The organism is Sphingomonas sp. FG14 (genome assembly GCF_057809675.1).
The window spans coordinates 111,185-168,855 of record NZ_JBMDKK010000007.1 but is presented as its reverse complement, the minus strand read 5'-3'; the positions used below and the strand labels follow the sequence as shown (position 1 = coordinate 168,855).

Annotated in this window: 49 protein-coding genes and 4 pseudogenes (2 of these 53 running past the window's edge); 32 read left to right on the top strand and 21 right to left on the bottom strand. The window is 65.1% G+C overall.

From position 1 onward, the window contains the following. The 7 genes and pseudogenes from ACODTA_RS19525 to ACODTA_RS19495 all read right to left on the bottom strand — a co-directional run. Nucleotides 1–1,480: the 5' portion of a M81 family metallopeptidase gene (locus tag ACODTA_RS19525; RefSeq protein ID WP_489067677.1), read on the bottom strand. The gene continues 11 nt to the left of window position 1, outside the view; only the first 1,480 of its 1,491 coding nucleotides appear in the window; its start codon is at nt 1,478–1,480; its stop codon lies beyond the left edge, outside the window. Next, entirely contained in the window at nt 1,473–3,068 is a 1,596-nt protein-coding gene (locus tag ACODTA_RS19520) for an ABC transporter substrate-binding protein (RefSeq protein WP_489067675.1), read from the bottom strand. Before ACODTA_RS19520 ends, ACODTA_RS19525 begins: the two co-directional genes overlap by 8 nt. Beyond that, nucleotides 3,068–4,420 carry an aspartate aminotransferase family protein gene (locus ACODTA_RS19515; protein WP_489067673.1) on the bottom strand — a complete coding sequence of 451 codons (1,353 nt, stop codon included), beginning with the start codon at nt 4,418–4,420 and terminating at the stop codon, nt 3,068–3,070. The genes ACODTA_RS19520 and ACODTA_RS19515 overlap by 1 nt, the downstream gene beginning before the upstream one ends. Next, complete coding sequence (locus ACODTA_RS19510; RefSeq protein ID WP_489067671.1) at nt 4,413–5,378, bottom strand: MurR/RpiR family transcriptional regulator; 966 nt, start codon at nt 5,376–5,378, stop codon at nt 4,413–4,415. Before ACODTA_RS19510 ends, ACODTA_RS19515 begins: the two co-directional genes overlap by 8 nt. A 235-nt stretch (nt 5,379–5,613) precedes the next feature. Beyond that, nucleotides 5,614–8,610: a TonB-dependent receptor plug domain-containing protein gene (locus ACODTA_RS19505; protein ID WP_489067669.1), complete on the bottom strand. Its 2,997-nt coding sequence runs from the start codon at nt 8,608–8,610 to the stop codon at nt 5,614–5,616. A gap of 377 nt (nt 8,611–8,987) precedes the next feature. Continuing rightward, nucleotides 8,988–9,182, bottom strand: a pseudogene (locus ACODTA_RS19500) (IS21 family transposase); the annotation flags it as partial. 103 nt (nt 9,183–9,285) lie between these two features. Beyond that, nucleotides 9,286–9,435, bottom strand: coding sequence for a hypothetical protein (locus ACODTA_RS19495; RefSeq protein WP_489067667.1), 150 nt, complete (start codon nt 9,433–9,435; stop codon nt 9,286–9,288). Nucleotides 9,436–10,051: 616 nt separating this feature from the next. On the opposite strand from ACODTA_RS19495, the gene ACODTA_RS19490 reads away from it, so the two are divergent. Continuing rightward, entirely contained in the window at nt 10,052–10,447 is a 396-nt protein-coding gene (locus ACODTA_RS19490) for a PRC-barrel domain-containing protein (RefSeq protein ID WP_489067665.1), read from the top strand. A 1-nt stretch (nt 10,448) separates the two neighbouring features. On the opposite strand, the gene ACODTA_RS19485 is transcribed toward ACODTA_RS19490, so the two are convergent. After that, nucleotides 10,449–10,727, bottom strand: coding sequence for a hypothetical protein (locus tag ACODTA_RS19485; protein WP_489067663.1), 279 nt, complete (start codon nt 10,725–10,727; stop codon nt 10,449–10,451). A gap of 215 nt (nt 10,728–10,942) precedes the next feature. After that, nucleotides 10,943–11,530: a PAS domain-containing protein gene (locus tag ACODTA_RS19480; RefSeq protein ID WP_489067708.1), complete on the bottom strand. Its 588-nt coding sequence runs from the start codon at nt 11,528–11,530 to the stop codon at nt 10,943–10,945. Nucleotides 11,531–11,732: 202 nt separating this feature from the next. On the opposite strand from ACODTA_RS19480, the gene ACODTA_RS19475 reads away from it, so the two are divergent. The 10 genes from ACODTA_RS19475 to ACODTA_RS19430 all read left to right on the top strand — a co-directional run bounded on the left by ACODTA_RS19475 (nt 11,733) and on the right by ACODTA_RS19430 (nt 22,362). Beyond that, entirely contained in the window at nt 11,733–12,677 is a 945-nt protein-coding gene (locus ACODTA_RS19475) for an NAD(P)/FAD-dependent oxidoreductase (RefSeq protein WP_489067661.1), read from the top strand. Continuing rightward, nucleotides 12,674–14,236, top strand: coding sequence for a phytoene desaturase (locus ACODTA_RS19470; protein WP_489067659.1), 1,563 nt, complete (start codon nt 12,674–12,676; stop codon nt 14,234–14,236). Before ACODTA_RS19475 ends, ACODTA_RS19470 begins: the two co-directional genes overlap by 4 nt. Nucleotides 14,237–14,456: 220 nt before the next feature. Then, a complete protein-coding gene (locus ACODTA_RS19465) occupies nt 14,457–15,830 on the top strand; it encodes a cryptochrome/photolyase family protein (protein ID WP_489067657.1) in 1,374 nt (457 codons plus the stop codon). Between the two features lie 350 nt (nt 15,831–16,180). After that, complete coding sequence (locus ACODTA_RS19460) at nt 16,181–16,735, top strand: fasciclin domain-containing protein (RefSeq protein WP_489067655.1); 555 nt, start codon at nt 16,181–16,183, stop codon at nt 16,733–16,735. Between the two features lie 331 nt (nt 16,736–17,066). Then, a complete protein-coding gene (locus tag ACODTA_RS19455) occupies nt 17,067–18,026 on the top strand; it encodes an efflux RND transporter periplasmic adaptor subunit (RefSeq protein WP_489067653.1) in 960 nt (319 codons plus the stop codon). Nucleotides 18,027–18,028: 2 nt separating this feature from the next. After that, entirely contained in the window at nt 18,029–19,231 is a 1,203-nt protein-coding gene (locus ACODTA_RS19450) for an ABC transporter permease (RefSeq protein ID WP_489067651.1), read from the top strand. Then, nucleotides 19,228–19,938 carry an ABC transporter ATP-binding protein gene (locus tag ACODTA_RS19445; RefSeq protein WP_489067649.1) on the top strand — a complete coding sequence of 237 codons (711 nt, stop codon included), beginning with the start codon at nt 19,228–19,230 and terminating at the stop codon, nt 19,936–19,938. Before ACODTA_RS19450 ends, ACODTA_RS19445 begins: the two co-directional genes overlap by 4 nt. Before the next feature lie 565 nt (nt 19,939–20,503). Then, nucleotides 20,504–21,133: a cytochrome b/b6 domain-containing protein gene (locus ACODTA_RS19440; protein ID WP_489067647.1), complete on the top strand. Its 630-nt coding sequence runs from the start codon at nt 20,504–20,506 to the stop codon at nt 21,131–21,133. A 51-nt stretch (nt 21,134–21,184) separates the two neighbouring features. Then, nucleotides 21,185–21,673, top strand: coding sequence for a helix-turn-helix transcriptional regulator (locus ACODTA_RS19435; RefSeq protein ID WP_489067645.1), 489 nt, complete (start codon nt 21,185–21,187; stop codon nt 21,671–21,673). After that, the gene (locus ACODTA_RS19430; RefSeq protein ID WP_489067643.1) at nt 21,670–22,362 is read left to right on the top strand and encodes a VIT1/CCC1 transporter family protein; all 693 of its coding nucleotides are present in this window, start codon (nt 21,670–21,672) and stop codon (nt 22,360–22,362) included. Before ACODTA_RS19435 ends, ACODTA_RS19430 begins: the two co-directional genes overlap by 4 nt. 85 nt (nt 22,363–22,447) lie before the next feature. Here the strand turns inward: ACODTA_RS19430 and ACODTA_RS19425 are convergent. Continuing rightward, a pseudogene (locus ACODTA_RS19425) lies at nt 22,448–23,214 on the bottom strand (IS5 family transposase). Nucleotides 23,215–23,251: 37 nt separating this feature from the next. After that, nucleotides 23,252–23,767 (bottom strand): hypothetical protein, encoded by a 516-nt coding sequence (locus tag ACODTA_RS19420; protein WP_489067641.1) that lies wholly within the window; start codon nt 23,765–23,767, stop codon nt 23,252–23,254. A gap of 538 nt (nt 23,768–24,305) precedes the next feature. Between ACODTA_RS19420 and ACODTA_RS19415 the strand changes: the two genes are divergently transcribed. After that, nucleotides 24,306–24,479 (top strand): hypothetical protein, encoded by a 174-nt coding sequence (locus ACODTA_RS19415; protein WP_489067639.1) that lies wholly within the window; start codon nt 24,306–24,308, stop codon nt 24,477–24,479. Nucleotides 24,480–24,632: 153 nt separating this feature from the next. Here the strand turns inward: ACODTA_RS19415 and ACODTA_RS19410 are convergent, their stop codons facing one another. Then, nucleotides 24,633–25,361: a transcriptional regulator domain-containing protein gene (locus tag ACODTA_RS19410; RefSeq protein WP_489067706.1), complete on the bottom strand. Its 729-nt coding sequence runs from the start codon at nt 25,359–25,361 to the stop codon at nt 24,633–24,635. Nucleotides 25,362–25,552: 191 nt separating this feature from the next. After that, entirely contained in the window at nt 25,553–26,347 is a 795-nt protein-coding gene (locus ACODTA_RS19405; protein ID WP_489067637.1) for an autoinducer binding domain-containing protein, read from the bottom strand. A gap of 208 nt (nt 26,348–26,555) precedes the next feature. Here ACODTA_RS19405 and ACODTA_RS19400 point away from each other — a divergent pair, with 208 nt between their 5' ends. From ACODTA_RS19400 to ACODTA_RS19320, 17 genes and pseudogenes are all read left to right on the top strand, one after another. Continuing rightward, nucleotides 26,556–27,353, top strand: coding sequence for a helix-turn-helix transcriptional regulator (locus tag ACODTA_RS19400; RefSeq protein WP_489067635.1), 798 nt, complete (start codon nt 26,556–26,558; stop codon nt 27,351–27,353). Nucleotides 27,354–27,440: 87 nt separating this feature from the next. Then, complete coding sequence (locus ACODTA_RS19395) at nt 27,441–28,052, top strand: acyl-homoserine-lactone synthase (RefSeq protein ID WP_489067633.1); 612 nt, start codon at nt 27,441–27,443, stop codon at nt 28,050–28,052. 11 nt (nt 28,053–28,063) lie between these two features. Continuing rightward, nucleotides 28,064–28,957 (top strand): phytanoyl-CoA dioxygenase family protein, encoded by an 894-nt coding sequence (locus ACODTA_RS19390; RefSeq protein ID WP_489067631.1) that lies wholly within the window; start codon nt 28,064–28,066, stop codon nt 28,955–28,957. Continuing rightward, a complete protein-coding gene (locus tag ACODTA_RS19385) occupies nt 28,954–29,574 on the top strand; it encodes a GntR family transcriptional regulator (protein WP_489067629.1) in 621 nt (206 codons plus the stop codon). Before ACODTA_RS19390 ends, ACODTA_RS19385 begins: the two co-directional genes overlap by 4 nt. Before the next feature lie 886 nt (nt 29,575–30,460). Further along, nucleotides 30,461–31,030, top strand: coding sequence for an RNA polymerase sigma factor (locus ACODTA_RS19380; RefSeq protein ID WP_489067627.1), 570 nt, complete (start codon nt 30,461–30,463; stop codon nt 31,028–31,030). After that, nucleotides 31,027–32,001, top strand: a complete 975-nt coding sequence (locus tag ACODTA_RS19375; protein WP_489067625.1) for a FecR domain-containing protein — start codon at nt 31,027–31,029, stop codon at nt 31,999–32,001. The genes ACODTA_RS19380 and ACODTA_RS19375 overlap by 4 nt, the downstream gene beginning before the upstream one ends. A 79-nt stretch (nt 32,002–32,080) precedes the next feature. Then, a complete protein-coding gene (locus tag ACODTA_RS19370; protein WP_489067623.1) occupies nt 32,081–35,449 on the top strand; it encodes a TonB-dependent receptor plug domain-containing protein in 3,369 nt (1,122 codons plus the stop codon). A 12-nt stretch (nt 35,450–35,461) separates the two neighbouring features. Next, on the top strand, nt 35,462–37,513 hold the full coding sequence (locus ACODTA_RS19365; protein ID WP_489067621.1) for a S9 family peptidase: 2,052 nt from the start codon (nt 35,462–35,464) through the stop codon (nt 37,511–37,513). Nucleotides 37,514–37,516: 3 nt separating this feature from the next. Then, nucleotides 37,517–38,806: an aminotransferase class V-fold PLP-dependent enzyme gene (locus ACODTA_RS19360; protein ID WP_489067619.1), complete on the top strand. Its 1,290-nt coding sequence runs from the start codon at nt 37,517–37,519 to the stop codon at nt 38,804–38,806. Next, on the top strand, nt 38,803–39,363 hold the full coding sequence (locus ACODTA_RS19355; protein WP_489067617.1) for a RidA family protein: 561 nt from the start codon (nt 38,803–38,805) through the stop codon (nt 39,361–39,363). Before ACODTA_RS19360 ends, ACODTA_RS19355 begins: the two co-directional genes overlap by 4 nt. Continuing rightward, nucleotides 39,360–40,832: a S10 family serine carboxypeptidase-like protein gene (locus ACODTA_RS19350; protein WP_489067616.1), complete on the top strand. Its 1,473-nt coding sequence runs from the start codon at nt 39,360–39,362 to the stop codon at nt 40,830–40,832. Before ACODTA_RS19355 ends, ACODTA_RS19350 begins: the two co-directional genes overlap by 4 nt. After that, nucleotides 40,829–42,046 (top strand): hypothetical protein, encoded by a 1,218-nt coding sequence (locus ACODTA_RS19345; RefSeq protein WP_489067614.1) that lies wholly within the window; start codon nt 40,829–40,831, stop codon nt 42,044–42,046. The genes ACODTA_RS19350 and ACODTA_RS19345 overlap by 4 nt, the downstream gene beginning before the upstream one ends. Nucleotides 42,047–42,076: 30 nt before the next feature. Further along, nucleotides 42,077–42,328: a hypothetical protein gene (locus ACODTA_RS19340; RefSeq protein ID WP_489067612.1), complete on the top strand. Its 252-nt coding sequence runs from the start codon at nt 42,077–42,079 to the stop codon at nt 42,326–42,328. A 527-nt stretch (nt 42,329–42,855) separates the two neighbouring features. Then, nucleotides 42,856–43,422: an RNA polymerase sigma factor gene (locus tag ACODTA_RS19335; RefSeq protein WP_489067610.1), complete on the top strand. Its 567-nt coding sequence runs from the start codon at nt 42,856–42,858 to the stop codon at nt 43,420–43,422. A gap of 11 nt (nt 43,423–43,433) precedes the next feature. Beyond that, the gene (locus ACODTA_RS19330; protein WP_489067609.1) at nt 43,434–44,411 is read left to right on the top strand and encodes a FecR family protein; all 978 of its coding nucleotides are present in this window, start codon (nt 43,434–43,436) and stop codon (nt 44,409–44,411) included. Between the two features lie 101 nt (nt 44,412–44,512). After that, nucleotides 44,513–47,107, top strand: coding sequence for a TonB-dependent receptor domain-containing protein (locus ACODTA_RS19325; RefSeq protein ID WP_489067608.1), 2,595 nt, complete (start codon nt 44,513–44,515; stop codon nt 47,105–47,107). After that, nucleotides 47,104–49,080, top strand: a pseudogene (locus ACODTA_RS19320) (Atxe2 family lasso peptide isopeptidase); the annotation flags it as partial. The gene ACODTA_RS19325 and the pseudogene ACODTA_RS19320, both read left to right, overlap by 4 nt. A 101-nt stretch (nt 49,081–49,181) precedes the next feature. Here the strand turns inward: ACODTA_RS19320 and ACODTA_RS19315 are convergent. From ACODTA_RS19315 to ACODTA_RS19305, 3 genes are read right to left on the bottom strand one after another with little or no spacing between them, the layout of a single operon-like run. Then, nucleotides 49,182–50,897, bottom strand: a complete 1,716-nt coding sequence (locus tag ACODTA_RS19315; RefSeq protein WP_489067607.1) for an asparagine synthase-related protein — start codon at nt 50,895–50,897, stop codon at nt 49,182–49,184. Beyond that, on the bottom strand, nt 50,894–51,541 hold the full coding sequence (locus tag ACODTA_RS19310) for a lasso peptide biosynthesis B2 protein (RefSeq protein ID WP_489067606.1): 648 nt from the start codon (nt 51,539–51,541) through the stop codon (nt 50,894–50,896). Before ACODTA_RS19310 ends, ACODTA_RS19315 begins: the two co-directional genes overlap by 4 nt. Before the next feature lie 51 nt (nt 51,542–51,592). Then, entirely contained in the window at nt 51,593–51,724 is a 132-nt protein-coding gene (locus ACODTA_RS19305) for a benenodin family lasso peptide (RefSeq protein WP_489067605.1), read from the bottom strand. A gap of 618 nt (nt 51,725–52,342) precedes the next feature. Between ACODTA_RS19305 and ACODTA_RS19300 the strand changes: the two are divergent. Next, a pseudogene (locus ACODTA_RS19300) lies at nt 52,343–52,459 on the top strand (VIT1/CCC1 transporter family protein); the annotation flags it as partial. Nucleotides 52,460–52,666: 207 nt separating this feature from the next. Here the strand turns inward: ACODTA_RS19300 and ACODTA_RS19295 are convergent. The 4 genes from ACODTA_RS19295 to ACODTA_RS19280 form a co-directional block, all read right to left on the bottom strand. Next, complete coding sequence (locus ACODTA_RS19295) at nt 52,667–53,590, bottom strand: alpha/beta hydrolase family protein (protein WP_489067604.1); 924 nt, start codon at nt 53,588–53,590, stop codon at nt 52,667–52,669. After that, nucleotides 53,587–54,378, bottom strand: coding sequence for a sterol desaturase family protein (locus ACODTA_RS19290; protein ID WP_489067603.1), 792 nt, complete (start codon nt 54,376–54,378; stop codon nt 53,587–53,589). Before ACODTA_RS19290 ends, ACODTA_RS19295 begins: the two co-directional genes overlap by 4 nt. Nucleotides 54,379–54,417: 39 nt before the next feature. Further along, on the bottom strand, nt 54,418–54,843 hold the full coding sequence (locus ACODTA_RS19285) for an EF-hand domain-containing protein (RefSeq protein ID WP_489067602.1): 426 nt from the start codon (nt 54,841–54,843) through the stop codon (nt 54,418–54,420). A gap of 68 nt (nt 54,844–54,911) precedes the next feature. After that, entirely contained in the window at nt 54,912–55,397 is a 486-nt protein-coding gene (locus tag ACODTA_RS19280) for a hypothetical protein (protein ID WP_489067601.1), read from the bottom strand. Nucleotides 55,398–55,556: 159 nt separating this feature from the next. On the opposite strand from ACODTA_RS19280, the gene ACODTA_RS19275 reads away from it, so the two are divergent. Together ACODTA_RS19275 and ACODTA_RS19270 are read left to right on the top strand one after the other, a co-directional pair. Further along, a complete protein-coding gene (locus ACODTA_RS19275) occupies nt 55,557–56,273 on the top strand; it encodes a response regulator (protein WP_489067600.1) in 717 nt (238 codons plus the stop codon). Then, a complete protein-coding gene (locus ACODTA_RS19270) occupies nt 56,270–57,619 on the top strand; it encodes an ATP-binding protein (protein WP_489067599.1) in 1,350 nt (449 codons plus the stop codon). The genes ACODTA_RS19275 and ACODTA_RS19270 overlap by 4 nt, the downstream gene beginning before the upstream one ends. A gap of 26 nt (nt 57,620–57,645) precedes the next feature. On the opposite strand, the gene ACODTA_RS19265 is transcribed toward ACODTA_RS19270, so the two are convergent. After that, on the bottom strand, nt 57,646–57,671 hold the 3' portion of the coding sequence (locus ACODTA_RS19265; protein ID WP_489067598.1) for a CocE/NonD family hydrolase. 433 nt of this gene lie beyond the right edge of the window; 26 of the gene's 459 nt are visible here — the last part of the coding sequence; its start codon lies off the right edge, out of view; the stop codon is at nt 57,646–57,648.

The following is a 57,671-nucleotide window of genomic DNA, read 5'->3' as shown; positions in this document are numbered from 1 at the left end:
GCCCGGTAAGGGGGTGGAGATGCCGGGGCGCCCGGACAAAGGCGAATCCCGCAATGTCGAGCGCCGCCGGCCCCGGCGCATCGCAGGCGATGATCGTTCCGAACCGCCCCTCATAAGCGGCGCGGAAATGGTTTTTCGCCTTGACGCAGAACAGGTCGATCCCGGCCGTATCGATGCCCAGGGCCTCGGGCAGGCCGGGATCGTGCGGCGATGCCGAAACGCTCGACACCACCAGGCGGATCGCAGTGCCAGCGACCTCCAGCAACGCGAGTCGCCCGAAATCCATCCAGGGTCCGCACAGCAGCGGCGGACGCGCCGCGAACCTTCCCGGGGCGAGCGCAGCGACGGTCGCCCGAATCGGCAAAGGTGCGCCGTAGCGCGGGCTCAACCGGCCGCCGATCGCCCCGCTCACTTCGCCTCCGACGCCCGCCGCCTCGGCGCGATCCACCATGTCCGGATCGCAGAACAGCAGCATCAGGCTGGATACCGAAGGATTGGCGCGCATGAGGGCGTCGAGCAGCCCCGGCGTGTCGAGAATACCTCCCGACAACGGATTGTCTGCGGCGTCGACCAGCGCCACCGGCCCCTGCCCCGCACCGATCGCAGCAAGCGCATCGGCGACGGCCGCGTCCGCGTCGGGCAGCGACTGGAAGAATGCGTCGCGGCGCGCCTCGATCGCGTCGCGCAGCGCCTCCGCGCCGCGCCGGGCAAGATCGCGGTCGCTATCGGCGAAGACCATGGCGGCGGCGCCCGCAGCGACGGTGTCGGCATAGGAAAAGCCGCCGAACGGCACCGCGTCGAGGATCGCGCCATGCGTCATCGCCACGGCCTGCGCCTCCAGCTCGGCCATCGGGCCGGTATCGGTGCGCATGTTGATCGATGGCAGGATCGTGTCCGCCTTGGCGATATGGCCGACCGGCCGGACCTCTCCGGCAAGCGTGCGTTCGAGCATGGTCAGCACGCGCAGCGCGGTCTCCCGCTGGTCGACATGCGGGTGCGTGCGATAGCCGCTGGCGAAATCGACATGGTCGACGGTCGCCGGGTGCAGGTTGGCGTGGAGGTCAAACGAGACGCCGAGCAGTGCATCCGGTCCGATCGCGGCGCGCACGCGCTCGATCAGCGACAGGTCCGCAAGGTCGCGCCCATCGACCATCATCGCGCCATGGAGCGCCAGATAGACCGCGTCGAAGCCCTGCCCCGCCAGCCCCGCGACGATCTCGTGGCAGGTCGCATCGAACAATTCCGCCGCGATCGGCCCCGCGGGCGTGGCATGTGCAAGCCGCAGATAACATGCATCCCAGCCGGGCCGCGCATCGAGGAAATCGATCGCGCCGCCGATCTCGCTGGGCGTGCCGCGCCATGCGCCCGCCGCCTCGGCGCCCTTTGCCCAGGCCGCCGCCCGAAACTGGTCGAGTCCGGTGATCAGGGGAGAGAAGCTGTTCCCCTCATGCATGAACATGGCGATCGCAAGCCTAGGCATGGCCGGCATTCTCCACGTTCCAGAACAGGGGCAGGCCATGGAGCATGCCGGTCAGCGAGCGCCGGCACGCGGTCGGCATATGGAACTGGCCGAGCGGGATATAGGGAACGTCCTCCAGCACCTGGAGCTGGATGTGTTCGGCGATCAGCCGCTGCGTCTCCGGATCGCCTTCGCGCATCCAGGCATCGCGCAATACCTCCAGCCTCGGCGCGGTGGGCCAGCCGAACCATGCCTTTTCGCCATTGCCGCGCAGCGACATGTGGCCGGCGGGATTGAGCAGATCGAGCCCCGTCCAATACGTGAAGAAGACGTTCCAGCCCCCCTCCGAGGGCCTCGCGCGGCGCGCGCGGCGCTGGATCACCGCGTTCCAGTCCATCACCTGATAGTCGATGGTGAAGCCGCAGCGCCGCAGCAGATCCGCACCGACCTCGGCAAGCGCGCGCAGGATCGGCGGATCGGTCGTGCCCATGACGAGCACCGGTTCTCCGCGATATCCCGCGGCGTGGATCTCGGCGCGAGCGCGCTCGTAATCAGGTGGCCCGTCCCAGATCTCCAGCCCGGCATTGGTCGCCAGCGGCGTGCCGGGCGGGAAGACCCCCACGCCCGATCGCCGAGCCTCCGGCGCGAAGCCCGCCGCGGCCAGGAAGGGTTCCTGCCGGACGACGCGCAGCACCGCGCGCCGGATCGCGACATTGTCGAAGGGCGGCCAGAGGTGATTGGGCCGCATCACCGCAACCGCGCCGGTCGGGTCGATCTCGGGCAGGGCAAGGTCGGGATCGCTCCCAATCAGCGGCAACAGGTCGATCGACGGCGTCTCCAGCCAGTCGACCTCTCGGTTGCGCAGCGCGATCGATGCCGTGGCGGGATCGGGGATCACCGTCCATTCCACCCGCTCGAACTTCGCGTGCTTGGGCCCGGCGGTCCATTCGGCCCTGCCGTCGGCACGCGGCACATAGCCCTCGAAGCGAGCATAGGCGGTGCGTGCGCCGACGACGCGTTCGTCGGACAGGAAGCGATAGGGTCCGCTTCCCACCATTTCGGAGACCTGGACGAAGGGGCTGGTGCGGGCATGGCGCTCCGCCATGATGAAGGGCGTGTTCACGCCGATCTTGCCGAGCGCATCGGGCAGCAACGGAAAGGGTTCTCGCAGCCGGAACAGGATGGTGCGATCGTCGGCCGCGGAGACCTCGTCGGCGGCGGCGAACAATGCCTGGCCCATCGCGTCGCGGTGGCTCCAGCGCTCCAGGCTCGCTACGCAATCTCGCGCGCGCACCGCCTCGCCGTCATGGAAGCGCAGGCCGGGCCGCAACCGCACGGTCCAACTGCGGCCGTCGGCGCCCTGTTCGATGCCCTCCGCCATCTGCGGGCGCGGCCGGAAATCGGCCCCCAGCCCGAACAGCGTGTCATAGACCAGGAAACCATGTGCGCGGGTGACGCCGGACGTCGTCCAGATCGGGTCGAGCGAGGCGAGGTCGGCCTGGGGCACGAAGCGCATCACCCGCCGGTCGAGCGCGGGCGCGCAGGACGGCAGGACCATGCCGCCCAATATGGCGGCGCCCCCGCCGATCGCGCCTCGCCGCGTCAGCATCAGGCCGGCATGCGCGCCATGTCGCGGCACACCGTGTCCACGGCGTCGCCGAGCCGGTCGACGATCGCAGCGATGTCGGTGGGCGTGGCGATATAGGGCGGCGCGAGCAGGATGTGGTCGCCATGAACGCCGTCGATGGTGCCCGATCCGGGATAGCAGGCCAGGCCGATCTCGAGCGCCGCCGCCTTGACCCGGTCCGCCACGCGTGCCTCGGGCGCGAAGGGCGAACCGCCGACGCCATCGGCGGACAGCTCGACCGCCATCAACAGGCCACGACCGCGAATGTCGTGGACATGGGCATGACGCGAGAACCGATCGCGCAGCCCGTCCGCGAGCAGTCCCCCCATCGCCGCCACATTGTCGAGCAGGCGATCCTCCGCGATGACGCGCTGGACAGCCAGCGCGGCGGCGCAGGCGATCGGGTGCGCCATATAGGTGAAGCCGTGCTTCAGCATGCCCGATCCGTCGGTCAGGGCGCGGGTGATCGGCGCGCTCGCCAGCACCGCGCCGATCGGTTGATATCCGCCCGCCAGCCCCTTCGCGACGATCTGCACGTCAGGCGTGACGGCTTCCTGCTCCCATGCATGGGTGGTGCCGGTGCGCCCCATCCCGCACATCACCTCGTCGAGCAGCAGCAACGCGCCGTGACGATCGCACACCGCACGCATCGCCGCGAAATAGCCGGCCGGCGCCGGCAATGCCCCGGCGGTGGCGCCGACCATCGTCTCCGCGCAGAAGGCGGCGATTCGGCCGGGGCCGACCCGCTCGAACTCGGCATCGAGCTCCGCGGCGAGGCGCGCGACCATCGCCATGTCGTCCTCGCCGGCCAGCCGCCCATGCACCCCGTCGGCGGGCGAGACGTGCGAGAATCCGGCGGGCAGCAGCGGTTCATAGGGAATGCGCCGCGCAAGATTGCCCGACAGCGCCAGCGCGCCGAAGCTGTTGCCGTGATAGCTTTGCCGCCGCGCGATGAAATGCGTGCGATCTGGCTGGCCGATCTCCAGGAAATATTGGCGGATCAACTTCAGCGCGGTCTCCATCGCCTCCGATCCGCCGGCGACGAAACAGGCCGAAGCCAGCCCGCCCGGCGCATGGCCGACAAGCAGGTCGGCCAGCGCCTCGGCGGGTTCGGAGCTGAAGAAGCCGCTATGCGCATAGGCGAGCGTGCCGGCCTGGACGCAGATCGCCTCTACCACGCGCGGATGGCCGTGGCCGAGGCACGATACCGCCGCGCCGCCCGAGCCGTCGATGACCTGACGGCCGGCTTCGTCGACGATGATCATCCCGTTCGACGAGACCGCGCGCGCGATCGGCGGGCCGGCAAGCCGGCGATGAAGGATATGGCTAGTCACTGGGCAATTCCGGATCGAGATAGGCGGTGTGCGCGGCGATGCGCGCTTCGGTGGCGCGCAGCCGGTCGCGGCCGTGGGTGCCCGAGCGCATGTAGAGCGTGGCGGCCAGCGCCTGGATCAGCGCCGTACAGGCGGACAGCGACGGGAAATAGCCCGGCGAATCCGCGTTGAAGAGCAACGTCACGTCCGCGTCACGCGCCAGCGGCGAATCCGCGCGATCGACCACCGCGACCAGCGACGCACCCGCCGCCTTCGTCGCCTGCGCCGTCAGGAAACCGTCGCGCGAATAGGGCGCGAAGCCGAACAGGACGACCACGTCGCCCTTTTGCAACCCGCCCAGTTCCAGATCGAGCATGCCGCCCGCCGATCCGATGATCGACACCTCGTTGCGGAACAGCCGGTAGAGATAATGGAAATGGACCGCCGGCGCGTAGCAGGATCGGTATCCGGACACGAAGACGCGCGCCGCCTGTTCGATCACTGCGGCGCCCGCATCGAGCGTCCGGGCATCGAGCTCGGCGAGATTGTGGATGTCGGTCGAGATCATCCGGCCCGACAGCGTCCCCTCTCCAGAAGGCAGCAGCGGCCGTGACGAATAGGGCGCTTCGCGCGCCGCTTCCAGGTCGCCGCGCGCCTCGTCGATCAGTTCGGCACGCAACGCATCCCAACCCGGAAAGCCGAGCGAGCGCGCCAGCCGGGTGAAGGTGGTCGGCTGCTCCCCAGTCTGCCGCGCCAGAGCGCGCATCGGCATGCTCGCTGCGTCGAAGGGATGATCCGCCACATAGCGCGCCGCGGCAGCCAGCTTGGGCGGCAATTGCACTGCGGCCTCGTGCAGCCGGCTGACGATGTCCTGGTTCATGGCGTCTGCCGATGCGGGCAGCGGCGATGCCGCGCCGGGCGCGTCGCCGTCGTCATAGGATTGCGGCCAGCCATTCGGATAGTCCCCCAGATCAGGCACGATCGTCGCGCCTGGACATTGCACCGACGCCCCAGCCGATATCGACCGTCGCGACCGCCGACACCTTCGCGATCAGGGGCCCGGCCGATGCAACACGCGCTGCACATCGATCTGGTTGGCGCAACATATGTACTATCACTCCGCCATGGATCGGCAAATCTCCCGCAGCCGCGCGGAAGGGCGCGACCGCGGAAAGAAGATGGGGCGGACGCGAAACCCGCCCGCGACGTGCGCGTCAGAATTTCAGGCGCGCGCTGATCGTGTAGGACCGACCGATCGGATCATAGGTGGTCGGCATGGTGTTGGCATTGTTGAACGCGGTGCCCGCGACGCCCGAACCGACCAGCGGCGGCTGCTTGTCGAGCAGATTCTCGACCAGCAGGTTGAGGCCGAAATTCTCCGACACGTCGAAGTTCAGCGCGAGGCTGAAATAGTCATAGGCCGCTATCCGGCGGAAGGCGGGAAGCACGCTGTTATACGCGCTCGCCGAACTGCCCGACTGCGGCGTGGTCAGCGGAACGGTGCCGGCGGCCGGGCCGATCGGCTCGAAATTGACGGCGCTCAGATGCGTCCAGAGCAGCGACGCCTCGAACGGGCCGGTCTCGTACGTGCCGCGTACATTCCATTTCCATTTCGGGCGGGCATTGGTGCAGCCCGTCGAATAAGCGCCCGAACATTCGCGCGTGATCGTGTTCGGCGTCGACTGGGTCCAGAAATAGTCGAGCCAGGTGCCGCTCATCCCTAGGGTGAAATTGCCCGGGTCGCCGCCCAGTATCTTCGCCAGGTCGAACCGGTATTGCGCCGACCAGTCGACGCCCCCCGTCCCCAGCCGGCCCAGGTTCGAGCTCGACAGCAGCACGCCGCCGGCATCGGTGCCGGTGGTGTTGAGCGTGCCGGTCACCGGGTTGCGCTGGATCAGCGCGCAAAAGGCATTGGGGGCCTGGCCGGGATTGAGCGAGACCGAATAGCAACCGTTCAGGATGTCGCTCTGCGTCGGCGCCGCGATCAGGTCGCTGATCCGGATCTTGAACCAGTCGATCGTGGCGGAGAAGCCGGGCAGGAAGCTCGGCGTCAGCACCGCGCCGACCGTCCAGGTCTTGGCGCGCTCCACGTCGAGATTGGGATTGCCCTGGGTGCTGATGTTGATCTGCCCCGATGCCGGCTGGCTGATCCCGCCATACACGCCGGTCGGCGCGCCTGTCGCGAGGCAGAGGACCTGGGGGGCGCTGGGCGTGGCGCCGGCGCAGGGATCGACGGTGAGGTTGCCGAGCGCGCGGACCGGCGACTGATAGAGTTCCTGGATGTTGGGCGAACGGACCGCGACCTGGTACATGGCGCGGACCTTGATGCCGTCGATCGGCTCGAGCGCGCCGCCCGCCTTCCAGGTCGTGCTGGCACCCGTCGTCGAATAATCCGAGTGACGTATGCCCGCCTCGATCGTCGCGGACTTGACGAAACCGTCTTCGATCAACGGCACGATCAGCTCGCCGAAGACCTCCTTCACCGTGTAGCCGCCCCGATCAGGCGGCGTGCGCGCGCCCGACCCCAGCACCTCGCCCTGGATCTGCGCGGACGCATCGGGGTTCGCCCGAGCGGAGATGTCGCGATATTCGGCGCCGATGGCGAATGCGATCGCGTTGCTCGCCAGCGGGCTGGTCAGCCCGAACAGGTCGCCGGAGATCGATCCCGTCACCACGCCGAGCTTCACGAGCCGGCGGACCTGCGAGTCGAGCGCGACGAATTCCAGCATCTGCGGCGTGATCGAGCCGAGCGGGCCGAACAGGTTGATCGGCACGCAATTGTTCGTGGTGTTCTGGCACACCGGATTTCCGGCAGCGTCGCGATAGGCCAGGATCGCCTGGGTGACGCGGCTTGCCGATCCCCAGTTCTTGCGAAGCTGGTTCTGGCTGGTCTCGCCATATTGACCCGACAGATCGAACTTGATCGTGTCGGTGATGTTGCCGCGCGCGCCAGCCTGCACCTGGAACATCGTCGATTCGTTGATGTTGAAGCGCGCGCCATATTCGCTGAAGCGCCGCGACGGGATGACGGTGACCGCGCGATAGCCCGGCGTGCCGACCCCGCCGATCACCGCCGCCGCCGCGTCGCAGGCGGCGGGCGCGATATTGTTGGCGGCGCAGAGCTGCGCCCGCGCGCCGGCGGGCAGATAGGGATTGTTGAGTGGCAGCGAGTAGGCGGTGCTGAACGTGCCCGTCGAGTTCAGCGACAGCCGCGTCTTGTTGCGCGAGAACATGCCGGTCGCATAGACCTCGATCCCGTCGCTCACTTCGTAGCGCGCTGCGGCATAGGCGCTGACGCTTTCCAGCGGCGTCTGCAGATAGCTGCCGACATTGGTCGTCGCCGCATCCTCCTGCGTCGCGGCGCGGAAGAAGCCCGTCCTGGGATCGATCACCGCGCCCAGTCCGGTATTGGGCAGACCGTTGGGCGCGACCGCGCTGGCCAGCGGCGACTGGAAGATGGCGGGCACGGTCAGCGTGGAGTTGCTGGGCAGGCCATTCACCGAGCTGATCGGGAAATGCGAGAAATCGCGGTCGATGGAATCGAGCGCGTCGCGCTTGGCGTAGGACAGGCCGAGCACGACATTGCCGCGATTCTCGTCCAGATTGGCGCCCATCAGCAGGTCGGTGCGCGTCCGCATCGCATCGCCGCGTTCGGAGATGCGATAGTTGGAGGTCAGGCTGAATCCCGAGAAATTTCGCCTGGTGATGAAGTTCACGACGCCCGCGACCGCATCCGCGCCATAGACGGACGATGCGCCGCCAGTGACGACGTCGACCCGCTCGACCAGGCCGACCGGAACCACGTTCAGGTTGACGACCCCGTCCAGGCCGAAGGGCGTAAGGCGGCGGCCATCGAGAATGACGAGCGTACGGTTGTCGCCCAGGCCGCGCAGATCGACCGTCGCCGATCCGTTGCCGCCATTGTTGACGCCCGAACCAAGCGAGGGCCGCACTGCGGGCAGATCGCGGATCAGTTCCTCGGTGGAGTTGGGCTGGCGCAGCGCGATCTCCTTTGCGCTGATCACGTTGACCGGGCTGGAGGTCTCCAGGTCGGCGCGCGAGATGCGCGATCCGGTGACCACGATCGCACCGTCGTCGGCCGGCTCGGCCGCTTCCTGCGGCACTGTCTGCGCCAGGACGGGCATTGCCAGCATCGTGCTGCCGATCAGCAGCGATTTGATCACCATGCGTGAACGATCGAACGATTTCATCACGAGACTCCCCCGGTCCAAGCGGCCGCCAAGATTTTTCGGTCAGGGTGCGGGCGGGATCGCCGGCAGCGGCGCACGACGCGCTCCGCCACGGCACTACCCGGTGCTCCTCCTCACCGGCCCATGGGAGGGTTCGCCCCTCCTCCCGACCGGATACAACATTTGTTGCATACTAGATGATTCGATGCAACATATGTTTTTATGGCCTGTTCGCTGCACGCGATTGACCTGTCGCCATTGCAGAGTCGACGCGCGGTCCACAAAGCTGGTCCGTTCGCTCTCACTCAGGAATTTGGAAGACTGGACTGCCCGCGATGACTGGTCCGGTTGCATAGTTAGTTGATGCGTGCCTTAGATGCCAGCCTGGGCGGGAGGCGGAGCTCGGTCGCCCACGGCCCGAGCTTCGGCAGCGGCTGAACACTTCGCTCGTATGAGAACGCCGCTTCGCCCGACCGCACCACCTTGCGCACCGTGTTCCGCGACACGCCGAGGTCCCGCACGATCTCCTTGATCGACTTGCCCTTGACGAAAAACTCGCGCCGGATCCGCGCCACCGTTTCCACGACCAGCATCTCCCGATCGCCCCCGCCAAAGCGAGGACGCTGAACCGCTTCCGATCAGGGGGTCAAATTGCACGCCGACCAGCCCCCACAGGGGTCAATATTCCACGCCGATTCACACCCGGATCGCGTCCGGGCGCTCTCTCAGCATCTCGCTGGTAAACAGGACTGCCTGCCGCCGCGCATCCTCAGTACTTTCGAGCTCGAAAGGGTCGCCGTCGGGACCTCCGGCATTGCTCGTCGTACGAAGATAATAAAGTGCCATTGCCTCCCAATCGTTTCATTGCATTTTGGTTGCCATCGGTTGCGACGCGTAATGAACCGGTTTTCTCAAACCTGCCCTGCGTTGATGGTAGTTCAGCAAATGACCAAAACGCCGTTGACGATTGGCTGGGTGACAGCCCGGCGGAAGGTGGGCCCTCGAGAGTTTCGACGTCATAGCGCGATCAGGCCCAATATCATAAGGCTGATTGCCCTCTAACCATTTTTGGACAGGTTCTCGCCGCGTCGCCAGCGAACAGGGCATCATCACCGTTCGATTGCTCATTGCTCCGCCGCCTCTGCCGTTCCCCGCCCACTGCACTGATAATGGACGGGGCGCGGGACGAACTTAGCGTGAAGGAACAGTCATCCCGGCAGCGCCTGATGGTGGATCGCATCCCCTGTTCTGGCATGAGCGATCCTCACCCGTCGTTCACGGACCATCCTCACTGCCTTAAACATGAACTCGCGGCTGAACGTCCTTCTTTACATTGTGCACCTTCGATAGGTGGAATCACCCTTTTCAATCTACGCCAAACCGGCAGCAGGCGAAGCCGCCCAGGCTCGCCCGGAACTCGCACGCCGCTCACCAGTTCTGAAACAAATCCTGAGGAGCCCCGATGACCGAGCCGGAAATCCCGACCCAATTGCTCATCCAGTCGAACAAGGCTGACTCGATGGCGGTGAAGACGCGCGATGGCGACAAGCTGGGCACGGTCCACGCGTATATGATCAACAAGCACAGCGGGCATACTGCCTATGCTGTCCTGTCAATCGGAGGATTCTTGGGATTGGGGAAAGCCTATTATCCCCTTCCATTCAGGCTGCTCGCCTTTGAGCCGACGTCCGATTCCTACGTCGTTACGATCGATCGGCGCGTCCTTGAAGGAGGTCCGAGTTGGGCCTCCAATCCGCCAATTTTCGACCAGGCTTATGCTGATCGTGTCGCCAGCTATTACGAGGTTACGAAAGAAGACCTCACCCTCGGCGGGATACCTGCCAGTCCGGTCAGTTGAACTAGGGTACAGGATTCGAACCGCTTCCCGGCGCGGCACGCGAGATCCAGAGACGCTCTCTTTGGATATCGAAGGTCATGACCCAGTTTCGAAGCACCGGCATTCCGATATTCCCTTCGATGACCATCTCACGTACACGCCCGACTGTCGGCATCGCGATGTCCCGCTTCCCCTGGAGGAGCGTCACGTTCGGCGTCTCGACGCCCGGTTCGATGGCGAAGGCGGCTGCGGACGAGGGCGGCAATTGCAAGGCCGCGTCGCTTCCCGAGTCGATCTGCATCCAGAGATCACCCGGCGCCGTGTTGACAGATCGAACGGCAGGCCGCGCGGCCCCGTCCGCCGCCGTTCACTGCAGTGGCCAGTGCTCGTATGAGGCGCCCAGCCAAGCCACAGGATTTAAAGAGTTGCGCCGGAATGTCGGCTCAATCTGGATAAGAGCTCGCGCACGTGCGATGTATCGCCGTAGCTCTGACAACATCGGCAGGGCCATGCCCCTTAAAAGCCGGCCTCGACCGCAAGCCGGATCGCATCGGCCGTCGTCTCGACGCCAAGCGCGCGTAGAAGGGCCGCGCGGTGCATCTTGATCGTCCTCTCCGACAGGGAAAGCGTGAAAGCGATCTGCTTGTTGAGCTGTCCGCCTGCCATCAGCTTCAGAACCTCTCGCTGGCGCGGCGAAAGTGCCTCGATCTGGGCGCGCGCGCGCTTGGTCCGTCCTCCGACCGCCTCGCCTGCCTCGTCGACCTCAATCTGCGAGCCGAGGAAATATTCAAGAGTGCCGCCGGTTCCAAAGATGGGTGCCACCAGCACGGCATTGCGGAAGGGTGTTCCGTCCTTCCGGTAGTTGCGGATTTCCACCAGAGCTGGCCTTTGCTCCAGGATGGCGGCCCGCAATGTCTCGGTCAGTTCGGGTTCAGTGCCCGGTCCGGCGAGAAAGCGGCAATTGCGTCCAAGGATTTCCTCCGGGGAATAGCCGGTTAGCGCCGAGAACGCAGCATTGCACTCGACGATAGGATTATCAGGCTGGCGCGGGTCGCTAATCACCGCGGCAATCGGGCTAGCCGCGATCATTGTCGTCAATGACATATTGTCGGCCTGCTCGCCCCTGGATGCCCCAAGGGACATGTTGCGACACTTCCCCTCGCTCATGCAAGCCTGCGTCGATGACTATTGCGACGAACCGGAAAAAATTGCGTATGACGCCTCACATATCGACGGCACTGACATCGTTATGGGAGGAGGTCGGAAATTGTCCGTGCCACCTGCGTGATCGCGAGACCATGGTCTGATGCGGGTTGCGATCATTGGAGCAGGTATTGCGGGGCTTGCATGCGCGCGGCAGCTGCGCGACGCAGGTTTGGAAACGACGCTTTTCGACAAATCCCGCGGCATCGGGGGCCGTCTCGCGACTCGCCGCGCGCATGTTGCCGGCTCCGACGCCGCATTCGATCATGGCACCACGCATTTCACAGCGCGCTCCGAAGGCTTTACGAGGCTTGTTGCGGCGTGGGAAATGGCAGGTCTCGCGGCGCGCTGGCCGGTTGCAGGGGAGGACAGCTGGGTCGGCACTCCGACAATGACTGCGCCGTTGAAGGCCCTAGCAGCAGATCTCGACGTCCGCCTGTCGCGACCGGTGACCGCTCTGACGCGAACCCACACCGGCTGGACGCTCCATAGCGAGGCCAAGCACCTGGGCAAATATGATGCGGCGGTGATCGCTATCCCGGCCGAGCAGGCAGCCCCCCTTCTCTCGCTCCATGATTTCGAAATGGCGCGCGCCGCGATGTCGATCCGCTATAATCCTTGCTGGACCGCGATGTTCGCTTTCGAGGAGCGCATCGATGAGCTCCCGGATTTTGTCCGCGGTGCCGGGTTCCTCGTGGCCGCCGCGCGCGACAGCGCAAAGCCTGGGCGAGCGCCCGGCGAGCGGTGGGTGGCACAGGCCGACTGGAACTGGTCACAGGCCCATCTTGCCTCCGATGGCGCAAGCGTGGCGCCATCGCTCCTCGCCGAGCTTGGCAAGGCCGCAGGCCGCGAACTGCCTCCACCGAGCCATGTTTCCGCCCACCGCTGGCTGTTTGCGCAGCCGTCCGGGCAGAATCTGAAGCTGCTCTGGAACCCGGACATCGGTCTCGGCGCATGCGGCGACTGGCTCTATCACGGCTTTGCCGAATATGCGTGGATCTCGGGCGATGTTCTCGGCGCGGCGATCGCGGCAGGGGCAAGGCGATGACGCGCGCGATCGTTGTCGGAGCCGGCATCGGCGGCCTCGCCCTCGCCATCCGTCTACAGTCGGCGGGCCTCGATACGCTGCTCGTGGAAGCGCGCGACCGAGCGGGTGGCCGCGCCTATGTCTTCGAGATGGACGGTTTCACTTTCGATGCCGGGCCAACGGTGATCACCGATCCGGCCTGCCTTGCCGAGCTCTGGGAACTCAGCGGCCAGCGGCTCAAGCGCGATGTCGATCTCGTTCCGGTCTCCCCCTTCTACCGGCTGAGCTGGCCCGATGGATCGACCTTCGATTATGGCAATGACAAGACGTCGCTCCGCCGCCAGATCGCGGCGCTCGATCCCGCCGATGTGGCAGGATATGAGCGCTTTCTCGGCTATTCCGCCTCGGTTTACGAGGAAGGCTATGTCAAGCTCGGGGCGGTGCCCTTTCTCGACTTTCGCTCGATGCTGAAGGCGGCGCCTGCGCTCCTGCGTCACCGTGCCTGGCGCTCGGTCTATAAATCCGTCTCCGGCTATGTGCGCAGCGAGAAGCTGCGCGAGGCGCTATCCTTCCATACCTTGCTCGTCGGCGGCAACCCGATGGCGACAAGCAGCATCTATGCGCTCATCCATAAGCTCGAGCAGGATGGCGGCGTCTGGTACGCGCGCGGCGGCACCAACCGGCTCGTTGCCGGCATGGCCGCGCTGTTCGCGCGCCTCGGCGGAACATTGAGGCTCGGCGATCCGGTCGCCCGCATCGAAACCGAAGGCGACCGCGTCACGGGCGTATCGACGCGGAGCGGCTTCACCGCGCGCGCCGATCTCGTCGCCTCGAACGCCGATCTTATGCACAGCTACCGCGACCTTCTCGCGCACCCGCGCGGGGCGCGTGAGGCGGAGCGCCTTTCGCGCAAGAGCTGGTCGCCGAGCCTCTTTGTCCTCCATCTGGGGGTCCGTGGCAGCTTCCCTGCGATACCCCATCATATGATCCTGTTCGGTCCGCGCTATCGCGGCCTTCTCGACGATATCTACCGGAATGGTACGCTCGCCGATGACTTCTCGCTCTATCTCCATCATCCGAGCGCAAGTGACCCGGGCGTCGCTCCCGAGGGTCACAGCAGCTTTTATGTGCTTGCGCCGGTGCCCCATCGCGGTCACGCCCCGCTCGACTGGGCGGTCGAAGGACCGAAATTGGCACAGCGCGTCATCGCCGAGATCGAGCGGCGCCTGATCCCGGACCTCGGCGAGCGGATCGTCACGCGGTTCCATTATGCGCCGCCCGATTTCGAACGGGACCTTGCAGCGCATCTCGGAAGCGCCTTCAGCCTCACGCCGACGCTGCTGCAGAGCGCCTATTTTCGCGGTCACAACCGCGACGCGCGCATCGCGAACCTCTATTTCACCGGAGCAGGCACGCATCCCGGCGCGGGAATTCCGGGCGTCGTCGCGAGCGCCAAGGCGACAGCGCGTCTCATTCTTGGGGATTTCGGCGTCGGGATCGCAGCTGGCCGCAACCCAGGCGGGCGCCACCCACAATTCTCCGGGCCTGATGACGAGGCGGACGAAGCCATGCCCGGTTGATCGGACCCGAATTTCGGTTCTGCCGGCGGCCAGCACCTTGCGACCTACGTCTGGCCGCGGCGGGGGGCGGTGATTTCTCATCTTCGCGCGGCGAGACGCGATGTCGCAACGCCCAATCCTCCCATTATTCAAGCTCTTCGGCGCGGCTCTTCATCGCTCCGACGTCTCGAATGATCATCTTCAGCCCCAGGGCAATACCCGTCAAAAGGTGACCACAGCCATGCCACCCGCCATCTTGTGGCTCCGTCAAGACCTGCGCACAACCGACCATCCTGCGCTGCTCGCGGCGATCGCCGAAGGTCCCGTCATTCCACTCTATATATTGGATGACGAGGATCGGGGATCGCGAGCGATCGGCGGCGCGCAGCGCTGGTGGCTCCATCACAGTCTCGCCGCGCTCGACGCGAGCCTGCGAAAGCGTGGCAGCCGGCTCGTCCTGCGCCGCGGCCATGCCGCCGAAATACTCGAACGCGTCGCGGTGGAAGCCGGCGGCGCGACCGTTCACGCGACCCGCTGTTACGAACCTTGGTGGCGGCGCTGCGAGGAGGCGCTGGACGCCAGGCTTGAGCTGCGGCTTCACGACGGCAATTATCTTGCGCCACCCGAGAGCATCACCAATGCGCAAGGCTCCCGCTACCGCGTCTTCACGCCATGGTATCGCGCGCTTCTCGAGCGCATGCCGCCCGCCCTTCCCTACGCGGCACCCGCTCACATTCCGGCGCCCCGCATCTGGCCGGCGTCGGACAATCTCGCTGATTGGGGCCTGCCCCCGACCAGCCCCGACTGGGCCGCAGGATTTGGCGACTGGCGCCCGGGTGAAAAGGGTGCCTGGCGGGCGCTGCGCGACTGGCTGCCGCTTGCCGGCAACTATAAGGCCCGACGCGACTTTCCCTCGATCCCGGCGACGTCGCGGCTGTCGCCGCATCTTCATTTCGGCGAGATCAGCCCCCGGTCGATCTGGCATGCGCTGGGCCAGCCTGACGATGCGGGCGCCGAGACCTTTCGTTCGGAGCTTGGCTGGCGCGAACATGGCATCAATCTGCTCGACCAGATGTCCGAATATGGCGATCGGAACGGGCGCGCGAAGTTCGATAATTTCACCTGGCGAAGCGGACCGGAAGCCGACCGGGACTTTACCGCCTGGACCCGGGGGAAGACCGGCTACCCGGTGGTCGATGCCGGCATGCGCGAGCTGTGGCACACCGGCTGGATGCACAACCGCGTTCGGATGATCGCCGCCTCTTTCCTCGTCAAACATCTGCTGATCGACTGGCGTCGCGGTGAGCGCTGGTTCTGGGACACGTTGCTCGACGCCGATCTCGGTTCGAATGCGATGAACTGGCAATATGTCGCGGGCACCGGCGTCGATGCGCCGGTCTTTTCGCGCATCATGTCGCCGCTGCTCCAAAGCGACCGGTTCGCGATGGGAGATTATGTCCGTGCCTATGTTCCCGAACTCGCGCGACTTTCGGACGCCGAGATCACCGCCGCCCATGGTCAGGATGCGCGGGTGCCCGGTTATCCGGCACCGCTTATCGGGCATGAGGCGGCGCGGGCGCGGGCCCTCGCTGCCTGGGAAGCGCTGAGCGGCTAGCGAGCGAGGGGCGCGGCACCATTCGAAAGCGGAGCGTACCACTTCGTCCTGATTACAAGGCGGGCCTTCTCGAGCCACGGGTGAACTTGCGGCTGGAGCGGCGCGTACGCCAGACACTCCCTCAAATACCATGGAAGTCCCATCTCCCGGCTGCGTGGACGCTCAAGCCCACCAAGCCAATTTGCCGGCAACCGATCGGAGAGAGAGCTGTCCACGTCGCTGGCGACGAAAGGCCGCCCAGTGCGGTCCGTATCAGCCGCCCCAAAGGACAGGTCGCCCCGGCGGGATGGCACACCTAATTTCCCCCTTGTCCTATCCCCCCGGGACGAACATTCAAAAAGGAATGACCAATGGCTATTTCCCGAATCTCCCTTTCGATTGCTGCCGCGGCGCTCACGCTTGCCGGCGGCATTGCGGCCGCCAGGAACCCGATGGTCGGCGGCGCGGCGATGCTCGAGACCAAGACCATCGTTGAGAATGCCGCCAATTCAAAAGATCACGCGACGCTGGTCGCGGCCGTAAAGGCGGCAGGCCTTGTCGAGACTCTCTCGGGCGCCGGGCCGTTCACGGTCTTTGCGCCGACCAACGCCGCCTTTGCCAAGCTACCCACCGGCACCGTCGACACGTTGCTCAAGCCCGAGAACAAGGCGATGCTGACGGGCATCCTGACCTATCACGTCGTACCGGGCCGCCTGACCGCGACCGATATTGCCGCACAGGCCGGGGCCAATGGCGGCAGGGCCATTCTCACAACGGTGCAGGGCGCCAAGCTCACCGTCTGGGAGAAGGGTGGCAGCTGGTATGTCAGCGACGCCAAGGGAGGCACGGCAAAAATCGGTCCCGCGGACGTAATTCAGTCGAACGGGGTGATCCACGTCGTCGACGGCGTGCTGCTTCCCGCCTGATGATCTGCTGGAGCTGCGCGGCGCTTGTTGGCGCGCAGCTCCGATAAAGGAGCCTAGCAAAGCCATCCCGAACTCACCTGTCACGAGAGAGGCGAGCATGTCGATCCCGCGTCTTCCTCGACCCGATCCCGGGACTGAACACCCAGGCGGCCCCATAAGCCTTGGCATGTGCGGCGCCATTTGGTCGCAATGGTCACGCTCTCAAGCGAATGATAGGAAGGATGGGGGGTAACCAGTGGCGATGACAGTGCGTAGATTTGCAATCGGCATTGCGCTGACGGTCGCTATTCTAGCCTTTGCTGGTTGGCTATTCTGGCCGCGTCCCGCCGCAGTGGACCTAATCGAGATCAAGCGTGCGCCTGCGGTCCGGACGCTTGCCGTCAATGGCACGATCCGACCTCGCCTCTCGGTCGAGGTGCAAGCGCCAGTGGCGGGAACGCTGACGGCGCTTCCCTATGATGTGGGCGCGCAGGTAACCGCCGGCGAATTGCTCGCGCGCGTCGACGATGCGCCGCAGCGCGCCGCGATATCCGAAGCGGTCGCCTCTGTCGCGGCGCAGGAGGCGACGCTTGCCCAGGCACGACGCGACCTCGCCCGGTACGAGAAGCTCGGGCAGTTCGTCACCCGTCAGCGCAGCGAAGAGGCCCGCCTGGCGGTCGATCAGGGCGCCCAGGAACTGGCGCGCCGCCGCGCCGTCGTCGTGCAGGCGCGAGAAGTGCAGCAGCGGTACGAAATTCGTGCGCCGTTTTCGGGCGTCATTCTCGAGCGGCCAGTCGATCCCGGCCAGACGATTGGGGTCAGCACCGTGCTCTATCGGCTGGCAGACCTCTCCGCTCCGGAGATCACCACAGAGGTGGACGAATCCTACGCCGCGGCGCTCCGCGTCGGCGGAGAGGCGTTGCTCACCTTGCCGGGCCGCGCCCAATCGCTTCGCGCGACAATTGTCCATGTCGAACCCCGGGTCGATCCCGCGACGGGAGCGCGTGAAGTGCGGCTCCGCGCCGCGCAGCCGCTGGATGGGCTGCCTTCGGGAGTGACGGTTTCGGTAAACCTGATCATCGAGCGGGAAAAGGCTGCGATCAGCATCCCGCGCAGTGCCATATTGCGGCCGGACAGCAATCCCGCACTGCGTGTGGTCGATCGTGACGGCACTGTCAGCGAACGGGGCATCCGTTTCATCGACTGGCCCGCGGAAACGGTGACGGTGACCGGCGGACTTGAGCCTGGTATGCGCGTCCTGGCGGATCCACAAGCCGCCGCTCCCGGCACACGCGTGCAATCCCGCCGCTAGGGATGCGGTACGCGGCCAAGCTCGCCCTGCGGCATTTGCTGTCCAGTCCAGGGCAGACCGCGTTGCTGGTGACGGGCGTCGCGCTGGGCGTGGCGGTGTTTATCTTCATGAGCGCGCTGATCGGCGGGCTGGCGACGCTACTGACCCAGCGAACCGTTGGCAGCATCCCGCATGTCACGCTGGAGATGCGGGAACGCGATCCGCGTCCTGTGCAATTGCCGGGCACGCTCCAGCGCGTCATCCAGAAGGACCTGAGCCGCCGCGAGCAGATCGCGGTGTGGGAACCCTTCGTGCCGGTGATCGAGCGGACGCCTGGCGTCATCGGCATTTCTGCCCAAATCCGCGGAAGTGCCTTTGTCGAGCGGGGACAGGCGATCGCGCCGGTTGGCGTGATCGGCGTGACGCCGGGCAACCTCTCCGTGATCGCGAACGTCCGCGCGGCGGTGGTGAGCGGCGATGCCAGCCTTCCGGTGGACGGTATCCTGATCGGGCGGACGCTGGCCGATGATTTGGGCGTCCGCGTCGGTCAGGTGCTGCGGCTGGTCTCCGACCGGGGACGCCAGCGCAGCTTCCGCATCGGCGGCATCTTCTCGCTCGGCATCGCCAGCGCGGATCGACAGGCTGTTTATATGAACTTCCGGGCGGCCCGCGCCCTGTTCGACCTGCCGACGGGGGTTTCACGCATCGAAGTAAAAGTGGCGCCGGTGGCCGATGCCCCGCGCATCGCTGAAAGGCTGCGCCGCGCGACCGGCCTCAAGGTCACATCGTGGAACGAGGAGAACGCCCAACTCTTCGAAGCGCTCGACGCCCAGGCACGGACAGGCACGATCATCCAGGCGTTCGCGCTGATCACCATCGTGGTGGGCATCGCCAGCGCGATGCTGCTGTCGATCGTGCGCCGCCGCGCGGAGATCGGGATCATGCGCGCGGTGGGCGCCAGCAAGCGGCTGGTGACGACGGTTTTCATGATTGAAGGAACGCTGATCGGTGCGTGTGGAGCGATTGGCGGAGCGCTGCTGGCCTGGGCGGCGCTGACGCCCTTTCCCCCGCTCGGCGAAGTGACGGGAGGCGGCCTGCCCATCGACAGCGGCCAGGGGCAGTTCCTGCTCGCGGTGCTGCTGACGACTGCCGCTGCGGCGCTTGCATCGATTCTCCCGGCCCGCCGTGCGGCGAGCGTCGACCCGGTCGAGGCGATCGGACAATGACTGCGCCGCCGCTGATGTCGGCCCGCGGGCTGGAGAAGACCTTTGGCGAAGGCGAAGCGAGCGCGAAGGTGCTGCACGGAATCGACCTCGACCTGGCGCCGGGCGAACTTGCGGCACTGGTCGGCCCCTCCGGATCGGGCAAGAGCACGCTGCTGACAATCCTGGGCACGTTGCTCAAGCCGAGCGCAGGTACCCATCACATGCTCGAGATGGACCTCACAGAGGCAAGCGAGGCGGAGCGGACGCGTTTCCGCAACAGGAATATCGGCTTCGTGTTCCAGTTCCATCATCTGCTGCCGGACCTCACCGCGCTGGAAAATGTGATGATGCCGGCGGCGGCGGCTGCCGGCCGCGAGACGGCGGCGATGCGCGAGCGCGCCGCCGAATTGCTCGATGCGGTGGGTCTGGCGGATCGCAGGGGCTATCGCCCCTCCGCGATGTCGGGGGGGCAGCGCCAGCGCGTGGCCGTGGCGCGCGCGCTGATGAATCGTCCCGCGCTCGTCCTCGCGGACGAGCCCACCGGAAATCTGGACCGTCAGTCCGCCGATCAGGTGATGGCATTGATCGTGCAGATCAACCAGACGACGGGATGCTGTTTCCTGATCTCGACGCACGACGAGCATATATCCGCCCGCTGCCGCCGGCGGATCGAACTGTTCGATGGCCGGCTAGTGGGTCAGGATGACCGCTTCAGTCCGGGAAGTTGACCGAACGGTGCCGCGACACTGTTGGCCGATGCCGTGCTCGCGCCAATGGCAACTTGCGATCCTGAAAGTTGCCTGTCTCCCAACGACCAGATGGCAACGTTCCAAGACTTTAGCGAGAACGGCTACTCTGAGTGAAACCCGCAATAGCCGACCCACTGATTTTCTTGAATGCTCGGCGCAAGCCGTCAGTCCGCTGATCAGAGGCGCTGACGACGCGCGGAGCGTAAGGTGTGGGGTGGAAAGCAGACGGCCCTCTTTCGCCTTTGGGCTCAGCCTTTTTCGATGGCCCGAATGAGAGTGGTCGACGATCTGCAGATATATGCTCGAACGCGAGATATTGGGCTGCTTGGCAAACTTCGAGCCGCCCCGGCGGCAGATGAGCGAGCCATCATGGCGCGAACCGGAAGCGTAAGCACCCGCTTATCGTCGCTCCCGTAAGCGTCGGGCCTATTCGTTGGTGCGGCCCGTCAGGCCAGATAGGGCTGGCCAGCAGCTGGCTGGAGATCGTTCCCCCATATCTTCACCCGGCCGGTCGCTGGCATCACTTCCAAAGGAAACCGCTGCCATGACCGCGCCTACCACCAAGAGAAACTGGGACCCCGTGGTGAAGTTGACCCACTGGACGATTGTTCTGGCCATCCTCGCCAACGCCCTGCTTACTGAGGAAGGCAGCGCCGCCCACGTGTGGGTGGGCTATGCGCTTGCGGCGATACTGGCGCTGCGCCTTTTGTGGGGCATGATCGGCCCGGCGGAGGCGCGCTTTACCGCCTTCCCGCCCAATCCGGCCCGCGCGCTCCGCCATGTGAGCGAAATCCGCCGGGGCGAGAAGACGGAACACGCCAGCCACAACCCCTTGGGCGCGCTGATGGTCTATGCCATCTGGTCGTGCCTGGGCGTGATCATCGCCACCGGCATCGCCATGGCTGGCTTACCCCCGCAGGGCGAGGACCACGAAGAAGGCCGTCCAGCTGCCCATGCCTCTGCCGAATATCGCGAGGAGCGTGAAGGGGCCGGGGAGACCGAAGAAGCCCGCGAAGGTGGCGAAAATCATGAGGAAGGCGGAATGGGGGAACTGCACGAAATCGCGGTGAACCTGCTCTACATACTGATCGTGCTGCATATCGCTGGCGTGGTCTTTGAAATCCGGCGCAGCGGGCGACAGGTAGTACTGGCGATGCTTCCTCGCCGCCGGTAAACTGGATCCATGAAGGGGCGCGCGCGCAAGCTGGAACACCGAGCCACTGCGATGGCCATCGTCGTGACCATGCAGGCACTCGCGGCCGCCTTCTTCTTGGCCGATCTGGTGGCGGACTTGGCCAGCGAACGAGCCAATAGCCATCTGATCGTGGAAGGGATCGCAGCCGTAGCCCTGCTGATATCGGTGGTGCTGGGCGCAAACCAGATCCGCCATCTGATCGCTGCCGCCCGGGCGGACGAGGCTGCCGTGGCGGTCGCCCGTGGCGCGCTTGCCAAGTTGGTCCAACTGCGTTTTGTCCAATGGCAATTGACCCCGGCTGAGGCGGATGTGGCGCTGTTCGCCCTTAAGGGCTGTGACGTGGCCGAGATTGCCACCTTGCGCGGCGCGGCGGCGGGCACGGTACGGGCGCAACTGGCGCGCATCTATAATAAGGCCGGCGTCACATCGCACACCGCGTTGCTGGCGCTATTCGTGGATGAACTGATCGATACATCGCTGCTGCAGACGGGGGGGCCCGAGGGGGAGAACGGCGCATGAGACCGCATACCGAACAGCATTTGGTATCCCGCATTGGCTGGCTGCGCGCCGCCGTGCTGGGGGCGAACGATGGCATCGTGTCCACCGCCAGCCTGATCCTGGGCGTGGCGGCATCAGGGGCGGACCGCCCGGCAATCCTGGTGGCGGGCGTCGCCGGGCTGGTGGCAGGGGCCATGTCAATGGCGGCGGGCGAGTACGTCTCGGTCAGCTCGCAATCGGATACCGAGCAATCGGACATTGCGCGCGAGAAGGAGGAGCTGGCCAGCGGGCCTGAGGCCGAACTGGCCGAACTGGCGGGGATTTACGGGCGCCGCGGCGTCGATCCGGAAACCGCCCTAAAGGTGGCCCAGCAGATGACCGCCTTCGATGCGTTGGGCAGCCATACGCGCGACGAACTGCACATCACCGCAATCACCGAGGCTCGCCCGGTGCTGGCTGCCTTCACCTCTGCCGGCACTTTCACCGCCGGGGCCGCCCTGCCGCTGGCGCTGGCGGCGCTGCTGCCGATGGGGCTGGTGGTGCCTGGGCAGGCCGTGGGATCGATCTTTTTCCTCGCCCTGCTCGGGGCGGTGGGGGCCAAGGCCGGCGGCGCCAAGCTGCTGAGTCCGGTGGCCCGCGTGGTCTTCTGGGGGGCGTTGGCGATGGGGCTTACAGCCGCGATTGGGAGCCTTGTCGGGACGAGCTTGTGAAAGGCCGTGGAACGGCTGCAAGGGCGTCGGCAACGGATTGCCAAGTTTTGAGCTCGAGCCAGGAAGGCTGTCGTAGCGAAGTCCACTAGGTCGTAGACTCATAAGCCCGCAGCCACAGGCGCATTGAGGCGAGTTGGACCATGGCGAAGAAGTTGGCGGCGAGCTTGTCGTAGCGGGTGGCGACCCGGCGGAAGTGCTTGAGCTTAGCGAAGAAGCGCTCGATGAGATTGCGCTCGCGGTAGAGGCGCTTGCTGAAGCAGGGCTTCCACCGGCGGTTGCTCTTCGGCGGGATGTTGGGTGTGGCACCCTGGTCCTGGATCAGCTCGCGGATGCGGTCGGCGTCGTAGGCCTTGTCGGCCAGCACGATGGTGCGTGGCCAAAGATGATCGAGCAGGCTATCGGCGATCTGCCCATCGTGCGCCTGCCCTGCGGTCAGGCCAAGCCGGATCGGGAGGCCTTGCGCATCAACGACGACGTGGATCTTGGTCGTGAGCCCACCGCGTGATCGACCGAGACAGTGATCCGCACCCCCTTTTTTGCCGTCGCGGCCTGCTGGTGGGCGCGAATGGAGGTGCTGTCGATCATCTGGATGTCGCCATCATGCGCGGCGGTGATGGCGTCCATCAGCCGATCCCATACGCCTGCCTTTCGCCATCGCACGAAGCGGTTGTAGCAGGTGGTGCGCGGGCCGTATCGTTCCGGCAGGTCGCGCCACGGCGCCCCGGAACGCAGCACCCAGAAGATGCCGTTCAGCACACGGCGATCATCGACACGCGGCACGCCTCGCGGCTTGTTGGGCAATAGCGGCTCGATCACGCGCCACTCGAAGTCGGTCAGATCATATCGGCTCATGCGGAGCCTGAATCACAGGGCCTCGCACGAGGAAAGCTTAATCGAACTCGCAGCTATTGATCTTGACGATCCAGTCAGCGTCCAAGTTTAGCAGGGCCTCAGCGACATCGATATGCCCCTTGGCAACGGCTTGCGCCGCTGCTGCCGATAGGAGCATCGACTGATCCCAAGCCTCGTTCCGGTGGACGGCTACATTCTCGACAAGTTGGGTGATCGCGCGATGATAAGCATCCGCGTACGGCTCGGGGATGTCGGGCCCATGGCCAGTCTGCCGAGCCACCTCGACCGCGGTCGGCAGTTGGAAAAATGCGAAGTCAACAGGCCCACTTGCTTCGCTTGCCATCCGCACGATGTGGGGAACGGCGGCGTAGGAAGCGGTGTAAACGTCGCCCTGGTGGCATAGGCTAGACCAGAGACTGAACCATGGCTCGTCCTGATAGCTCGACTTCGGACCAGTGGAGGAGGCCAGTGTCCGCAGCAGGTCGGGAATATCTGCGGCATCACCGTAGGCGTGCCGCAACTCGCTCCAACGAGGGTCATCAAGAGATAGCATCGTACTGACTTTTAGCGACCGCCGCGGCAGCATCAACCTGCCGCTGTCGATCCACGCTTTATGAGTTTACGACCTAGTCATTCGGCTGTGATCGACCACTTTCCGCCGTTCGATGATCCAAGCCGAGTGTCCGCTTGTGATGGAAACTGTCATCGAAGCGTCCAGACGCCTTCGCGATCCTCAATGGGCTGTGGCACGAGTGCATTCAATTCCGGAAAAGGAATGAGGGCCTAGCGCCGGGGTAGCACCGACTGGACCCAGCGCACCAGCGTAGCGCGGGCCATTAGCCCGGCCTGCCGACCCAGTTGGCGCCCGCCTTGAAAGAGTCCGAGCGTAGGGATCGAGCGGATGCCGAAGCGCGTGGCGAGCGCCTGTTCGGCATCGATGCAGTGCCGCGAATCGGTCGCGATCGGCGAGCCCAAACGGCCCCGGCCCGCCCGCAACCGGCGCGGGCATGTCGATGTGGCGCGAGAGCACCGCGCGGGCCTCGCTGAGCCAGAGATTGCGATCGGGGGCTGCACCGACGCGGCGACATGTCATGCGCCTGGCAGAACGCCATTCCATTTCCAAAGGCCGGGCCGACGCGCTGATCGCGGAAGTGCTGGCGAGCATCGCCGACTGGCCCGAGGTCGCGCGGACGAATGGCGTTACGCATTCCTCCAAGGAAATCCAGGATCGACTGGAAGAGATCGCGCGCGACTTCGAACACTGAAGTCCCGGCCGGACCTGTCGCGAGCAGGATCGACATGGAAGGACCGGCACCTGCCCACCCCTTCTGCGACCTGCAACAGGGACGATCGGGAAGCGCCCCCCGATGCGAGCTGCGCCATCACGCCCTCATCATGCGCGTCCATATCCCGCAGCGTCATTCGAACCATAGTCCAGGTGATCGCACCGCAAGCCGCCGCGACACTTTCACCAGTCGCTGAATGCGCAATCTTAAGCTGGGGGTCTCGACCCGCCAGCGTTCGGGATCGACCAGCGTCCCGAACAGCCCGCGCGCCATATCCTGGTGGCTTGCGCCGGCGGCCTGCGCGTCGCGGACGCGGAGTGCCATGATCCAACGCGGCGCCTTTGCCTCAGTCGTGCGCGGCCATGCAGCCTCAATGCCTTGATCGAGACGGGTCAACAAATGCAACGCAGCCAGGGCAGGTGCGAGCCGGGTCACCCCGACGAGCCTCCATGCAATCAACACCGGTCGTTCAAGGATACCGCCGCCGGCAAGATCGAACCTGAGCACACGAGAGCCGTCACCAATCCGGACATGCTCGACATGGCCGCGCCCGATGACCCGCAGCGCTGCTCCGACCGTCCGAAAATCGAAGGGAGCCTCGCCGGCCCGCGTCGCATCTCCTGGATCGACCACATCACCGGCAAGCACCGCGCAGTCCAGTTCCGAGCGCCAGATCGGCCGAGCGGCGCGCGCATCGAGCGATGGATCCTCGCAGACCACAAGCCCGTGCTGTGCCGCACGCCCGGCATCCCTCCATTGCTGACGATATAGCGGATCGCGACGCAACCATTCCCAAGCGAATGCCCCGCGATCCGCCATCTTCAGCCAGGCATAAGCCTGCGGGTCCCGCCAGTCGGGCACCGAAGCCTGGCCGACCACGCCGCCCGTTCCCGCTCAGCGCGCAAACAGAAGGCCGGGCGTGCCACCCGGATCGGGACGCGGAACGGAAGCGACTCGCTCGACCATATGCGCAGGAAGCATTGTCGCGGAGAACCAACGCCATCCGCACGTTCGCGCCTATTGACGCAGCGACTCCCGCCAACCGGTCACATTCATCCAAGGCGCGGCCAGCCAATGTCACCGCGACGTAGAGCCGCGACAACCAGCTGCGTCCTGCGCGCCACGCCAAGCCGCCGGCGCGCGGCATCGACATATTTGCCGACCGTTTCCTCACTGAGACCGAGGATATGGCCGATCTCCCAGTCGGTCTTGCCTTCGGCCACCAACGCCACGCATTGCCGCTGACGCCGCGTGAGACGTGCAGGCGCCGGGCCTGCGCCACGCAAACGATGCGCCGTGGCGAAGACGATATGCGCCAGCCATTCGGCGGCGGCCAGTGCGCCCATGGGCAAGCCCTCGCCGGGTGCGCAGACGAATGAACAGCTGGCCCCACACGATCCGGGAGCGTGAAGCGGTACGGTATATCCGTCGCCAAGACCGGTTGCGCGCGCCTGCAGCATCATGTCCATCTGGCCGGGCGCAAGCGATATCAGGTCCGGAAGCTCGCCCCAGCCGAAGCCGCCGACTCTGCCCGACGCGACCTGGCGTACGGGATCGACCCTGTGCATCGCACGGTCGCAAAACATCCGTGTCCAGGCCTGAGGATAGTTGTGAACGAACAGACAATCGTTCGATTGCCTAACGGGGTCAGCATGCTCGGCAAGCGCATGATGGGTGAAACCGAGCTCGGCGACAGTACCCGCGAACCGCGCGGCAAGGTCATCGAGATCGCCAAGCCGTCCGGCATAGGCCGCGAACTCTGCGACAAGCGCCATCGCGCCATGATCTATCTGTAAATATAATTTACCATCCAATGAAAATCGTGACATGATCGACGATCTCGCCAATTAGGGAATCCAAATCCTCTCAAAAATGCAATATCTCCAGAATATATCCCGAATATAGTTGCAAATTTCAATGTCATCGTGATTATCTCGAATCGTCGCCCGTGACCGCCGAATTTGGATGGTTCCGCTTTGTCATTCCACCCGGACTCCGTGCTTGAGGAGCGGTATTCGGGACTGGTGGTGAAAGGCGGCGCAGCGGCGAGCCGGAATGGATCCGCGCGCGCAGTTGTGCCGGAAAGATGAAATGCCCGTTTTCGCGGCTACGCTCGACTTTGCGAATGCCATGCCCCGGATCCGCACCCGCAAGGCCCTGTCCGACGCGCTACAGGAGGCCTCATCCCGGATGGGCATGCGTTTCTTCGCCCTGTCCCACCATGTGGACTTCGCCGCCTCGCCGGGTTTGCGCATCCACAATTATCCCGATGGCTGGGAGGAATGGTATGATGCGAACCGGCTGGGCATCACCGATCCCGTGCATCGCGCCAGCCGCAGCAGGCTGCAGGCATTCCACTGGCGCGACATCCCGAACCTCATCCCTCTTTTGCCTAGCGACACCCGCCTGCTTGAACGCGGACGGCGCGTCGGCCTGGGCGAAGGCGTGACAGTGCCGGCGAACCTGCCGGGCGAGGCAAGAGGCTCGTGCTCCTTCGTTGCCGGGATCGGCGAGACGCCGCCGGAGATCGTACTGCACTGGGCGCAGAGCATCGGCACGATGGCGTTCGAGGTGGCCCGCGCGATCATGAACCGGCGACAGCATCCGCAGGCGCGGGTGAGCGAGCGGCAGCGCCAGTGCATAGCGCTGGCGGGGCGAGGCAAGAGCAACAAGGAGATCGCACGCCTCCTTGATATCGGCGAGCAGACGGTGATCGAGCATTTCCGCGCGGCACGCGCACGGCTGAATGTCGGATCCCGGATCGAGCTCGTCATCTGCCTGCTGGCGCGCGGCGAGTTGTGCATCGACGATGTCACGATCGCACTCCCACCGTCGGGGCGCACCAGCCGATAAACAGCCACCCCTCCCTAGACCTAGGGATGGCGAAGCCGCCCTCGCCTGCTGCAAATCGTGGTCTCCTTCACTGGCCCGGAGCACCACATGCTGCATCTCATCGACCATAACAGCCATCAGCAGGGGGCGCTGCTGCGCGCCATGTTCGAGGCGCGCAAACAGGTCTTTGTCGATCTGCTGCGCTGGAGCGTCCCGGTGATCGGCGGCTGCTGGGAAATGGACCAGTGGGACAATGAAGATGCGCGTTACATAATACTCTCCGACGCCGAAGGTCGTCATCTCGCGTCGGCGCGGCTGCTCAGGACTGACCGGCCGCACATTCTCGACACCCTGTTCCCGCAGCTGTGCGAGGGCCCCGTGCCCAGCAACGCCGCGACATGGGAGATCACGCGCTTCTGCATCGACCGCGGCCTGGACACCCACGACCGAAAGCGGGCGCGCAACCAGCTGGTCACCGCGCTTGTAGAACACGCGCTTCGTCACGGAATCGCCCGCTACACGGCGGTCGCCGATGTCCGGTGGGCGCGCCAAGTCGCCGGGTTTGGATGGCGGTGCATGCCCCTCGGGCTACCAGTCGAACATGAAAGCGGAACGCTCACCGCGATCGTCATCGAAATCGACGGCGACACGCCGTTCCAACTGCTGAAGTCAGGGGTCTACGCTTCACCGACCAGCGACAGCCGGCAGCTTAGCGCCTGAGGGGATCCGACATGACCGACGAACATGACTTGCCTCTGCTTTCGGCGCAGCATGCCGGGACGCTCGAGGACCAGGGCTGGTGCATAATCCACGACGCATTGCCGAAGGAGGCAATCGACGACCTGGAAACCGCTCTAGAGCCACACTTCGCCTCGACCCCGTTTTGCCGCGGAGCATTCTACGGCGAGCGCACCAAGCGGTTCGGACGGCTTCTTAGGCGCGCACCGGCAAGCGCGCTGCTCGCCGGCCATCCGCTGATGATGCAAGTCGCCGAGCGGGTGCTCGGCAAATGGTGCGATCATTTCCAGCTCAACCTCATCCAGGCGATCGAGATCCACCCGGGCGAGCTCGCCCAGGTGCCGCATCGTGACCAAGATATGTGGCACGCCGAAAAAGGCCGGATCGAATATGTGGTCAATGTCATGTGGCCGCTCACGCCGTTTCGCGCCGAGAATGGCGCGACCCGCATCTGGCCGGGCAGTCATGGCCTCCAGGCCGAGGCGGCTCCGCCAACCACCGGACCGATCGTCGCCGAAGCGGAGCCGGGCAGCGCGATCCTGTTCCTCGGCTCCACGCTGCACGCCGCCGGCGCGAACATGAGCGACAGTCCCCGGCGCGGCATCGTCACCGGCTATTCGCTGGGCTGGCTCAAGGCCTATGAAAATCCCTATCTGGCCTATCCGCCCCAAGTGGCGCGGGAATTTCCGGCCGAGCTCGCAGCCCTTGTCGGCTATCGCCAGCACCGCCCAAATCTCGGCAATTTCGAAGGACAATGCCCATCGATCCTGCTTGGAGAGACAATACCGGACGCAATCGCTGCAACCGATGCGCTGCTGCCGGGCCAGAGCGAGATGATCGAGGCATGGCGCGCGCAGTTGCTGCCGCCATGCACGCCATCGCCATGAGTCCCGGACTCACTATGGAGCGCGTCTATGACGCGCTCCGCTTCCGCATCGTGCATGGTGAACTGCCGGCCGGCGCACGACTGGATCCGGCGCGCCTGGCAGAAGACCTGAATTCGAGCGCGACCCCGGTGCGCGATGCGCTACATCGGCTGCTCGGTGAGCGGCTGGTCGATGCGCGGCCGAAGGAAGGCTTCCACGTACCGGTGCTTTCAGAGGCCGCGCTGCGCGATCTTCATGGCTGGTCGCTCGACCTGCTGACAACCTCGCTCAGGCCGGCGCTTCCGCCGCTCGCCCCCGGCCGCTTCCGCGCGCTTGACCTCGACGCGACCAGCGACCCCGCTGAACGGATCGCCGATCTGTTCGATGCGATCGCGGAGGGTTCGGGCAATGACGAACATCGTCGGGCGATCGCGAACGTCAATGCGCGGCTTCATCCGTTTCGCCGTATCGAGCCTCGCATCATACCGGATATCGGTGCTGAACTCGACGCATTGAGCCGGTCATGGAATGCCGAGGATCATGTCACTTGCAAGCGCCAGCTGACCGCCTGGCACAGGCGACGGATCAGCTTGGTGCCGCGCATCTCGACAGTGATGCGCACGGACGGGCTCGCCTGAAACAGGGGCAAGCGGATAACACCCTTTCGCGCAACGCCTGTTGCGGCTGCCGATCGATATCAGACCGCTCCAAAGGCATCGCAGAAAGGCGGCACCGCCGTCCCAATCACCGCCAATGGCGTCCATCCTCGTCACTTCCGCCGACTGCCGTCATGAATGTCGGATCACATGCCACTGCCAGCGCCGGCGCCTGAGCCGAGATAGAGCCAGGAACGCCGGGCGATGGATCGTCCTTGAGGAACGAGCCGGCGCCTTTAGCGATCAAGCCTGGACATGCACGCCGGCCACCCGGCAGAGGCCCAGCGGATCCAGCCCATGCTCTAATCGGCACGGCCCCAAAAACAAACGCCGATGGACGCACCGGTGCCGACTTTCCGATCCATTTTGGACGCAATTCCTTCAGCAATCGCGCGACAGCGCAAACAGTGCGCATCGTGCCGCAGCCGCTCTGACGTCCGCCTGATCAGGAAGCCGATCCCAACAGGCACTTCCGCTGGGGATCCGGTCCAGGGCGCTGTCCGCCTCTTGCTCCCAGACTGCCAGCGCGTCATCATGGGTAGCGGCCCAGCTCAAGACATTCGTTGCGGTGGATGGGAAGTCCGCTAACGCTAGAACCGGTCGTTCGCAAGCCGGACCGCAGCCGGCCCCTGCGTGTTGATTGCCGTTGAGAAGAGACCCGGGCTTTTCACTGAGAAGTGACCCGACCATTAGTTTATGTTTCGGATGTCATCGGTGGGTCAAGATGGGGTTTTCTCCGTCGTCTCCGAGACGGTCGATACGCTCGAGATGGCGAAAAAATATTCAGCGCCAGGATACGGAAAAATCGTCGTTATATCTCATTGAGGGTGGAAGCGTTCAACTCGCAGGAGAAAGCTACGCGTAGACGATGACCGACGATGCCGCACTGGACGCCTGGTTCTGTCGAGAGGTCCTTCCCCTCGAACCCATGCTCATGCGCTACATCCGACGCAACTGGCGCGTAGCCGACGATGTTTTCGACTTGATCCATGATATCTATGCATTGGCGCTCGGCGGCGCCCGCCGGGCTATCCCCGACCATACACGCAGCTATGTCTTTGCCATCGCGCGCAACCATCTCATCCAGCAGGCAAAGCGTGCGCAGATCGTATCTTTCGAACTCGTCGCAGATTTGGAGAGCTTGGATCCGGAACTCGATATGTTCGCATCGGATCGTCACCTGAGCGCACGCGATGAGCTGCGCCGCGCGCAGATGGGCATCGAGAATCTGCCACCGCGCTGCCGGGAAGTAGTGCAGCTCCGCAAAGTCGAAGGCCTTACGACCCGCGAAGCCGCTGAGCGGCTTGGTGTTGGCATTGACGCCATCGAGCAACAGTTGACCAAAGGCATGCGGGCGCTGACCGACTTCATGCTTGGCGGTTCGGGCAGGATTGCTCGCCGGGCGACACGTTCGCGATCAGAAAGAGACGTGAAATGACTCGCAACGCGCACGAAGTCAGCGATCTCGCCGCGCTCTGGATCCTTCGGCAGGAAGAGCCCGATTGGTCGAGCGAGCAGCAGGCTGAGCTCGACGCCTGGCTCGCCAAGTCGATGCTGAACAGGGCCGCCTATCTGCGTCAGCGCGAGGGTTGGCGAGCGGCTGATCGTATCGCTGCGTTGGGCCTGCCGGTGCAACCCGAGGAGACGCCAGACACAACGCCTTGGTATCGAGCCTGGCGGCCCTGGGCGGTCGCGGCGTCGGTCGCGATGGTCATCACCGCGAGCACCGTTGCGCTTCAGCAGAATAGGCAGGTCGAAATCGCGAAGCAGAGTTTCGAAACGCCCGTTGGTGGCCGCCGAACGATCTCGATGATTGACGGCAGCCGTGTCGAGCTCAACACGGCCACGGTGATCCGCTCGGCGATGACCGGGCAACGCCGTGAAATCTGGCTTGACCGGGGAGAAGCCTTTTTCGATGTCGCCCATCACGATGGTCTTCCGTTCGTGGTCCATGCCGGCAATCGCAGGATAACCGTGCTTGGGACGAAATTCTCGGTCCGCCGCGAGAGCGACAAGGTCATCGTGTCGGTTCTTCGGGGGCGCGTGCGCGTCGATGATGCCGACAATCCAAAGTCCGTCCGGTCCGCAATCATCACTGCCGGCGATATGGCGATCGCGCGCGGTCCATCGACCCTTCTTGCGTTGCGGGCCGAGGAGAAGGTCGAAAGCGCCCTCGCCTGGCGCGATGGCATGCTCAACTTCGACGACATGCGGCTGGGCGACGCCGCGAGCGAGTTCAACCGCTACCATAGCCGCAAGCTTCTGGTAGACGATCCGTCCGTCGCCGACATGCGGATCGACGGCGCCTTCCAGGCCTCGAACATCGATGCGTTCGTGCGGCTGCTGCACGACGCCTATGGCCTCAAGGTCGAGCAGTCCGCGGAGGGTGTCAGAATTTCGGCGCGATGACATACGGGTTTCGGAAGCGCGACACTCTTCACCTCTAGCTGGTCCGGCAAACAGGACCGATGCAAAAGGGGGACGACCGATGACGAGGATGTTGGCGACGTTGGCGGCGGGCGTGTGCATGGTGGCGGTTGCCGCACCGGCCCGCGCTCAGGAGCGCGATTACCAGATTCCCGCGGGAAGCCTCAAGTCGGCGCTATCATCCTATATCCGGCAATCCGGTCGCCAGCTGGTGTTTCGCGGAAGCGAAATGACTGGCGTGCGCAGCAACGGCGCTCGCGGAAAACTGACGGCCGAGGCGGCGCTGGCCCAGATCCTCGCAGGGACGCGCTACAGCGCCAAGACCGATTCATCCGGCGCTGTCGCGATCATACGGTCGCAAGAGCCCGGGCCATCGGACGGCGACGATGCGGCGGGCGGAGAGGATATCGTTGTCACCGGATCCCGCATTCGTCGCGCGGGCTTCGACACGCTTCAACCGGCAAATAGCGTCTCCGGAGATCAGGCCAGCGCGCTTGGCTACAACACTGCGGCGGATCTCATCAATCAACTCCCCGCCTTCGGGACACCCACAAGTGGAAACGGCGGGCAGAATGAGCAGACGGTCGGCCAGAATTTCGTCAACGCCTTTGGCCTGGGAACCGGCCGGACCCTGACCTTGCTCAATGGCCGACGCGTCGTCACGCAGGCGTCGCCCGGAAATTCGGTCGACCCGGGGCAGCAGGTCGATCTCAACATTATCCCGACTATCATGATCGATCGCGTCGAGACGATCTATACGGGCGGCGCCCCGATCTATGGCGCGGATGCCATCGCCGGCACGGTCAATGTCATCCTCAAAAGCAAATATAAGGGGCTGATGCTGGATGGCCAGAACGGCATTTCCTCTCGCGGCGATGCCCATAACTTTCGCATGGGCGCTCTTGCCGGGGCGGACTTTGCCGGCGGGCGTGGGCACATCGTCGTCGCCGGCGAGTATAATCGCGTCGACGGGCTCGCCGGCACGGCGCGCGAGTCTGCATCGACCAACTTCACCTATTGCAACAACCCGGCCAATACGGGCGCGCGCGACGGCATCCCCGACCAGATCATCTGTCGAGGTGCGGATGCGCTGTCGCTGGTTCCCCTCACCGGTGGCCCGGCGCTGCGCGCGGGTAATTTCTACGGGGTGAACCGCACCGCCAATGCCTTCGTCCAGAACGGGGAGCCGCTTCTTTTCTCGCTCGACGGCCTGTCGCTGGTCACGGCCGCGCAAGCCAATCTCGGCACGCCCATTTCGGCGGCCGGGGCGACCGGCGCAAATGCGTCGGCCAATCCTTATGTCGTCAACCAGGCCGAAACCAACTCGCTCCTGTCGCCGACGAAGCGGGCGACATTCGCTGCCCAGGCGAGCTTCGACATTTCCTCGGCGCTGACGGCGTATGTTGAAGGACTATACGCCCATACGGATGCCAGCGACCAGTATAGCCAGGGCGGCTTCAGCTCGGTGCTCTTTCCGGCAAACGGGGGGCAGATCAAGGTGCGGATGGACAATCCCTTCCTGACAGAGGCCGTCCGGACGCAACTCCTCGCCTCCAGTCCGCCCGGGATCGATACCGATGGGAACGGCACCGCCGACACGCCCGGCTTTTACCTCGCTCGCTACAATCAGGATCTTCTTCAGGGAGCGCCGGTCTATCGGACGCAAGAGGTTTATCGCTTCGTCGGGGGATTGAAGGGCAGGTTTTCCGCCTTTGGCAGCGACTGGAATTGGGACGCGAGCTATAATTACGGGCGGACCAAGGCTTCGGTTCGGGCTCCGGTGATTGATCTCACCCGCTTCGGACTGGCGCTTGATGCCGTCAGAACCGGGAGCGGACAGATCGTGTGCCGTGTCTCGGTCGATCCCGGCGCCGCATCCGGCATTGGGGCTGCCAGGCCGACGCCGGTGACCAGTGCCGATATCGGCGCTTGCCTGCCCTTCAATCCCCTGGGTTATGCGACGTCTCCGAACATGTCCGGCGTGCGCAACTATGTCTTGCGGGACGTCCGGATCAATACGACGCTGGAGCAACAGGTTGCGGAGGCGACGCTGGAGGGCTCGCCCTTCTCGCTTCCCGCAGGTGCAGCCAATCTCGCGATGGGGCTGACCTATCGGCGCGAGAGCGCGCGCTATTCTGGCGAGCAGCAGAATCTGGGTTATTTCGTGGGTGATATAGCGGGCCCGATCCGCGGGAATTTCCACACCAAGGAAGCCTATGCCGAAGGCGTCATTCCCATCCTCTCGAGCGACAAGGATTTCTCGATCCCGCTGGTTCGCAGCCTGACCTTCGAGGGGGCGGCACGCATCGTCGACAACAGCTTTTCCGGCTCGGACTGGACCTGGACGGCGGGCGGCCGGCTCGGCCTGCAGCTTCCGATGCTTGGGGACGCGCTCACGATCCGGGGCAACGTGACCGAGGCGGTTCGCGCGCCCGCCTTTGCGGAACTGCTGACACCGAAATCCAATACGACCGGCCTGGGCAACGACCCCTGCGATCCGCGCTTCATCAGCGACGGTGCTTCACCGGCGAACCGCGCCGCGTCATGCGCCGCCGAGGTCAACGCCCTCAAGGCCGCCGGGCTGCTGCCGGCCGATTTTGCGCTTTCGTCATTCACATCCTCGGTCGTCAACGTCGCCGTGCCGGGAACGGCGACCGGAAATCCTGAACTGCGCAACGAGCGCAGCAAGTCCTGGACGATCGGCGTGATGATCGCACCCTCGACAGTTCCGGGCCTGCGTGCGACCGTGGATTGGACGGATATCCGGATCAGCAACGCCATCGTCAGCACCAGCCTCTCGCAGCTCTTCGCGACCTGCTATGACAATGGCGCGTTCGGCAGCAATGTCGCGTGCGGCCGCTTCATGCGCGATCCCTCGACCTTTCAGGTGACGAACTTCGCGCTCGGCTTCATCAACGCCGCAGAGCGCCGGTTCAGCGGCCTGCTCGCCGACCTCCAATATCGTGTCTCGATGCAGGGCGTATCCCTTCCGGGATCGCTCACGATAGGGGCGAACGGCTTCTACGTTCATCGTCATCAACAGACGATCAACGGAGGCGATCTCGACATCTTCGCCGGCGAACGCGGCATGGAAAAATACCGCGTCCAGGGCAACCTGATGTACGCGTCCCAACATCTGTCGATGCAGTGGCAGTCGAACTTCGTCTCCGGAGGGGTGATCGACAAACAGGCAACCGCTGAACGCCGTGCGCCCGGGACGTTCGGCTCATTCTGGCAGCATGATTTGTCGGTCTCGGTGATGCCCACGGACCGGATGGAACTGCGGTTCATCGTCACCAATATCTTCGACCAGACGGACGATGCCCGTCGCATTGCCGCGAAAACGACCAACGCGGTCATCGGCGGGGCCAATCTTTTCGAGAATATGATCGGTCGAACCTTCACGGTCGGCGCCCGGGTCAAGTTTTGAGAGCCGGGCCCGATGCCAAATCGTCTCGGCCACCTGCTTGTCGCCGCCTGGCTGACGGGTGCCAGCCCACTGATGGCCACGCCGCACGATCGTGTCCCGAACGACCCGGTGCACGCCGGGTCGCACTTTGAGGCGCTCGATGTCTTCGCGCTTCGCTATGCCAGTGACCCTCAGGTCACCACCGATGGAAGGCGGATCGCCTTTGTCGTAACCGCCATGGACATCAAGACCGATCGGCGCCTCGGCACGATCCACGTGATTTCCAGCGATGGCTCGAGCGATATCACGGTTCCAGGAAGTGAAGGCGCTTCCGCACCGCGATGGTCACCCGATGGAACCCAGCTGGTCTTTCGCAAGGACGGTCGGCTCTGGTTGTGGGCCGACGGCGCGCCGCCGCGGAGCATCACCGAAGTGGCAACGGGCGTGGAAGATCCCGTATGGTCGCCAGACGGCTCACGGATCGCGTTTCTGACCCGACTTCCCCGCGAAATGCCGATGTTCTTCGCGATGCCGGGAAAGCCGGACGGTGCTGATTGGGCACCGGCGTCAAAGGTCGATTTCGAGAACTTCAAGGCGTACGACGTGGGCGAAGCCCCGCCGACCATTGCCGCGCTGTCCGTCGTCGATATCAACCAGGGGGCGACGCGGCGATTGACCTACGCCGACATCGACCTTTCGCAGCCTGCCTGGGTGCCCGATGGCACCGGGCTGTTGGTGAGCGGCCTCCTCGCGCCCCGCAGCGTGGCGGGCGATGATCGCCGGGCGATCTATCGTATTTCGCTGGCCGGCGGCGATCCGGTCGAGGTTCCCACCATCACGGGCACGTCGTCATCGCCGACCGTGTCACCCAAGGGAGACCTGGCATTCCTTGGTACGCGAAGCCCGTCAACGACCGCCCATATGCAACTCTGGATCCGGGGGCGGGACGGCGTCAGTCGATTGCTGACCGCAACGATCGACCGGGACATTCGATCGGCTGTCTGGTCGCGCCGCGGCGACGGCCTCTACATCCTCTATGCGGACCAGAGTGCGTTTCGTATCGGCTTTGTCGATCTCAAGGGGCGGCTACGTGAGATCGCGAGCGGCGTGGGACCGAGCGACATGGGGCGTCCCCAAGCGAAAGGCGCGGCCTTCAGTGTCGCGGCAGACGGCTCGATCGCTTTCGTCCGCGCCGAAACGCTGGTGCCGGGTGACGTTGCGCTCGCCACGCATGGACAATGGCGCCGTCTCACGCGTCTGAGCGATGACGTGCTCTCAAATCGCGCTTTCGGACCCGTTGAAGAGATCAGATACTCATCGAGTATCGACGGGTTGCCGATTCAAGCGTGGCTTACCAAGCCGCCGAATTTCCAGCTGGATAAACGCTATCCACTCATTCTTCTCAATCATGGCGGCCCCTGGGGTACTTTTTCCGGTCCTTATTTCAGCGCGGAGGCCCAGATATATGCTGCCGCCGGCTATCTCGTGCTTGCGGTCAACTATCGCGGCAGCGGCTCCTATGGCCAGAAATTCTCCGACACGACCGCGCAGGCATTCCCCGGGCATGACTTTGACGACACCATGGACGGCGTCGATGCCCTGATCGGACGCGGACTGGCAGATGCCGACAACCTCTTTGTCACCGGCGGCAGTGCCGGCGGTGTCCTCACCGCCTGGACGGTCGGCCATACTGATCGCTTCCGCGCGGCCGTGGCGCAGAAGCCGGTGGTCGATCTGGCATCGTTCGTACTCACCACCGATAGTCCATCTCTCTACCGGCTCTTCGCGACAAAGCCGCCCTGGGCGGATCCGGCGCACTATCGCGCCTATTCGCCGATGACCTTCATCGAAAAGGTGGTGACGCCCACGCTCCTGATCGTGGGAACGAATGACGTCAGGACGCCGGTGAGCCAGGCCGAGAGCTTCTACAACGCGTTGCGGTTGCGCGGCATTCCGACTGCGCTCGTCCGCCTCCCCGGTGCCGGGCATGAATATTCCAGCCGGCCGAGTCAGCTTATTGCGGGCGCACTCGCGACGCTTGGCTGGTTCGAGAAATATCGCACCGCCGCCATCGAGGGGCGGTGAGCAATGGCGATCTCGCGCCGTGGTCTCTTCCGATATGCGGGAGCCCTGCCCTGCCTCACCGCGACAAGTGCGCATGCATCCCCATTCCCAATCACGCCCGACCTGCCTCCGGGCTCGCTTCTCGCCGAAGATCCCGAACGCTACTGGGCATGGTTGCGCAAAGAGCAATTTCTCCTCCCGGACGATTTCGCATATCTCCATAACGGCAGCCTTGGCGTCCCCCCGATCCCGGTGCTCGCGGCCGTCGCGGCGGGCCTTGCCCAGTCGGGCCGGGTTGATTTCGAGCCGATCAATCGCTGGGGCGCGCCTATCGAAGAGGTCAACGCGCGTAACTTTCTTTCATTGCGCCAAGACCTCGCGCGCACGTTTTGCTGTGACACGGAAGAGCTGACGCTCACCGCCAACGCCACACAGGCGCTTTCGATGATTGCCTCGGGGCTGGACCTTGGAGCGGGCGACGAAGTGCTGATCACCAACCTCGAGCACCCTGCCAATGTCAGTTGCTGGTCGCGCTTGTCTCGAACGCAAGGGATTACGCTTCGAAAGGTCCAGCTGAACCTGGCGCCGCAATCCGAATCCTCGATCCTTGCTGCTTTCGAGCAGGCGATGAATCCGCGAACCCGGGTCGTCAGTTTCTCCGCAGTCCTGACGAGCACCGGTGTCCGCCTGCCCGTGGAGAAGATCGTCGCGCTTGCGAGGGCAAACGGGGCGGTCACGGTCGTTGATGGCGCCCACCTGCCGGGCCAGGTGCCACTCGATCTCAAGGCATTGGGCTGCGATTATCTGGCCGCCAGCCCACACAAATGGATGTTTGCGCCTGCCGGGTGCGGTCTTTTGTTCGGGCGCGGGACCGGGCTCGATACCTTGGCCCAACGCATAACCCCTGAGGGACCGGAAGGCAGCGCGGCTGACCGCCTGATGCAGACCGGAACCGCCAGCGGCGCGACTTTCGACGGGTATCAGGCAGCGCTGGACTTCTTCCTGCGGATCGGCCCGGAAAAGATCTTTTCCCGGCTTTCCAGGTTGCGCGACCTGATGCTTGAAGGGGCGAAGGCGATCCCGGGCGCGTCCCTGTACACGCCGCATGATCCTGCACGTTCCGCGGGAATGGTAGCCTTCAGCGTCGAAGGTGTGGAGCTCAAACGGTTCGAACCGGACTTCCGCAGGGCCGGCATCCGCGTCGCCCCCGGGCGGGGGATCCGGCTTTCCGCCCATGTGCATACACGCCCCGGCGACATCGAGCGGTTCTTCGATGTCCTCCGGCGATGTCTCCGGCGAGGAGAAGGCAGATGAAGGCAACAAGGCGCGACTTCTGCGCGAGCGGCATCGGCGCCGTCATAACGACGATGTTCTGGTCGGCGCCGGTGACAGCGCGGGATCCATTCGGACGGGATGCTCAGTTTCTTCGGATCCTCGGACGTGGGGCAAGTCCACCAGCGCCGATCGGTCTCTATCTACCGGCACGCAGGAGCGGCAACCTGCTGTTCCTCTCGACAACGGTGGCGCGTGCAAACGGGGAGCCTCGTTTCAGGGGGCAGGTGGGCCGCGACCTGACAGTGGAAGAGGGACAGGTTGCGGCCCGGGAGACCGCCCTGGCGATGCTGGAGGTCGTTTTTGCCGAGCTTGGGGGATCGCTCGACCGCGTCGCGCTCATGGTCAACATGATCGGCTATGTCGCATCTGCGGAAGGCTTTTTCGATCAGGCCAAGGTCCTGGACGGCGCGTCGGCGGTCCTGATCGACGTGCTCGGCAACACGGCTGGAAAAACGAGCCGTTCGGCGATCGGCGTCAAGGGTTTGTCCGGCAATGCGGCCGTCGCAATTTCCGCGGTGCTGGAGGTCGCGTCGTGAGCGACCGCGCAATCGATCGCCGAAACCTGGTGAAACTGGGATTGGCCGCCGCCTTCGCGGCGGCCAGCGTGAAGGTGCGGGCGGCAGTGCCCGGGAGAGCGCGCAATACCAGTCGTCACCGCATGAGCATCATGGGCAGGCCGGTGACATATGATGTCGAGGCGGGGGATACGATTCTGCTCGATTCGCAGGGCGCACGATCGGCTGCGCTCTTCACATTTTCCTATCTGCGCCGTGACGCGCCATCGGCCAATCGACCGGTCATCTTCTTCTTTGGAGGTGGCCCGGGCGGAAGTTCCATGTCCTTCCATGTCCTTTCGATGGGGCCCCGCGTCGCGATTCCCGTGGCCGGCCAGGCGGACCGGCATGTGCTGGCCGACAATCCGGACTGCCTGCTCGACGTGGCCGACCTCGTCTACATCGATCCGGTGGGCGCGGGCTTCAGCGACACGCTCCCCGGTGTTCCCGCGCGGCGCTATTGGGGCCTGTTCGAGGATGCCGAGGCCTTCGCTCAGTTCATCGAGACCTGGCTGAAGACCCATGGCCGGTCAGGATGCCCCATCTATCTGGTGGGTGTCAGCTACGGAACGGTGCGGGCCGCGACCCTCTCGCATCGGCTCCACACCCACGGCACCCCCGTTGCGGGCGTCGTACTCAATTCGAGCGTGATCAACTATTGCTCGACGCGCTTTGCGCCCGGAAATGATCTTGCCTATATCTATTTCCTGCCGAGCTATGCCGCGATCCACCATTTTCATGCGCGATCGCACGATATCGCACTTCCCGACATCCTCGCCCGTGCCGAGTCATTCGCGTTGGAACGCTATGCCCCCGCGCTTGCCTGGGGTCATCGCGCCGATGCCGCCAGGCAGGCGCGTGTGGCGGCGGAAATGGCCGATCTGATCGGATTACCGCCGTCTCATCTTCTGGAGACGGGGCTGAGGGTAAGATCGGAGCAATTCATGGTCGACTACGGACGACCGCTCGGCTTCCCACTCGAGCGCAATGACGGGCGAAAGGCCGGCCTGGGCGAAGCGGCGCGTGTCGAGGCGTTCCGGACCGCGAAACCCTATCTGGAGACGCCGGTCGGCACCGCGATCCGGCGCTATTTCGAGACTGAGCTCGGTCTGAAGATTACCCGACCTTATGCCGATCTTTCACTGGTGGGCGGCTCGAACTGGAACTGGGAAGACGGCAAGCAGCGCTTGCCGTTCGACAATGTCGACATGGCGGTCGGATTGGCCGATGATCTCCGCGCCAATCCTCGCCTGCGTGTGATGATGGCGGCGGGCTATTATGATCTCGCCACCCCCTATTTTGCTTCCGAGATGGTCCTGTCCTCGCACGGCATGCCGCGCGACAGGGTCATCCGGCGGCACTACGCCGCCGGCCATGGCGTCCATCGCGACCCGGCGTCGCTGCTCGCCTTTCAGGCGGACATGCGCGAGATGCTGGTGACGGGCGTATGACTGTCGGCGCGTCATTCCGCTTCATGCCGCCACGCGAAGGAAAAGGCGCGATCCTCCGCACGATCGAGACCGGCACCGTTCGCGCGACCGTCATCAATGTGCCCTCCACGAGGCGCGGCAAGCGCCCCGCGCTCTTCATTCTTGGCGGCGAGCTGGGATTTTCCTCGCTCGAAGCGCTTGGCTGGCTCGCATCCTATCCGCCAACAGGCAGCCTCACAGACGCTGCCGACGTGATCTTCATCGACCCTCCGGGCACGGGTTTTGGCGCCGACCTGCCAAAATCGCTGTGGACGGTCGAGGCGGATGCCGCCTTCCACGCCTCCACGATTGCCGCATGGTGCGACAAATTCGGCGGCACGACAGGTGCGGTCCACCTGCTCGGGAACGGCTTTGGCGGATTGCGTGCTCTCAAAACCGCGCAGCAACTCCAGCGCCGCTTTCCCGGTGCCGCTCCCAAATCGCTGATCCTCATGCAAACGGTGACGAATCCAGCGCTGCTCAGCTGTGTCCCCGGCAACCCTATCGCTTATGCGATGCGCTTGCCCACGCTCGCCCTAAGCGCGCGACAGGGGCAACCGCATGAATTGACGCAGGATTATCGCCTGCGCGCGGAGCGGGCCGCGCTCGATGAACTCTATCCCGCTCTTCTGCGGTCCGAGCGGCTCGAAGCGGAGGCACGCGACAATTTGCGCGCTTCCCTGGCCGAACGGTTCGGGGCGCCGGCAGGGGCCCTGCTTGACGACGGGCTGCTCGGCCGCCCGATCCAAAAGAGTGCCAAGGTTGCCGCCGGATTTGCCAAGCCATGGCTGACCGGGAGGTTCGATCCGTTGATCGCCGACGCATATCTGCCTGCCAATTCCGCAATCGCGACGGGCTGGGACTGGTGGAGCGGTCAGGCGCGCGGTGACTTCGACAATCTCGATCTCACGCCGGTCCTGACCGAAATCCTGAACCATCCCTCCGCGCCCAGAGTGCTTTCACTTGAAGCGTTGCTCGATGAGACCGTGCCGTATTTTGCTGTGCAATCATCTTCGAATGAGCGGGTCCATAGGGAGTATCTCGCCTGCGCAAACTTCGCCGCGCCCATGTCACTTGCGCCCGGGCCGGGAGCGGCGATCAGGATATGGTTGCTCACCAGCGAAAGCCTTCCTTCCGCGGCCAGGCCGGAGCGACGATCTCGATCCGTCCGGCCTGCAACAGAGTCATATCGATAAGAGGATGATCGGACCGCGTCATGTCCGGCCATGAAGGAGGCCGAGGAGTGCCTTGCCGTGACCGAAGAGTGGAGGATCCACATGCGGGCAGGAGCTAAACAGCGTTTCATCGACGTGCCGGGACGTCACATTCTCGGGCAAAGGCGTCAATGTCAGGTGGAGCAAGGCCAATTAGGATCGCGTACCGAAATGCCCAATGTGCCGAAGCTTGCCAATATCTTCCACGGCATGGCCCATATCGCCACAATCAAATACTGGTTCAAATTTGTCCGCTCCGCCTAGGCGCTTTTGCGCCAGCGATATGCACAGAATTGGCGACGGCAAGCATGGTTTCCTTGAAGCGCAAGGCCGCGACCGTCGCTGAGCTGCCGAGCAGCAGCAGCGTAAATTTGGCCCCGGGCTCAACCGTGATCGCGCCGATCCCATAGGGATTTCCGTGTCAACGACACGCAGGTTGACGGCAACGAGCTGGGGTTACTCGATCAATGCGAGGAAATCCTGACGGGCTGCTGCAACCCGAGAGGCAAGGTGGTGAGGGCAGCACGGATGTGATCCGGCTTGCCCGATGCCGTCGAAGGCCTCATGATCGAAGACGGACGAGGGCAGGCAATCCCGTCCCGGGATGATCCCGCCAGGCATTATTGACGTCCGCCCAACAGTGGTCGGACGGCCCTGCGAGCAGGCTGCGGCACCGCCTGGAACATGACGACGCACCAGGCGCAGCCTGGGCGAACGCATGGCCGCGCACGGTGCATACATGAATTACCCGTTGAGGAGGCACTTCGCCGTGACCGGCAGTGCGAACCCTCATGGCTGATAGCGGCCCTTCCCCGGACGATCTGGTCGGCGACCGCAGCGACCGCGCCACCGATGACCGGCTATCCGCCACCGTGGCGCGGCTGTACCGCGACAGGGGTCCGGCGCTCCGGCGCTTCTTTCGCCATCGATTGTCGAATCGCGACGATGCAGACGACATGGTCCAGGAGGTGTTTGTCCGCCTTGCGCGGGACGACAATGCATCGGCGCTGCGCAATCCGGCCGCCTGGCTGCAGCGTGTCGCCCGCAATCTTGTCTTCGATGTCGCCCGCCGCAGCGAAGTCCGACAGGCCTCGATGCGCGTGTCTCTTCACGAGGCGGAACTGCCCCCGGTCGCCCCGACACAGATGCTCGATCTCGAGGCTCGGGACATGCTTCGCCGGTTTGAAGAAGCGCTTTCGACGCTGAGCGAGCGCAGTTGCCAGGTCTTCCGGCTCCATCGTATCGACGAATTGAGCTACCGCGAGATCGCGACACATCTTGGCATCAGCGTCGCCACGGTCGAATATCACATGATGCGCGCCCTCGCGCATCTTGACCGGGCACTAGGGGACGATTGAACGAAGCCGCGATGACCAGTCGAGACGATCCTAACCCGGCCCGGACCGAAGCGCTCAGGATGGAAGCAGCTGAATGGTTCGCGCGGATGCGGCGCGAGGACAGCAACCAGTTCAAACCCGCGTTCGAAGCCTGGCTCGCCGACCCGGAGCATCGCCGCACCTATAATCGACTGGCATCACGCTTCAGCGACGCGAAGGTCCTGCGCCACGGCACGTCCGATACGCCTGTCCCCCCGGTGGCGGGAAAGCGTCGGATCGGACTTGCCGCGCTCGTCATCGCGACACTGGCACTACTGGCGCTGGCCTTCATGTTCGCGGTTCCGAAAATGGGGGCGGCGAGGTGGCCGGTCCAGACGGCCCGGCTCGAGGGCAGTCCAACCGTGATCACGCGATTTCGCCTGCGCGACGGCTCGGTCATAACCCTTGATCGCGACGCGCTCGTGAACGTCGCGCTGGACGGTGACGCGCGCACGCTGCGGCTCGAACGCGGCCGGGCCCGTTTCGCTGTCGCGCATGAAGACCGCCCATTCACCGTCGAGGCCGGGGCAGGCAGCATCGTGGCGCGCGGGACGATCTTCGACGTCACCTTCGCAAGCGGCCGGGCCGATGTCGCGCTGATCGAAGGCGCCATAGACGTCACGCCGCGGCGCGCCGGAGCAGCGGTGGTCCGGAGGCTTCACGCAGGTCAATCGGTCGCACTGGATCGTGGGCGGATCGATGAACGACCCGCAGCCGCAGGATCGGCGACTGATTGGCCGCGCATGATGATCCAGATCCGCGACGAGACGCTCGACAGCCTGCTAGCGCGGGCAAATCGCCTGAGCGTCATCCGGATCGATGCGGCCGACGGCGGGCTCGGCGCGACCCGGCTGTCCGGCCGGTTCAGGCTTGACGATCCGGAACACCTCTCCGCCAATCTCGCACGCCTGCTGGATCTCGAATTCGACAGGCACGGCACGCGCATCCTCCTGTCGCGGCGCGGCCGATAAAAATTTCACCTCCCGCCTAAGGTCTTCCCTTCCCGTCTCGTCGAACCCGGTGACGAACCAAGCCGCACGATCGACTGCGGCGAACGAGAGGGGACAAGACCATGACCAAGACCATCAACCGGCGTCATCGCCTGCTGGGCGGAATAGCCGCGATCGGCATCATGTCGGTGACGCCGGCAACGGCATGGGCGAGCCCGTCGACGGCGATCGAGCTCGACCTCGCGGAGCAGCCGCTCGCCGATGCCCTGGTCGCCATCGGCAAGGCATCAGGTGTCGAGGTCATGTTCGAGAGCGGGGAGCTTGCCGGCAAGCGCGCGCCGGCATTGCGAGGCGTGCTAGACCCGCGGGTGGCAGTCGACCTGTTGCTGAGGGACTCCGGGCTTGTCGCCGACTGGCAGGGCGACGTCCTCGTCATCCGGCGGCTCGTGGACGAAGACGCGCAGATCAAGGAGGACGAGAGCACCGACATCATTGTCACCGGCTCCCGGATTCGTGGTGCCCCGCCCGCCTCGCCGGTGATCCGCCTGACGTCGGAGGATATCCGCAATGCCGGCCAGACCGATCTTGGCCAGACGCTCAGAAGCATCCCGCAAAACTTCAACGGCGGACAGAATCCCGGCGTCGGCTATGGTATTCGCGGGGCGGACAACGCGAACGTCAATTCGGGTTCCAGCCCCAATCTCCGGGGACTGGGCCCCGATGCCACGCTGACGCTGCTCAATGGCCGGCGGCTTGCCTATGGCGGCGTCAGCAACGCGATCGATATCTCGGCGATCCCGGTCGATGCCGTCGACCGGGTCGAGGTGGTCGCGGACGGCGCGTCGGCGCTGTACGGATCGGATGCGATCGCGGGCGTGGTCAACATCCTGCTCAAGCGCGATTTCCAAGGGGTGTCGGTCAGCGGGCGCTGGGGCGCCGCCACCGATGGCGGTGATGTCGAGCAGCAATATGGCGCGCTCGGTGGAGGACAATGGGGATCGGGCGGCCTGATCGCGGCGGTCGACTGGTCGCGCAACAGCGCCATATCGGCGCGCCATCGCAGCTACACCGCCGAGGCGGACGATACGACGACGCTCTATCCCGAGCAGCGCTCGACGAGCGCGCTCCTCAGCCTGCACCAGACACTGGGGGAGAGCGGCCTGACCTTCTCGGCCGACATGCTCTACAACGAACGCAAGCACCGCATCCTCGTGCCGTTCTCGGGCACCGCACCCTATGACTATTATGGCACCATCGGCCGGGCGCGCTCCGAGCGTTTCTCGATCGCACCGCAGCTGAGCGCGAAGATCGGCGGATGGGCTCTGGGCGCCGGGCTGGTCCATGCCCGGGACAAGGCGCACCTCTCCAGCATCTACGCCGATGGCGGCATCGACCAATATGATACGCGAAGCTGCCTGTGCAATCGGCTGACCTCCGCCGAACTGACCGCCGATGGCGGCCTCATCCGCCTGCCGGCCGGCACAATGAGGGTCGCGGTGGGCGGCGGCTATCGCGAGAACCGGCTCGACCAGAATCGGCGGCGCATCAGCTTCGTCGGCGCGCCGGACCAGCTGTCCGGCTTCAGCGCGACCCAGCGAAGCTGGTACGGCTATGGCGAGTTGTTCGTGCCGCTCATCGCGCCCGGGATGGCCGTTCCCGCCATCGAGCGGCTGAGCCTGACCGCGGCAATGCGCTATGAGCGCTATCGCGGCATGGGCGAGGTTGCGACACCCAAGCTGGGCGTGGTCGCGAACCTGTCGCCTGGCATCAAGCTTTCTGCGAACTGGGGCAAGTCGTTCAAGGCGCCGACCTTGTACCAGCAGTTCCTGAGCCAGGACGCACTGCTTCTCAACGTGGCCGGCGCCCCCGTGGGCAGCACGATGATCTATCTCGCGGGCGGCAATCCCGGCCTTGTGCCCGAGCGCTCGACCAACTGGACGGCGACCGCCGGCTTCGCTCCGGCCACCGTTCCGGGGCTCGACCTCGAACTGAGCTATTTCGACATCGCCTATTCCCGGCGCGTCGTCACGCCGATCGCATCGACCACCGGCGTCCTCGCCAACCCGATCTATCAGGCGTTCGTTACACTCGCGCCGAGCCTGGCCGAACAGCAGGCGGCGATAGCGCTTTCCAGCCTGGGCCTCAACAACCTGACCGGCGGCGCCTATGACCCGTCGCGCGTGCTCGGCATCGTCGACAACCGCTATACCAATGTCGCAAGGCAGCGCACCAAGGGTGTCGACCTGTCGGCACGCTACCGCGCCGACCTTGCCGGCGGCGGCTCGCTCACCCTGTCGGCGGCGGCGAGCTATATCGACGGCGAGCGCCAGTTCCTCGCGGGACAATCCTATCAGCCGGTTGCTGGTACGATCTTCAACAGCCCGCACTGGCGAATGCGCTCGGGCGTGGTCGTCGACAAGGGCGGGCTCAGCGTCGCGGCCTGGCTCAGCCATGTCGGCGGCGTGACCGATGATCGAACCGCGACGCTTGCGGCCGTCGCCGGCCAGACCATGCTCGATCTCACGCTTCGCTACAGGACCGGAGAAGGCTCCGCGCCGACGTCGAACATGGAGTTCGCGCTCACCGCGCAGAATCTGCTCAACGACAAGCCTGCCTTCATCCGCACCGACCGGGTGCAATACGCACCGTATGACTCCACCAACTATTCGGCGATCGGGCGGTTCATCGGCCTTTCGATCACCAAGCGGTGGCAATGATGCGCCGGATTGCGGCATCGATAGCGTTCACCGCAGCAAGCCTGGCGTCGGGCCATGCCAGCTGCGGCGACCTGCTGCCCCAAGCCACGGAAACCCGCCAACACGCGCGTGCAATCGAAGCGCGGGATCTCGTGACATTGCGCGACATCGGCCAGCCCGGCGACCGGGTCGATCTCGAAAGTCCGCTCGGACTTTCTCCCGATGGGCGGCATGCCGCCTTCGTACTGCGCCGCGCCGATCCGGACGCGAACGGCTATTGCCAGGGGCTGGTCGTCCTGGATCTCCAGATCGGGCGCCCGAAGCTTGTCGACCAGGGTGGAGACCTGATTCGTGACCGCTATGCGCTTTTCGGCCATGCGCTCCCTGAAAGCGGGGTACCCCGGGTCATCGTACCCCGCTGGTCGCCCGATGGGCGCTACATCGCCTATCTCAAGCGCACCGGGCCTGCCGCCCAGATCTGGCTCGCAGCCGCGGATGGGAGCGGTGCCCGAGCCCTGACCGATGCGGAAGCCGGTGTTGAGAGTTTCGCCTGGACGGCGGACGGAACGCGGCTCGTCTTCTCCAGCCGCACAGGAGAGATCGCCGCCAAGGCGGCGATCGCCCGGGAAGCCCTGCGCGGTTATCTCGTCGATGCGCGATTCCGGCCGATCAGCGCGCGGCATCCGTTTCCGCGCGAAGCCGATGTCGCGACGAGCATCTTCTCGATCGATGCGGTGACGGGCGACGCCCGCCCCACCAGCGACGTGGAACGGACGCTGCTCGCCCGCATCCCCGCCTCGCTTCCGGCGGAAACAATCGCCGCCGCGACCGGTCCCGATGGCAGGCTCGCCTGGATCATGCGCGAAGGCGCCCTGCTTTCACGACGGCTGACGGCGCGGATCGCCGGCACCGAGCATGGCTGTCGCGCCTGCAGCGGCGAGATTGTCGATCTGTGGTGGTCGAACACAGGTCCGCTCTTCTTCCTCAAACGCGAGGGTGCATCGCGCCAGACCCTGTCGCTCTATCGCTGGTCGCCGGCTGAACCGGGCGATGCCCGGAGACTGTTGGGGACCGGCGACCTGCTCATAGGCTGCCGTCCAATGGCGGAAGGCGACCTGGTATGCCTGCGAGAAGCCTCGCTGGCGCCCCGACATGTGGTGAGGGTCGATGGCGCGACCGGCCGATCGACGCCGCTCTGGGAGCCCAATCCCGGCTTCGCCCGCCTCGACAAACCCAGGGTCGAGCGCCTTTACTGGACCAACGCCAACGGCATCGAGACGTTTGGCGATCTCGTCCTGCCGATGAAAGCGACCGACGCCCCCTATCCGCTCGTGATCGTGCAATATGGTTCGCGCGGCTTCCTGCGCGGCGGCACCGGCGACGAATATCCGATACTCGCATTCGCTGCCCGAGGGCACGCGGTGCTGAGCTTCCAGCGACCGCTTCATCTTGCATTGTTGCCACCTGCCGATCCGCGCGCGCAGGATGCGGGCGAGCATGCGGAACGGCGCAATGTCCAGTCGTCGCTCGAGCGCGGGATCGCGGACGTGCTGGCAAAAGGGATGATCGACCAGCGAAGGATCGGCATCACCGGCCTCAGCGATGGCGCGACCACGACCGCATGGGCCCTGATCAACGACCGCCGCTTCGCCGCCGCGGCGATCAGCACATGCTGCGCCGATCCGGCATTGCTCCCGCTGCTCGGCGAAGCGCAGATCGAGGCCTATGGCGCGGAGGGGTTTCCGAAACCCGGCGAGGCGGCGACGGATTTCTGGTCACCGATCGCGCTCTCCACCAATGCCGCGCACATCACGACGCCGATCCTGATGAACCTGTCCGACGATGAATTTCTCGGTGCGCTCAGTCCCTATTGGGCGCTCAGGGCGGCAGGAAAGCCGGTCGAGATGCATGTCTTTCCCGGCGAACATCATATCAAGTTCCAGCCCGCCCATCGGCTGGCGATCTACGAACGCAACCTGCAATGGTTCGATTTCTGGTTGAAGGATCGCGAGGATCCCTCGGCCTCGCTTCGGTCGCAATATCAGCGTTGGAGAGGCTTGGCCTCCCCCGGATCGCGCGGACGTGCCAGCGGACTTCAGCTCCAGCTGCGAACCCAGGCCTCGGTATCGACAAAGGCGAGGATGCGATGGACATCGCCGCGCTCGGCGCCGCCCTCGTCCAGCGACCCGGCGATCGCGGCGCGATCCAGCAGGCCGCGCTGCGCAAGCAGTCCGCCGAGCAGCATGTCTCGGATCGCCGGGCGATGACGCTCGATCAGCTCGACACAGAAGCTGTCGGCGCCGCCCTTTGTCCGGCGATGCGCAATGTCCTTGGGTAGAAGATCGGAATAAGCCGCCCGCGCGACCGCTCGGTTCTCACCGCCCGCGCACCAGCGCCAGCTTGGAATCGACAGGCAGCATTCGACGATCGGCTGGGCGAGAAGCGGCAGCACCGCCTCGGCTTGCCCCGGCGCATAGCCATGCCTGTACCTCTGGGCACGCACCAGGCTCGCGATATGCGCGGCCTTGCCGGGCGGCACCGCGATATCAGGCGAAAGCCATGGATGGTCGGGGACCGACTTGGCCATCGCCAATCCGGCGGGGCCGAGAAAGCTTGTGTCAGGCGTCCCCAATGCCGCGCCGCCGCGCCACAGGCGCGCGAGCGCGCGGCGCCACACGGCCGGAACGCTGGTGGACGTCAGGCGGGCGATGTCAATCGCGGTGCGGAAGGCGGCACCCGGCCCCTCCGCGCGCAGCCGGTCCACGACCGGACTGGCCGAGGCCGTCAGCGCGAACACATTGTCACCGCCGTCACCGCTGAAGATCGCATCGGCATCGATCGAGACGGCATGATCCTGACGACGCCGATCATAGCCCTGCGCGAAGGTGCGTGCACCGGGCCAGGGCTGATGGGCGGTGGTTGCGCGGCCGATCTCGATATCGGCATGGTCATAGATATCGCTGGCGAAGCCCAGCCCCAGCGCATCGGCCAGGGTTTTCACGAAGGGCCGCTCGTCACCGCGCGCATCCGCGGTCGAAACCGTAAGCAGCGAAATCTCCCGGCCCCGCGAGGCCAGACTTGCCGCGATGATCGATGAATCGAGCCCGCCCGAGACCGTCACGAGGACGCGCCGATGACAGGATGCGAGCGCATCGATCGCGCCATCGACGACCTGCCTGAGCTTTGCCGGCGTCGCCGGTGCGGTGTCGAGATGATCCCATGGCTGCCAGAAAGCCTCGGTCCCGCTTTTCCGTCCCAGCGTGAGCGCGAAGCCGGGAAGAAGCTCGGTCACGTCGATCAAGCCGGTGCGCGTGAAATGGTGCCCCGGCCGCGCCAGGCGTGCCGCGACTGCCGCATAATCCACCCGCGGCTTCGCAGGCGCGACCGCGCTCAAGAGCCGCGCGTCCCCGGCCACCGCCCAGAGGCTCGGCCATTTGCTGCAATAGGCTGGGATCGCGCCGGACGGATCTCGCAGGATCCGGACTTCGCCTGCCTTTTCATCTCCGACGATCGCGAGATAGGGCCCCCAAAGAGAACCAGCCAGGCGCTGCCCGGGCGCATCCACGATCGCGGATGCGCACGCACTTTCCAGAATGGAGACGCGCGCATTGTTCGCGCGATCGAACAGGCGCCCGATGATCACGAGGCCGGCCACGGGATCGACCAGCAGCGGCACCCGGGGATCGGCCAGCACGGTGAAGCTGCGGCATGTATGAACCCGGACCAGGCCCAGCATCTCGGCCCTCGCCTCGACCTGCTCCCGGCCGCCATGATCGGCGCCGCTCAGGATCAGCCAGCGCTCGAGCATCATATGACCAGGATCGGCGTGAACATGCGGATCAGACCGACATCGCCGTTGACGACCATGTCATCGACCTGGACCCAGCAATGCGCGGCGAACGGTCGGGCCATGACGCCGAAGATCAACCGGCTCTCGCAGCCCGAGCGGCGGAGGGCGATGAACAGGGCGATCGACTTGGCGAGGCATCGATCATGCACTGAATGGACGAGATCCGCGACGGCGTGCGCCCGGACGATCTCCTCCATGCCAGCGGTGTTCCGCTGACCGCCCCGCATCGAGCGCAACCGCTCTATGATCACGAGCAGGCGTCTATGCCGAACGAGCCGGGACGCACGCAGCTGACCCCACAAGGCACGCCCCGTCCGGATGACGGATGATGTGCCGGCGGGATCGGCAATAAAGGCCCGGGTGCAGGCCGGCGCGGCCACAGGACGTGGCCGGACAGACTCCGACGCTTGGCGGAACAGTCCGGCAATCGGAGAACCGGAGGGGAGATCGGCGGGAGCGACACCGCCTGCACCGTCGACGAGTTCAAGGAACGCGTGCTCCGCCGCTTCGGGAAGGCGAAAATATCGATCGCGCGCGATATCCAGAAAGATGACGCGGTCCTCGACAAGGCAGAAGGACAGTTCGGGGAGGAGTTGCAGACCCATGGCTTCGGTCCGGAAAGGGTGCACGGACATTGCCCGTGCACCCCGGCCGTTTCAGTCGTCGGTGAGCCCGGAAACCGGGAACTGTTCGTCCGGCTGGTCGCGCAGGCCCTTGCCTCCGCCACGGGTCTCGACGCTGGCGACGCCCAGGTCGATGGTCTCGTCGATTTCGTTCAGACGGTCCATGATTGCCTCCATTCATGCCGCAGGGAATTGCGGCCTGAGCAGGCTGAGGGACGCGAGCCGATGTACGAACTCTATAGTGGCGATATCGGACGATTGTTGAGTGACCGATTCAAGCATGGCCGGGCTGGATTGAGCGGTTCTGAAGAATAGAGGCGAACGTCACCGCTTATCTAGAGACGCCATGATCGGCTCCAAGGACATCGATGCGGCCGGGCAATGAGAACATGACTTGAGTCATGCGTCGACGCCTTTAGCCAAGCGGCCTGGACATCCGCGCCGACCACCCGGGCGCAATCTCCGAATCAAATATCCCCTGTCACGCGCGGTCATCTTGAGCAAAGCAGCACGTCCAATGAGAATGCCGGATCGATGTCTGAGGCATTTGGCGGTGGCAAGGAAAACATGGTCCGTTCTGGAGGCAGGGTCTCTCCCTGCACCAAGACCATGGTCCACTGCGACCTTGATCGCGATGAGAGGTCGAGGCTGGTGCCTCGCGGTGATCCTGCCCGATCCCGGTGGGCCAGTCTGCGGCTGCGAGCGGCTTGCCCACCGGTCTGAATGGGGCAAGTGACCGGTCAGGCTCGCAGGCCCCGGTAATTTCATAAGTCCTCGTCTTCGGGAGGAGCGGCAGGGGGATCGCGTCCCCTGAAGCCTGTGGCGCGGGTCGTCTTTTGGGGGGCTCTCGCCATGGCGCTAACGGCAGGTATCGGGCGGCTGGTCGGAACCGCCGTCTAACCCCGACGCAAATGGGCTTGGACATTGGCGGTTTGTGCGAGCGGTGCTGCCGATCCAGTCTGCTCGACCTCAAGGCTGATATCTTCTTCCTCATAATGGCGCCGCAGTTCCTGAATGGCGAGCTTTCGGGATCGCTCGACAGAAGAATGACCGTACGAAATGATTGCTCGAAGCAGTCGCCCCGGCCGGTGAAACAGTGAGTGCCTGCTATTTGTGCTCGAACCGATCACCGGATGGCAGGGTTGATCCAAATCGCGCCAGCGCGGCACCAGCGGGTGTGTCGCCGAGGAGAGTTGCGTGCCAGAAGAGTGTCGTGGCAGCCACCACCGTGTCGCGGATATGCGGCGTTGCAGTGGAGGCTGGTCCGCGCAGCCCGTCCTGGGCGTTGAACACCATATGATTGGCACCCGCGAGCACCAGCAGGTATTTCCCGCCAGGTGGCATCGACCGGAACGGACGCTCCCGATCGTTGGGTCTGATGCTGGGCGTGATCGGCGCGGCGTCTTCGGTGCCGGTGATCGAGAAGAACGGGATGGTGATCCCACCGAACGCGACGGCGTCGGATCCCCGCATCGGCGGCGACGGGCTGAAAGCAATCGCTGCCTTGATACGCGGATCGGGGGCAATCCCAGCCAACGGAAAGCGCTGACCGGCAATCGCCTGGGTCGTGTGCGCGCCGAAGCTATGGCCGGACATCCCGATATGGGCGAGGTCCGCGCGGCGCAGGTCGCATGCCCCCTCGCGCGGCCGGCGCCCCAGCTCGTCGAGCACAAAATGCACGTCATCGATGCGCGCAACGAGTTGCTCGGGCGCCATCGCCGCGGCGATCCCGCCCGACCCGATAATGGAGCGGTCGCTGCCCGGGTGCTGGAGGTTGACGACGATGAACCCCGCCTTCGCCCAGGCCACCGCCCAGTTGGTACCGCCGTCGAGCGAACCGCCCAGCCCGTGGCTGAACAGGATTGCCGGCGCCGTTCCCGTGCCGGCCGGCATACGGATGCGCACCGGCACGTCGCGATCGCGCGCAGCATCATGCCACCTGGCATCACAGGTTATGACCGCCTCGGCCGACGCAGCATCGACCGTCAGCGGCGCCAGCAGCGCAGCAGCGAGGAACAGGGTCTGGATCATGGCCATTCCTTGATTTGCGGCATCGCAACCAGCACGATTGCCTTAGCGCGCAGCCCGCGCGCGCGGCGCGCTTCGCCAAGCATCATCGACCATTCTCGAAACGCGAGCCGAAGGGGATTGGCGGTCGCGGGCCGATGCGCGAGGCCGTAGCGGATCGGCTCGCCGACCTGCTCACGCGCGAGTGTGCCGAACAGGCGATCGAACAAGATCAGCATGCCGCCAAAGTTCCGGTCGATATAGCAGCCATTCGAAGCATGGTGCAGGCGGTGATGCATGGGCGTGTTGAACACCCATTCGAGCGGCCCGAGCCGGCCTATGGCCTCGGTATGCAGGAAGAACTGGTAGCGTAGGTTGAGCGTGAGCAGTGCGACCAGCACGAACGGCGGCAGCCCGAGCAGCACCAGCGGCAGATAGACCAGCCAGCCGGCGGAGAAGAGGTTGGTCCAGCCCAGCCTCAGCGAGGCGAGCAGCGTGAACTGCTCGGCCGAATGATGGACCGAATGCGTCGCCCACATCCAGCGGATGCGATGGCTGGCGCGATGGAACCAGTAATAGGCGAACTCGACGGCGATAAAGCCGGCTGCCCAGCTTCCCCAATGACCCACGGGCCAATGAAGCGGTGCCAGGCGAGCCGCAGCCAGGAAAACCGATCCGACGACGACCGTGTTCAGCACAGCGAACGGTATATTGCCGAGCACCAGCCCCAGGGTGGCAAGTGCGGCGCGGCCGTCATAGCCGCGCCGCTTCGCTAGACGCCAGCCCGCCTCGACCATCAACAGGAGGAGCATCATGCCCAGCCAGAGGGGCGAGCGCGCGAATTCCATGGATCAGCGCTGCGCGCGAAGTTCAGCGGCCTTCGCCTTGAAGGCGGCGAGTTCGGCCCGATCGATCTTGCCGTCCCTGTTGGCATCGGCCCGGTCGAACATCGGCATCGGGGCCCTTGCCATCTCATCACGCGTGACGCGACCGTCCTCGTTGGAATCCGCTTCGGCGATCAACGCATTGAGGCGCTCTGCGGCCTCCGGCCGGAAGCGGGCCAGCCGCCTGAAATCGTCGCGGCTAACCGCGCCGTCATTGTTGCGGTCGGCCTTGTTGAAGCGGGCAGCGCGCGACTGCTGGAATTCGGCGCGAGTAATCACGCCGTCGCCATTCGCATCGGCATTGGCGAGCGCGGCGTCGGAACCGCGTTGCATCTGCGCGATAGCGGGGCTGATCGAGAGCAGCGTGATCGAGAGGATCAGGACCTTCTTCATGTGTAGACCTCGACTTGGAGTGCGGTCGCGCACCGGGCGGGTATAGGGGCGGCCGCCCCCGGGGATGATTACGGGCGGCGCGGGACCGTGCCGCTCACGGTGCGCATCGCGCCTCTCGGGCCGGTGAACGAGCTCGAATAGCTTGCGGTGCCATCGCCATTGTTGATGGCGCTGGTCGTGCGACCGAAGCTACTGCCGTTGTTGAGCATGGTCGTGCGACTACCCCTGAAACTGCCGTCGCCCCAGTTCGCGTCGCGCGACGTGGTCGCACCGCGGCCGTTGTTGAATTGGGTGCTGCGATCGGCCAAATAATGCCCGGGTCCATATTCCCGGCTACGCTCGTGGCGATAGCCGCGGCCATCCGAGGTCTCCAGGCCGCGCCGGATCGTCGCTGACCCGGGCTGACGTGATGCCGAGCGCCACTGCGCAAAGCCGTGACCCGATGCGCTCCGGCCCACCATGACATGGCCGCGGCGCGCCTGCGCATCGGCTGGGGTTCCGGCCACGACAACGCCGGCGGCAAGCGCGGCGAGGCTTAGAACATGCTTGTACATCGTTTCACTCCTTGCACTGGCGACGGTCCGCCGCCGCTGACCGTGCTTGTGGCGTCGAGGTGTAATCCGTCTGCGACCGCGCGGTGACGAAGGGTAACAGAGTGTAACGCGGGAGCCGGATGCATTCACGCCACCGGCGAGCAACGCTATCTGTACGTCATGGAAATCAGCTGCATTGCCGTGGTCGAGGACGATCGAGAGATTCGCGCACTGGTCGTCGATCTGCTCAATCGCGAAGGCTTCGAAGCCGTGGGCTGCCGGACAACCCTCGAGTTCGACCAGCTCAACGAACGCCGGCGCATCGACCTGGCGATACTCGACGTGATGCTGCCCGGCGAAGATGGCTTCTCGCTCTGCCGCCGGCTGCGCGCCGCCGGCGACATTCCCGTGCTGATGGTCACCGCCAAGGCGGACGATGTCGATCGGATCGTCGGGCTTGAGATCGGTGCCGATGATTATCTGCCCAAGCCCTTCAATCCGCGCGAACTGGTCGCACGGGTCCGTGCGATCCTGCGTCGAACGCGCGGGCACCACCGGGTGAACTCGCAGATCGCCAATGAACGGTACGGCTTTGGCGGATGGACGCTCGACGTCGGCGCGCGTGCGGTCTCGGCGCCGGACGGCAGCCCCGTCGAGCTGACCGGCGGGGAGTTCGACCTGCTGCACTGTTTCGTCGCCCATCCGCAACGGGTGCTGAACCGCGATCAATTGCTTGACTGGACGCGCGGCCGCAGCGCTGTGCCGTTCGACCGGGCGATCGACGTGCAGCTCAGCCGGCTACGCCGCAAGCTTGCGCTGGCGCCCGGCGGCGACGCGGTCATCAAGACCGTGCGCGGCGGTGGCTATCAGTTCACCTTGCGGGTGGAACGCGCATGACCATCGGCTCCAACCTGTCGTTGCGCCTGGCTGCGATCCTGCTTGCCGGGTTCATTCTGCTCCAATTGCTCATCGCGGCGGCGGCGTTGCCAGCCTCCAGCGACTCCAGACGATCCTACGGTCTTCCCAGGCCGGACGAAGCCGCGGCGATCGCCGATTCGCTCGACCGCACGCCACCCGCTCAGCGCGACGCGCTGGTCGGGGCATTTGGCGGCGGGCTGTATTCGCTCAAGCTGGCGAGAGCGCTCCCCGCGCGCTGGCGCTCATCGGACGAACTCGAGGATCTTGCCCAACGCTATCGATTCGCCGCGCGGGGACGTGCTGTCAGTGTCGAGGGGCGGCGGCCCCGCCTAAGCCGGTGGATCGGCGATGCCGCGCGGCCGGCACGCTTCCTTGCGCCGATCCGCATCGCGATCGGGCTCAGGGACGGCCAGATCCTGCTTTTCACCAGTCAGCCGTCGGACGACCTGCGCGCGTATCTCCAGAGGCGCGCGGCGATCGGCGCGCTGGGTGCACTCGTATTGCTTGGCGTACTGATGCTGGCAGTCCGGCAGACCACACGACCGCTCGGCGCGCTTTCGCGCGGCGTCCGCCGCTTCGCTGACGATCTCGACGCGCCAGACCTACCGGTGAAGGGTCCGCGAGAGGTCCATGAACTCGCGATGGCATTCAACGACATGAAGGCGCAAATCCGCGCCTTGGTCGCCGAGCGCACACGCGTCCTCGGCGCCATCGCGCACGATCTTCGCACCTATCTGACGCGCCTGAGACTGCGCGCCGAGTTCATCGAGGATGCCGGGCAGCGCAACCGCGCCGTGCGCGATCTCGACGAGATGACCGCGCTGGTCAACGACACGCTTTTCCTGGCCGATCGCGACAGTGCGCCGCCGGCGCGCCCCGAGTGCGTGCTGCTCGGCCCGGTTCTCGGCGAAATCGTTGGCGAACGCGTCGAGTTCGGTGACGCGGTGACCTTGATGCCGATAGCCGGGGATCTCGCGATCGCGGCGACGCCGCTCGCGCTGCGCCGCGTGCTCGACAACCTGATCGCGAACGGGCTGCGCCATGGAAGCTGCGTGACCGTTGCGGCGCGCGACAATGGTCCTGCCGTCGACATCGTCGTCGATGACGACGGCCCGGGGGTTCCCGCCGAAGCGCTGTCACGGCTCGGCCAGCCCTTCCAACGCTTCGATCCCTCGCGCAGCCGCGAGACCGGGGGCGCGGGTCTGGGGTTGGCGATCGTGCGGGCACTTGCCCTTCGCGACCGTGCAGAGGTGATCTTCGAGCAGAAGGTCCCGAACGGACTGCGCGTCGTCTTGCGCTATCCGCGCCAAAGGAAGGATCCATAACGACACGCCACTGCACAGAGCATTCCTCAGCCATTGGCGATGTCTTTCAGGA

Excerpts from the sequence above, each read along its gene's own strand:
- ACODTA_RS19480 (WP_489067708.1), bottom strand. The coding sequence starts at position 11,530 with ATGTCATTGACGACAATGATCGCGGCTAGCCCGATTGCCGCGGTGATT.
- ACODTA_RS19385 (WP_489067629.1), top strand. The coding sequence starts at position 28,954 with ATGAGTCCCGGACTCACTATGGAGCGCGTCTATGACGCGCTCCGCTTC.
- ACODTA_RS19465 (WP_489067657.1), top strand. The coding sequence starts at position 14,457 with ATGCCACCCGCCATCTTGTGGCTCCGTCAAGACCTGCGCACAACCGAC.
- ACODTA_RS19440 (WP_489067647.1), top strand. The coding sequence starts at position 20,504 with ATGACCGCGCCTACCACCAAGAGAAACTGGGACCCCGTGGTGAAGTTG.
- ACODTA_RS19450 (WP_489067651.1), top strand. The coding sequence starts at position 18,029 with ATGCGGTACGCGGCCAAGCTCGCCCTGCGGCATTTGCTGTCCAGTCCA.
- ACODTA_RS19380 (WP_489067627.1), top strand. The coding sequence starts at position 30,461 with ATGACCGACGATGCCGCACTGGACGCCTGGTTCTGTCGAGAGGTCCTT.
- ACODTA_RS19365 (WP_489067621.1), top strand. The coding sequence starts at position 35,462 with ATGCCAAATCGTCTCGGCCACCTGCTTGTCGCCGCCTGGCTGACGGGT.
- ACODTA_RS19375 (WP_489067625.1), top strand. The coding sequence starts at position 31,027 with ATGACTCGCAACGCGCACGAAGTCAGCGATCTCGCCGCGCTCTGGATC.
- ACODTA_RS19415 (WP_489067639.1), top strand. The coding sequence starts at position 24,306 with ATGCGCCTGGCAGAACGCCATTCCATTTCCAAAGGCCGGGCCGACGCG.
- ACODTA_RS19330 (WP_489067609.1), top strand. The coding sequence starts at position 43,434 with ATGACCAGTCGAGACGATCCTAACCCGGCCCGGACCGAAGCGCTCAGG.
- ACODTA_RS19335 (WP_489067610.1), top strand. The coding sequence starts at position 42,856 with ATGGCTGATAGCGGCCCTTCCCCGGACGATCTGGTCGGCGACCGCAGC.
- ACODTA_RS19285 (WP_489067602.1), bottom strand. The coding sequence starts at position 54,843 with ATGAAGAAGGTCCTGATCCTCTCGATCACGCTGCTCTCGATCAGCCCC.
- ACODTA_RS19475 (WP_489067661.1), top strand. The coding sequence starts at position 11,733 with ATGCGGGTTGCGATCATTGGAGCAGGTATTGCGGGGCTTGCATGCGCG.
- ACODTA_RS19470 (WP_489067659.1), top strand. The coding sequence starts at position 12,674 with ATGACGCGCGCGATCGTTGTCGGAGCCGGCATCGGCGGCCTCGCCCTC.
- ACODTA_RS19305 (WP_489067605.1), bottom strand. The coding sequence starts at position 51,724 with ATGGACCGTCTGAACGAAATCGACGAGACCATCGACCTGGGCGTCGCC.
- ACODTA_RS19340 (WP_489067612.1), top strand. The coding sequence starts at position 42,077 with ATGAAGGAGGCCGAGGAGTGCCTTGCCGTGACCGAAGAGTGGAGGATC.
- ACODTA_RS19270 (WP_489067599.1), top strand. The coding sequence starts at position 56,270 with ATGACCATCGGCTCCAACCTGTCGTTGCGCCTGGCTGCGATCCTGCTT.
- ACODTA_RS19280 (WP_489067601.1), bottom strand. The coding sequence starts at position 55,397 with ATGTACAAGCATGTTCTAAGCCTCGCCGCGCTTGCCGCCGGCGTTGTC.
- ACODTA_RS19430 (WP_489067643.1), top strand. The coding sequence starts at position 21,670 with ATGAGACCGCATACCGAACAGCATTTGGTATCCCGCATTGGCTGGCTG.
- ACODTA_RS19445 (WP_489067649.1), top strand. The coding sequence starts at position 19,228 with ATGACTGCGCCGCCGCTGATGTCGGCCCGCGGGCTGGAGAAGACCTTT.
- ACODTA_RS19345 (WP_489067614.1), top strand. The coding sequence starts at position 40,829 with ATGACTGTCGGCGCGTCATTCCGCTTCATGCCGCCACGCGAAGGAAAA.
- ACODTA_RS19290 (WP_489067603.1), bottom strand. The coding sequence starts at position 54,378 with ATGCTCCTCCTGTTGATGGTCGAGGCGGGCTGGCGTCTAGCGAAGCGG.
- ACODTA_RS19360 (WP_489067619.1), top strand. The coding sequence starts at position 37,517 with ATGGCGATCTCGCGCCGTGGTCTCTTCCGATATGCGGGAGCCCTGCCC.
- ACODTA_RS19435 (WP_489067645.1), top strand. The coding sequence starts at position 21,185 with ATGGCCATCGTCGTGACCATGCAGGCACTCGCGGCCGCCTTCTTCTTG.
- ACODTA_RS19390 (WP_489067631.1), top strand. The coding sequence starts at position 28,064 with ATGACCGACGAACATGACTTGCCTCTGCTTTCGGCGCAGCATGCCGGG.
- ACODTA_RS19485 (WP_489067663.1), bottom strand. The coding sequence starts at position 10,727 with ATGCAGATCGACTCGGGAAGCGACGCGGCCTTGCAATTGCCGCCCTCG.
- ACODTA_RS19325 (WP_489067608.1), top strand. The coding sequence starts at position 44,513 with ATGACCAAGACCATCAACCGGCGTCATCGCCTGCTGGGCGGAATAGCC.
- ACODTA_RS19295 (WP_489067604.1), bottom strand. The coding sequence starts at position 53,590 with ATGATCCAGACCCTGTTCCTCGCTGCTGCGCTGCTGGCGCCGCTGACG.
- ACODTA_RS19495 (WP_489067667.1), bottom strand. The coding sequence starts at position 9,435 with ATGGCACTTTATTATCTTCGTACGACGAGCAATGCCGGAGGTCCCGAC.
- ACODTA_RS19370 (WP_489067623.1), top strand. The coding sequence starts at position 32,081 with ATGACGAGGATGTTGGCGACGTTGGCGGCGGGCGTGTGCATGGTGGCG.
- ACODTA_RS19275 (WP_489067600.1), top strand. The coding sequence starts at position 55,557 with ATGGAAATCAGCTGCATTGCCGTGGTCGAGGACGATCGAGAGATTCGC.
- ACODTA_RS19310 (WP_489067606.1), bottom strand. The coding sequence starts at position 51,541 with ATGGGTCTGCAACTCCTCCCCGAACTGTCCTTCTGCCTTGTCGAGGAC.
- ACODTA_RS19505 (WP_489067669.1), bottom strand. The coding sequence starts at position 8,610 with ATGAAATCGTTCGATCGTTCACGCATGGTGATCAAATCGCTGCTGATC.
- ACODTA_RS19490 (WP_489067665.1), top strand. The coding sequence starts at position 10,052 with ATGACCGAGCCGGAAATCCCGACCCAATTGCTCATCCAGTCGAACAAG.
- ACODTA_RS19420 (WP_489067641.1), bottom strand. The coding sequence starts at position 23,767 with ATGCTATCTCTTGATGACCCTCGTTGGAGCGAGTTGCGGCACGCCTAC.
- ACODTA_RS19460 (WP_489067655.1), top strand. The coding sequence starts at position 16,181 with ATGGCTATTTCCCGAATCTCCCTTTCGATTGCTGCCGCGGCGCTCACG.
- ACODTA_RS19395 (WP_489067633.1), top strand. The coding sequence starts at position 27,441 with ATGCTGCATCTCATCGACCATAACAGCCATCAGCAGGGGGCGCTGCTG.
- ACODTA_RS19400 (WP_489067635.1), top strand. The coding sequence starts at position 26,556 with ATGGATCCGCGCGCGCAGTTGTGCCGGAAAGATGAAATGCCCGTTTTC.
- ACODTA_RS19355 (WP_489067617.1), top strand. The coding sequence starts at position 38,803 with ATGAAGGCAACAAGGCGCGACTTCTGCGCGAGCGGCATCGGCGCCGTC.
- ACODTA_RS19315 (WP_489067607.1), bottom strand. The coding sequence starts at position 50,897 with ATGATGCTCGAGCGCTGGCTGATCCTGAGCGGCGCCGATCATGGCGGC.
- ACODTA_RS19520 (WP_489067675.1), bottom strand. The coding sequence starts at position 3,068 with ATGCTGACGCGGCGAGGCGCGATCGGCGGGGGCGCCGCCATATTGGGC.